55 protein-coding genes and 2 tRNA genes (2 of these 57 cut by a window edge) are annotated in these 56,535 nt (G+C 49.9%); 51 read left to right on the forward strand and 6 right to left on the reverse strand.

From position 1 onward, the window contains the following. Nucleotides 1-110 carry the start of an IclR family transcriptional regulator gene (locus C508_RS0102305; RefSeq protein ID WP_018701922.1) on the reverse strand. It extends 664 nt beyond the left edge of the window, so 110 of the gene's 774 nt are visible here — the first part of the coding sequence; the start codon lies at nt 108-110; the stop codon falls past the left edge of the window. A 286-nt stretch (nt 111-396) separates the two neighbouring features. On the opposite strand from C508_RS0102305, the gene kduI reads away from it, so the two are divergent. From kduI to C508_RS0102460, 30 genes are all read left to right on the forward strand, one after another. After that, nucleotides 397-1,224: a 5-dehydro-4-deoxy-D-glucuronate isomerase gene (gene kduI / locus C508_RS0102310; protein WP_018701923.1), complete on the forward strand. Its 828-nt coding sequence runs from the start codon at nt 397-399 to the stop codon at nt 1,222-1,224. Nucleotides 1,225-1,247: 23 nt separating this feature from the next. Next, nucleotides 1,248-2,003 carry a 2-dehydro-3-deoxy-D-gluconate 5-dehydrogenase KduD gene (gene kduD / locus C508_RS0102315; protein WP_018701924.1) on the forward strand — a complete coding sequence of 252 codons (756 nt, stop codon included), beginning with the start codon at nt 1,248-1,250 and terminating at the stop codon, nt 2,001-2,003. Between the two features lie 178 nt (nt 2,004-2,181). Beyond that, nucleotides 2,182-2,937 carry a sugar phosphate isomerase/epimerase family protein gene (locus C508_RS0102320; RefSeq protein ID WP_018701925.1) on the forward strand — a complete coding sequence of 252 codons (756 nt, stop codon included), beginning with the start codon at nt 2,182-2,184 and terminating at the stop codon, nt 2,935-2,937. A 213-nt stretch (nt 2,938-3,150) separates the two neighbouring features. Then, nucleotides 3,151-4,134, forward strand: a complete 984-nt coding sequence (gene kdgT, locus C508_RS0102325; protein ID WP_018701926.1) for a 2-keto-3-deoxygluconate transporter — start codon at nt 3,151-3,153, stop codon at nt 4,132-4,134. 34 nt (nt 4,135-4,168) lie between these two features. Then, nucleotides 4,169-5,140, forward strand: a complete 972-nt coding sequence (locus tag C508_RS0102330; protein ID WP_018701927.1) for a sugar kinase — start codon at nt 4,169-4,171, stop codon at nt 5,138-5,140. Between the two features lie 187 nt (nt 5,141-5,327). Beyond that, the gene (locus tag C508_RS0102335; RefSeq protein WP_018701928.1) at nt 5,328-6,371 is read left to right on the forward strand and encodes a LacI family DNA-binding transcriptional regulator; all 1,044 of its coding nucleotides are present in this window, start codon (nt 5,328-5,330) and stop codon (nt 6,369-6,371) included. Nucleotides 6,372-6,444: 73 nt separating this feature from the next. Then, nucleotides 6,445-7,086, forward strand: a complete 642-nt coding sequence (locus tag C508_RS0102340; RefSeq protein WP_018701929.1) for a bifunctional 2-keto-4-hydroxyglutarate aldolase/2-keto-3-deoxy-6-phosphogluconate aldolase — start codon at nt 6,445-6,447, stop codon at nt 7,084-7,086. Between the two features lie 301 nt (nt 7,087-7,387). Next, nucleotides 7,388-9,946, forward strand: coding sequence for a cation-translocating P-type ATPase (locus C508_RS0102345; protein ID WP_018701930.1), 2,559 nt, complete (start codon nt 7,388-7,390; stop codon nt 9,944-9,946). A gap of 88 nt (nt 9,947-10,034) precedes the next feature. Continuing rightward, nucleotides 10,035-11,519 (forward strand): polyphosphate:AMP phosphotransferase, encoded by a 1,485-nt coding sequence (gene pap / locus C508_RS0102350; RefSeq protein WP_018701931.1) that lies wholly within the window; start codon nt 10,035-10,037, stop codon nt 11,517-11,519. Between the two features lie 208 nt (nt 11,520-11,727). After that, nucleotides 11,728-11,994, forward strand: coding sequence for a hypothetical protein (locus C508_RS0102355; protein ID WP_018701932.1), 267 nt, complete (start codon nt 11,728-11,730; stop codon nt 11,992-11,994). Between the two features lie 268 nt (nt 11,995-12,262). Further along, on the forward strand, nt 12,263-13,318 hold the full coding sequence (locus C508_RS0102360) for a hypothetical protein (RefSeq protein ID WP_018701933.1): 1,056 nt from the start codon (nt 12,263-12,265) through the stop codon (nt 13,316-13,318). 19 nt (nt 13,319-13,337) lie between these two features. Further along, complete coding sequence (locus C508_RS0102365; RefSeq protein ID WP_018701934.1) at nt 13,338-13,790, forward strand: hypothetical protein; 453 nt, start codon at nt 13,338-13,340, stop codon at nt 13,788-13,790. Further along, nucleotides 13,787-14,095, forward strand: coding sequence for a hypothetical protein (locus C508_RS0102370; protein ID WP_018701935.1), 309 nt, complete (start codon nt 13,787-13,789; stop codon nt 14,093-14,095). Before C508_RS0102365 ends, C508_RS0102370 begins: the two co-directional genes overlap by 4 nt. Continuing rightward, a complete protein-coding gene (locus C508_RS0102375) occupies nt 14,095-15,312 on the forward strand; it encodes a glutathionylspermidine synthase family protein (protein ID WP_018701936.1) in 1,218 nt (405 codons plus the stop codon). The genes C508_RS0102370 and C508_RS0102375 overlap by 1 nt, the downstream gene beginning before the upstream one ends. A gap of 2 nt (nt 15,313-15,314) precedes the next feature. Continuing rightward, nucleotides 15,315-15,761: a DUF350 domain-containing protein gene (locus C508_RS0102380; RefSeq protein WP_018701937.1), complete on the forward strand. Its 447-nt coding sequence runs from the start codon at nt 15,315-15,317 to the stop codon at nt 15,759-15,761. A 216-nt stretch (nt 15,762-15,977) separates the two neighbouring features. Continuing rightward, entirely contained in the window at nt 15,978-16,283 is a 306-nt protein-coding gene (locus C508_RS0102385) for a hypothetical protein (protein ID WP_018701938.1), read from the forward strand. Nucleotides 16,284-16,295: 12 nt separating this feature from the next. Continuing rightward, nucleotides 16,296-18,347: a sigma 54-interacting transcriptional regulator gene (locus tag C508_RS0102390; protein ID WP_018701939.1), complete on the forward strand. Its 2,052-nt coding sequence runs from the start codon at nt 16,296-16,298 to the stop codon at nt 18,345-18,347. A gap of 161 nt (nt 18,348-18,508) precedes the next feature. Then, on the forward strand, nt 18,509-19,507 hold the full coding sequence (gene dhaK, locus C508_RS0102400; protein ID WP_018701941.1) for a dihydroxyacetone kinase subunit DhaK: 999 nt from the start codon (nt 18,509-18,511) through the stop codon (nt 19,505-19,507). 119 nt (nt 19,508-19,626) lie between these two features. Then, complete coding sequence (gene dhaL / locus C508_RS0102405; protein ID WP_018701942.1) at nt 19,627-20,262, forward strand: dihydroxyacetone kinase subunit DhaL; 636 nt, start codon at nt 19,627-19,629, stop codon at nt 20,260-20,262. 1 nt (nt 20,263) lies between these two features. Then, nucleotides 20,264-20,656 (forward strand): dihydroxyacetone kinase phosphoryl donor subunit DhaM, encoded by a 393-nt coding sequence (gene dhaM, locus C508_RS0102410; RefSeq protein WP_018701943.1) that lies wholly within the window; start codon nt 20,264-20,266, stop codon nt 20,654-20,656. Nucleotides 20,657-20,677: 21 nt separating this feature from the next. Continuing rightward, a complete protein-coding gene (locus C508_RS0102415; protein WP_018701944.1) occupies nt 20,678-20,941 on the forward strand; it encodes an HPr family phosphocarrier protein in 264 nt (87 codons plus the stop codon). A 4-nt stretch (nt 20,942-20,945) separates the two neighbouring features. Beyond that, complete coding sequence (gene ptsP, locus C508_RS0102420; RefSeq protein ID WP_018701945.1) at nt 20,946-22,661, forward strand: phosphoenolpyruvate--protein phosphotransferase; 1,716 nt, start codon at nt 20,946-20,948, stop codon at nt 22,659-22,661. 118 nt (nt 22,662-22,779) lie between these two features. Beyond that, a complete protein-coding gene (locus tag C508_RS0102425; protein WP_018701946.1) occupies nt 22,780-24,183 on the forward strand; it encodes a sigma-54 interaction domain-containing protein in 1,404 nt (467 codons plus the stop codon). A gap of 165 nt (nt 24,184-24,348) precedes the next feature. Then, on the forward strand, nt 24,349-24,654 hold the full coding sequence (locus tag C508_RS0102430; protein ID WP_018701947.1) for a (2Fe-2S)-binding protein: 306 nt from the start codon (nt 24,349-24,351) through the stop codon (nt 24,652-24,654). After that, nucleotides 24,651-25,745 carry an NAD(P)/FAD-dependent oxidoreductase gene (locus tag C508_RS0102435; protein ID WP_018701948.1) on the forward strand — a complete coding sequence of 365 codons (1,095 nt, stop codon included), beginning with the start codon at nt 24,651-24,653 and terminating at the stop codon, nt 25,743-25,745. The genes C508_RS0102430 and C508_RS0102435 overlap by 4 nt, the downstream gene beginning before the upstream one ends. After that, nucleotides 25,746-26,234: an NADH-quinone oxidoreductase subunit I gene (locus tag C508_RS0102440; RefSeq protein WP_018701949.1), complete on the forward strand. Its 489-nt coding sequence runs from the start codon at nt 25,746-25,748 to the stop codon at nt 26,232-26,234. Beyond that, complete coding sequence (locus C508_RS0102445) at nt 26,231-26,509, forward strand: (2Fe-2S)-binding protein (RefSeq protein WP_018701950.1); 279 nt, start codon at nt 26,231-26,233, stop codon at nt 26,507-26,509. The genes C508_RS0102440 and C508_RS0102445 overlap by 4 nt, the downstream gene beginning before the upstream one ends. Continuing rightward, nucleotides 26,499-27,647, forward strand: a complete 1,149-nt coding sequence (locus C508_RS0102450; RefSeq protein ID WP_018701951.1) for an NAD(P)/FAD-dependent oxidoreductase — start codon at nt 26,499-26,501, stop codon at nt 27,645-27,647. The genes C508_RS0102445 and C508_RS0102450 overlap by 11 nt, the downstream gene beginning before the upstream one ends. A gap of 33 nt (nt 27,648-27,680) precedes the next feature. Next, nucleotides 27,681-29,225 carry an L-glutamate gamma-semialdehyde dehydrogenase gene (gene pruA, locus C508_RS0102455; RefSeq protein WP_018701952.1) on the forward strand — a complete coding sequence of 515 codons (1,545 nt, stop codon included), beginning with the start codon at nt 27,681-27,683 and terminating at the stop codon, nt 29,223-29,225. Nucleotides 29,226-29,523: 298 nt separating this feature from the next. Further along, a complete protein-coding gene (locus tag C508_RS0102460) occupies nt 29,524-30,687 on the forward strand; it encodes an ABC transporter substrate-binding protein (RefSeq protein WP_155836702.1) in 1,164 nt (387 codons plus the stop codon). Nucleotides 30,688-30,828: 141 nt separating this feature from the next. Here the strand turns inward: C508_RS0102460 and C508_RS0102465 are convergent, their stop codons facing one another. Further along, nucleotides 30,829-31,494, reverse strand: a complete 666-nt coding sequence (locus C508_RS0102465; RefSeq protein ID WP_018701954.1) for a uracil-DNA glycosylase — start codon at nt 31,492-31,494, stop codon at nt 30,829-30,831. Nucleotides 31,495-31,689: 195 nt separating this feature from the next. Between C508_RS0102465 and serS the strand changes: the two genes are divergently transcribed. After that, complete coding sequence (serS, locus tag C508_RS0102470; protein WP_018701955.1) at nt 31,690-32,961, forward strand: serine--tRNA ligase; 1,272 nt, start codon at nt 31,690-31,692, stop codon at nt 32,959-32,961. A gap of 47 nt (nt 32,962-33,008) precedes the next feature. On the opposite strand, the gene C508_RS0102475 is transcribed toward serS, so the two are convergent. Further along, complete coding sequence (locus C508_RS0102475; RefSeq protein ID WP_018701956.1) at nt 33,009-34,220, reverse strand: EAL and HDOD domain-containing protein; 1,212 nt, start codon at nt 34,218-34,220, stop codon at nt 33,009-33,011. 27 nt (nt 34,221-34,247) lie between these two features. Beyond that, complete coding sequence (locus tag C508_RS0102480) at nt 34,248-35,477, reverse strand: HD-GYP domain-containing protein (protein WP_018701957.1); 1,230 nt, start codon at nt 35,475-35,477, stop codon at nt 34,248-34,250. Between the two features lie 126 nt (nt 35,478-35,603). Here C508_RS0102480 and C508_RS0102485 point away from each other — a divergent pair, with 126 nt between their 5' ends. From C508_RS0102485 to C508_RS0102540, 12 genes are all read left to right on the forward strand, one after another. Continuing rightward, entirely contained in the window at nt 35,604-36,290 is a 687-nt protein-coding gene (locus C508_RS0102485; protein ID WP_018701958.1) for a hypothetical protein, read from the forward strand. A gap of 141 nt (nt 36,291-36,431) precedes the next feature. Next, entirely contained in the window at nt 36,432-36,650 is a 219-nt protein-coding gene (locus C508_RS0102490; protein ID WP_018701959.1) for a FeoA family protein, read from the forward strand. Nucleotides 36,651-36,671: 21 nt separating this feature from the next. Next, nucleotides 36,672-38,579 (forward strand): ferrous iron transport protein B, encoded by a 1,908-nt coding sequence (gene feoB, locus C508_RS0102495; protein WP_018701960.1) that lies wholly within the window; start codon nt 36,672-36,674, stop codon nt 38,577-38,579. A 404-nt stretch (nt 38,580-38,983) separates the two neighbouring features. Beyond that, nucleotides 38,984-40,498 (forward strand): [Fe-Fe] hydrogenase large subunit C-terminal domain-containing protein, encoded by a 1,515-nt coding sequence (locus tag C508_RS17635; RefSeq protein WP_018701961.1) that lies wholly within the window; start codon nt 38,984-38,986, stop codon nt 40,496-40,498. After that, complete coding sequence (locus C508_RS0102505; RefSeq protein ID WP_018701962.1) at nt 40,498-41,277, forward strand: 4Fe-4S dicluster domain-containing protein; 780 nt, start codon at nt 40,498-40,500, stop codon at nt 41,275-41,277. Before C508_RS17635 ends, C508_RS0102505 begins: the two co-directional genes overlap by 1 nt. Next, complete coding sequence (nrfD, locus tag C508_RS17640) at nt 41,267-42,451, forward strand: NrfD/PsrC family molybdoenzyme membrane anchor subunit (protein WP_018701963.1); 1,185 nt, start codon at nt 41,267-41,269, stop codon at nt 42,449-42,451. Before C508_RS0102505 ends, nrfD begins: the two co-directional genes overlap by 11 nt. Before the next feature lie 221 nt (nt 42,452-42,672). Further along, nucleotides 42,673-43,119 (forward strand): MarR family winged helix-turn-helix transcriptional regulator, encoded by a 447-nt coding sequence (locus C508_RS0102515; RefSeq protein WP_018701964.1) that lies wholly within the window; start codon nt 42,673-42,675, stop codon nt 43,117-43,119. Beyond that, nucleotides 43,112-44,311: an MFS transporter gene (locus tag C508_RS0102520; RefSeq protein ID WP_018701965.1), complete on the forward strand. Its 1,200-nt coding sequence runs from the start codon at nt 43,112-43,114 to the stop codon at nt 44,309-44,311. Before C508_RS0102515 ends, C508_RS0102520 begins: the two co-directional genes overlap by 8 nt. Before the next feature lie 51 nt (nt 44,312-44,362). Next, complete coding sequence (locus tag C508_RS17645) at nt 44,363-45,868, forward strand: class I adenylate-forming enzyme family protein (RefSeq protein WP_245553709.1); 1,506 nt, start codon at nt 44,363-44,365, stop codon at nt 45,866-45,868. A 20-nt stretch (nt 45,869-45,888) separates the two neighbouring features. Beyond that, nucleotides 45,889-46,047, forward strand: a complete 159-nt coding sequence (locus C508_RS20235; RefSeq protein ID WP_018701967.1) for a hypothetical protein — start codon at nt 45,889-45,891, stop codon at nt 46,045-46,047. Then, entirely contained in the window at nt 46,010-46,309 is a 300-nt protein-coding gene (locus C508_RS0102535; RefSeq protein ID WP_156817562.1) for an alpha/beta hydrolase family protein, read from the forward strand. The genes C508_RS20235 and C508_RS0102535 overlap by 38 nt, the downstream gene beginning before the upstream one ends. 365 nt (nt 46,310-46,674) lie before the next feature. Further along, entirely contained in the window at nt 46,675-47,154 is a 480-nt protein-coding gene (locus C508_RS0102540; protein ID WP_018701969.1) for a hypothetical protein, read from the forward strand. Nucleotides 47,155-47,677: 523 nt separating this feature from the next. On the opposite strand, the gene C508_RS0102545 is transcribed toward C508_RS0102540, so the two are convergent. Beyond that, nucleotides 47,678-47,752 (reverse strand) — tRNA-Gly (locus C508_RS0102545). A 230-nt stretch (nt 47,753-47,982) separates the two neighbouring features. Between C508_RS0102545 and nhaA the strand changes: the two genes are divergently transcribed. Further along, entirely contained in the window at nt 47,983-49,359 is a 1,377-nt protein-coding gene (gene nhaA / locus C508_RS17655; protein WP_018701970.1) for a Na+/H+ antiporter NhaA, read from the forward strand. Between the two features lie 150 nt (nt 49,360-49,509). On the opposite strand, the gene C508_RS0102555 is transcribed toward nhaA, so the two are convergent. Next, the gene (locus tag C508_RS0102555) at nt 49,510-49,731 is read right to left on the reverse strand and encodes a hypothetical protein (RefSeq protein WP_018701971.1); all 222 of its coding nucleotides are present in this window, start codon (nt 49,729-49,731) and stop codon (nt 49,510-49,512) included. 110 nt (nt 49,732-49,841) lie between these two features. On the opposite strand from C508_RS0102555, the gene C508_RS0102560 reads away from it, so the two are divergent. From C508_RS0102560 to C508_RS0102595, 7 genes are all read left to right on the forward strand, one after another. Continuing rightward, nucleotides 49,842-50,516 (forward strand): Crp/Fnr family transcriptional regulator, encoded by a 675-nt coding sequence (locus C508_RS0102560; RefSeq protein ID WP_018701972.1) that lies wholly within the window; start codon nt 49,842-49,844, stop codon nt 50,514-50,516. Between the two features lie 63 nt (nt 50,517-50,579). Beyond that, nucleotides 50,580-51,044, forward strand: coding sequence for a tRNA adenosine(34) deaminase TadA (gene tadA / locus C508_RS0102565; RefSeq protein ID WP_018701973.1), 465 nt, complete (start codon nt 50,580-50,582; stop codon nt 51,042-51,044). Nucleotides 51,045-51,049: 5 nt separating this feature from the next. Continuing rightward, a tRNA-Ser gene (locus C508_RS0102570) sits at nt 51,050-51,139 on the forward strand. A 265-nt stretch (nt 51,140-51,404) separates the two neighbouring features. Continuing rightward, a complete protein-coding gene (locus tag C508_RS19305; protein ID WP_018701974.1) occupies nt 51,405-53,387 on the forward strand; it encodes a methyl-accepting chemotaxis protein in 1,983 nt (660 codons plus the stop codon). Nucleotides 53,388-53,712: 325 nt separating this feature from the next. Then, nucleotides 53,713-54,657, forward strand: a complete 945-nt coding sequence (locus C508_RS0102580) for a DUF6612 family protein (protein ID WP_018701975.1) — start codon at nt 53,713-53,715, stop codon at nt 54,655-54,657. A gap of 144 nt (nt 54,658-54,801) precedes the next feature. Further along, on the forward strand, nt 54,802-55,770 hold the full coding sequence (locus tag C508_RS19310) for a nuclease-related domain-containing protein (protein ID WP_018701976.1): 969 nt from the start codon (nt 54,802-54,804) through the stop codon (nt 55,768-55,770). A 345-nt stretch (nt 55,771-56,115) separates the two neighbouring features. Then, a protein-coding gene (locus C508_RS0102595; protein ID WP_018701978.1) for an MFS transporter crosses the window boundary here: on the forward strand, nt 56,116-56,535 show its 5' end (the start). It continues 927 nt past the right edge of the window; the window shows 420 of its 1,347 coding nt (coding positions 1-420); it begins with the start codon at nt 56,116-56,118; the stop codon falls past the right edge of the window.

Here is a 56,535-nt window from a genome sequence, read left to right on the forward strand (position 1 = left end):
TCCGTCAGTTGGCGCAACGTAATCGGCGTGGGATGATTGCCGACGGTTTCTAATATTGTTAAGGCGCGGTGCAGGGATTGAACGGATAAGCTTCCGCCGCTTGTTGCCATAGTGTTTCACCTCGTGAAATGATCATTTTATATGATTCCTATGCTAAAGCAAATCAGACCAAAAGGCAAACTAAAAAAACGGCGTATAAGCGAGGAATAACAAGGTTGGTAAGTAATGTCGAGACACATAAGCCTAAACACATATTGTGAAACAATTGTCTCACAATGTGAAAATAATTAATAAGAACGATAAAACAGTATTGTCAGAGCATTTTGAGAGCAGTATAATGACCTTGAAAAATGATACTGCAAGTCGTATCGTGAGACGAAAAGGGGGAACTAGAGAATGGAAGTACGTTATAGCGGTCATCCAGAGGATGTGAAACGGTACACAACGGAAGAATTGCGGAAAGAGTTCTTGATTCAGGACTTGTTTCAAGTGAATGTCTGCAAAATGGTCTACAGTCATGTAGATCGTATGATTACCGGAGGGGTTGTGCCTGTGGCACCTCAGAAATTAGAGGCAGGGAAAGGCTTGGGCGTGGATTATTTCCTGGAGCGTCGCGAATTAGGGGTTATCAACATTGGCGGCGCAGGAAAGGTCACTGTAGACGGAACCGAGTATGCTTTGCAGTTTACGGACGGTCTATATGTAGGCATGGGTGCTAAGGATGTAGTTTTTTCAAGCGACGATGCAAAAAATCCCGCCAAATTTTATTTTACCAGCAGCCCAGCGCATAAAACGTATCCGACTGTAAAAATTGAGCGCAAAGACATTGTTCCCAATCATTTAGGTGCATTAACGAACTCCAATGATCGCAATATTTACAAGTACATTCATCCCCAAGGAGTGCAAAGCTGTCAATTGGTTATGGGCATGACGGCATTAGAACCGGGAAATATGTGGAACAGCATGCCTTGTCATACTCATGAACGTCGTATGGAAGTGTATTTATACTTCCAGGTTCCGGAAGATGCCGTGGTTTTCCACTTTATGGGGCAGCCTACGGAAACACGTCATGTAGTGATGCATAATGAAGAAGCAATTATTTCGCCGAGCTGGTCCATTCATTCCGGAGTGGCCACTCATAATTACACCTTCATCTGGGCGATGGCTGGAGAAAACCAGACCTTTGACGACATGGACGGCGTAGCTATGCAGGATATCCGCTAAGAATTTGAAAAGGAGCGAAAAGAATGAGTATGTTTGATTTGCAGGGAAAAGTAGCAATTGTTACCGGAGGGGTAACTGGTTTGGGACAAGGGATGGCTGTAGGTTTGGCGCAAGCCGGCGCAGATATCGTCAGCGTAGGCATTGGCGATCACAGTGAAACCGAAAGCAAGGTAAAAGCGTTGGGACGCCGTTTCTTAGGAATTGACGCTAACTTGATGAGCATTGAACCGATTCAGGGCGTTGTGGACAAAGTGGTAGAAACTTTCGGCAAAGTCGATATTTTGGTAAATAACGCCGGTATTATTCGTCGCGCTGACGCTGTGGATTTTACGGAAAAAGATTGGGACGACGTTATGAATATCAACATCAAAACCGTCTTCTTTTTCTCCCAGGCAGTGGCCAAGCAGATGATTAAACAAGGTCATGGCGGAAAAATCATCAGCGTTGCCTCGATGCTTTCCTTCCAAGGCGGCATCCGCGTTCCCTCTTATACGGCCAGCAAAAGCGGCGTCATGGGCGTAACTCGCTTGATGGCCAATGAATGGGCCAAGTACAATATCAATGTTAACGCCATCGCTCCCGGTTACATGGCTACGGCTAACACCGCAGCGCTGCGGGCGGACGAAGCGCGCAATGCGGAAATCGTCGGCCGTATCCCCGCAGGACGATGGGGCACGCCGGAAGATCTCGCCGGTCCGGTGGTATTCCTCGCTTCAGCAGCATCCGACTATGTAAGCGGCTATACCGTAGCGGTTGACGGTGGCTGGCTGGCACGGTAAAACCTAAAAAAAGCCGCGAAAGCGGCTTTTTTGCTGCCTGTAGATCTTGTTCTAACCCTCAGGCGAGCCCTCCCTTTACTCCCTTTACTCCTTATACTCTTGTTACTGTTCCGTTTTCCCGTGATTTTACTCTGTTACCATGTGTTCCGTATTTAAAATCACAAAGGAGAGATGCCGAGTGTCAAGAAAACTGGTTGTTAACTTACTGGTTTATGCCGACTTGGTCAAAGAAGGCGCTAAACAGGCTGAACTGCTGCCGCGCGTTGCGAAAGCGCAGGCGCAGGCCGCCGAAGTTCGTCGTGAGTGGATTCAAGATCTGTCCGCAGAGCTGCCTGAACTGGCTCAAGGGGCTAAAGAAAACGGACTGGAATTATTTTATTCGATTCCGTTACCGCTTTTTGCAGCAGGACGTTTGGATGAAACGTTGCTGCGCAACGTCTACGCTGAAGCGCGGCAGATGGGGGCAACGCGGGTCAAGTTCGCCGTAGGAGATTTTGCAGCAGCAAACAAAGAAGAAATGAAAACATTAACCGTCTTGGTTAAAGAAAATGAAGATATTTTATTGACTGTAGAAGGAGATCAGTCCGAGGCTAATGGCCGTATCGAAGTACTGCTGGGCTTGCTGGAAGCTTGCCGAGCTTGCGGCGCATCGGTCTATGCGACTTATGATGTAGGGAATTTTGTTTGGGTGGGACAGGAGCCTTTGTATAATGCGGTTAAGCTGGCGCCGTTCGTTCGTTACATTCATTTGAAAGATGTGGCGATGACTGCGGCAGGTCCGCAAGTACGGGAATTGGATGACGGCAGCATTGATTGGAGAAGCGCCCTGGAATTGTTGCCTCAAGACGTACCTGTGGCCTTGGAGTTTCCTTGTGCAGCGCCTGTTGATGAGCGGGTAACGGCTATGCTCAAAAAAGTGAAAAATTTAACATAAAACTATTAGACAAATTTGAATTTATCGATTAAAATAGAGACATAAATTTAAGAAACCGGTTTCGTAGGCGGCTTTATTATTTGTGAGAAAGGAGTATTTGAAAAAAAGAGGCAATCGTTTTTTATTTTTTTATCTTGCAAACCGGTACACTAAAACGGTACACTAGAAAGGTCCTTTTTGGCAGAGAGATGAGTTAAGAAAGGATGAAATCATATGAAAATCAAACAAGCGGTTGATCGAATTCCTGGTGGTTTAATGCTGGTTCCTTTGTTCCTGGGGGCGTTGTGCCATACCTTCTTTCCGGGAGCCGGAAAGTACTTTGGCTCTTTTACTAACGGTTTAATTACGGGTACGGTGCCGATTTTGGCCGTTTGGTTCTTTTGCATGGGCGCTGGCATTGATGTGCGTGCGACCGGTACGGTGCTGCGTAAATCGGGCACCTTGGTTTTGACAAAAATTGCTGTAGCCTGGGTTGTAGCGATGATAGCCGTGAACATGCTGCCGGTAGAAGGCATTACGAAAGGCTTCTTTGCAGGACTTTCCACTTTGGCGCTTGTAGCGGCCATGGATATGACCAATGGCGGATTGTATGCAGCATTGATGAAGCAGTATGGCAGCGATGATGAAGCAGGCGCTTTCGTGCTGATGTCCATCGAATCGGGGCCGTTGGTTTCGATGATTATTCTGGGCAGTTCGGGTGCGGCCAGCTTTGAACCACAGTTGTTTGTTGGTGCTGTGCTGCCCTTCTTGATTGGCTTTGTATTGGGCAATTTGGATACGGAACTGCGTGAATTCTTTGGTCAGGCGACCCAGACGATGATTCCTTTCTTCGCATTTGCCTTGGGGAACACGATTGATTTGTTTGTTATCGGCAAGACCGGCTTCTTGGGTATCGGCCTTGGCGTAGTGGTTATTATCATTACCGGTATTCCGCTCATTCTGGCGGACAAATTTATTGGCGGCGGCAACGGCACAGCTGGGATTGCCGCATCCAGTACTGCTGGAGCGGCTGTGTCCAATCCAGTGATTATTGCTACGATGAAACCGGAATTTGCAGCTATTGCTCCGGCGGCAACGGCGCTGGTGGCAACTTCGGTTATTGTCACTTCTGTGTTGGTGCCGATGTTAACGGCTTGGTGGAGCAAGCGTTCCGCTTCCGGCGGCGAGGGTAACGGCTCTTTGGCTAAAGGAGCTTAAGTAGGTACGGATTCCGGGGTATGGGGGTAAAACAATGAGCAATATTTTGACCGTTGGCGAGGCTATGGCCTTGTTTGTATCAGAAAAAACAGGCTCGCTGGATGTGGCGGAACGGTTTCTCCGTTTTGTTGCCGGCGCGGAAGTCAATTTTTCCATTGGCATGACGCGGCTGGGACATACGGTAACGTACTTGAGCCAGGCAGGGGAGGACCCTTTTGGCCGCGGTATTGTGCACTTTTTGAAAGAAAACGGTGTAGACACCAGTTTAATTCGGCTGCTTCCCGGTGAATTTACCGGTATGCAGTGGAAGGAAAAAGTGGCCGTTGGCGATCCGGAGGTGTATTCGTTGCGGCGCGGTTCGGCCGCCTCGAAGATGGATGCATCCTTAGTGCAGACAGTGCAGTGGGGAAAATACAACCACATGCATTTAACCGGTATTCCTCCGGCGTTGTCCGCAGGTTGTCGCGAACTGCTGGGCGCTCTTTTGCAAGAGGCTAAGAAGCAAGGCCTTTCCATTTCCTATGATCCGAATCTGCGGCCTGGGTTGTGGCCGGATAAGACGGAGATGGTGCGGGTTATTAACGAACTTTCTTTCCAGGCGGATATCGTTTTCCCCGGAATTTCGGAAGCGCGGCAATTGACCGGTCAAGAGACGCCCGAAGCCATGGCGGCGTTTTATCATCGCCAAGGAGTGCCTAAGGTAGTCATTAAATTGGGCACTAAAGGAGCGTATGCCAGCTTTAACGGGGAAACGGCGTTTTATACGCCCGCATTCCCGGTGGCGAAGGTAGTGGATACGGTTGGCGCCGGAGACGGTTTTGCCGTAGGCGTTGTTAGCGGCTTGTTGGAAGGCTTAGCTCCGCAGGATGCAGTGCGGCGCGGCGCAGCCATCGGCGCGTTGGCAGTCATGTCGCCTGGCGATAATGACGGTTTGCCGGATCGAGACGGCCTTGCATCCTATATGGAAAAAGCGTCAAGACAATTATCCGCCGCTGCCGGTGATTGAAGAGAAGGGGGATTCCCGTCAGGGCGTCTCCCTTTTCTTTCCTATTATATGCATGAAATGAATTGTGACTCTCTAGACAGCCCATAAACCGATGCGGTAAAATGAAACAATATAGTCTTATGTACTGGCTGAAGTTTACTAAAGGACTGCTGTGGCGGCGGTTTCCTAAAGATGGGTTGAGGGTTTCATGATCGAAAAAGAAAAGACAAATGAAAAAGTACGCGCAAATGTGACTATTGCCGATGTGGCGCTACGGGCTGGTTGTTCTAAAACAACCATTTCCAGATATTTGAACGGCAAGTTCGAATTTATGTCGGCGGAATTGAAGGATCGCATTGCGGCGGTGATTGAGGAACTGAATTATCGTCCCAACAATTTAGCGCGCAGCCTTAAATCCAGCCGCAGCCGTTTGATTGGCGTAATCATGGCGGATATCAGCAATCCTTTTTCTTCTATTTTGGTTAAGGGCATTGGCGATGCTTGTGCGGCGGCGGGCTACCATGTGATGATTGCAAACATGGATAATGATCCGGTGCGAGAAAAAGAATATATTTTGTCCATGCTGGATCAACAGGTGGATGGCTTAATTCTGAATACTACCTGTAATAACAATGAGTTTTTGCAGGAAATGGCGGATCGTCGGGTACCGATGGTTTTAGTGGACAGGGCGATTGAGCCGGTTATTTTTGATATTGTAAAAACGAATGACTTTCAGGCCACTTTGGATTTATTGACGTATGTAACAGAACAGGGCTTTAGTAAAGTGGGATTCTTCTCCCAGCCGGTAGGAAATGTCGGCCCGCGCTTAATTCGGCGTAAGGCGTACAGGCAAATGTGCGACGGGATTTGGAAACAAGCTCCGCAGGAATATGCCGTCGAAATTTCACAGCCCGAAGCGGTAAAGGAACAGGTTCTTGATTTTCTACAGCGTAATGGCGAAGAGACAAAGTTTATTTTTACTGCCAATGGCGTGGCTATGCTTAGTTTGCTGCACGTCATAAAAGAATTGGGACTACGAATTCCGGAAGATGTTGGCATTGGAGGCTTTGACGATTGGTCTTGGACCAGTTTGGTGGGGCCTGGCATTACGACAATTGCCCAGCCTTCGTACGATGTGGGCGCGAAAAGTGTGGAACGGCTGCTTTTGCGCATTCAGCGCGGCGGCAAGGCCAAACCGAAAATTTTTGAATTGCCGAATAAGCTTATCTTGCGGGGGTCTTCAAAGCTGTAACACCCCCCTTTCCTTTTAGAGTAGAAATCGGTACACGGAATCGGTAGATGAATGGAAATGAGGTAGAATCAATATGAAAAAAGAAGAGGTACTGCGTAGAGTAACCGAAGGCGGTTTGGTAGCAGTTGTGCGGGCGGCTAGCGGCGAAGAAGCCAAGCGCATTACCGACGCCTGCATTGCTGGCGGAGTGGTAGGGATTGAAATTACCTTCACCGTTCCTGGCGCACATCATGTGGTGGAAGAGTTGGCGAAAGTGTACGGTAACGGCGAAGTGGTGCTGGGCGTGGGCAGCGTGCTGGACCCGGAAACAGCTCGCATTGCCATTCTTAGCGGCGCTCAATATGTAGTAACGCCAAGTCTGAATGCGGAAACCATACGCTTGTGTAACCGTTATCGCGTGCCTGTCATGCCTGGCGTGTCTACCTTGAAGGATGTTGTTAGCGCTTTGGAACTGGGCGCTGATATTATCAAGGTTTTCCCGGGCGAACTCTTTGGGCCTAAGATCATTAAAGCCTTTCACGGACCGGTGCCACAGGCGCAACTAATGCCTACGGGCGGCGTGACCGTAGAAAATGTCGGTGAATGGATTCACGCCGGAGCGGTGGCGGTTGGGGCTGGCGGCAGTCTGACCGGCGGCGCTAAAACCGGCGATTATGAAGCCATTACGGCGACAGCTAAAAGATTCCTGGCAGCCATCCGCGAAGCGCGGGGCTAAAAGCGTATATCAAAGGCGGTGAGCGAAAGCTTGCCGCCTTTTTTGTTGAATAATACATTGAATGGACGTTGATAACGAACAGTGAGACTCACGAAAGACGCGAAAGGTTTTTTAAGCCTAGGAGCCTCTGTATAAACGGCGGCATACTGTTAAATTCCGTAATCCTCAGTCGAACCCTCCCTTGACTCCCGCGACTCTTGTTCAATCTTCGCATTCTTCTTTAATTTTAAAGGGATTATTTAGGAAAAAGCGAAATTACGCCTTAAGAGAAACAGAGCGGTTTTCTAAGGGGGCTAGGCTTATGCGAGACGCCTGGAATGAAGTAGAAGGATACGGTTTGACGACGGCGGAAGCGGCAAATCGTTTGGCTACAGAAGGGTCTAACGAATTGCCGGCGGAGCGCGAGAGGACCTTGGGAGCGATTGCTTTTGAAGTAGTTAAGCAGCCAATGTTCTTAATGCTTTTGGGCGGCGGCTTGATTTACCTGTGCCTGGGCGATTCGCGAGAGGCCATGCTATTGTTAGGATTTGTGGCGTTGGTTATGGGGATTACGCTGCATCAAGAGCGGCGGACGGAACAAGCGTTGGGACGTCTGCGGGACCTTTCAAGTCCTCGTGCGCTGGTGCTGCGCGACGGGCAGGCTGTGCGCATTGCCGGGCGAGAAGTGGTGCGCGGCGATGTAGTACTTTTGACCGAAGGAGATCGCGTGCCGGCTGACGGCAAACTGCTGGCGGCGACGCATTTGCTTATCGATGAAAGCCTGCTTACCGGGGAAGCCGTGCCGGTCGATAAGAAGCCTTGGACGGAGGCGGATGGAGCTCCTTGCGCGGGCGAAGAGCAGCGGTCTTGCGCTTATGCGGGAACCCTGGTTATTCAGGGGCGCGGCGCTCTGGAGATTTTGGCGACAGGCGGGCGCTCTGAGATGGGGCGCATTGGTCAATCCCTGCAAGAGGTAACGGTGTCTAAAACGCCATTGGAGCTGGAAGTATCGAGGCTTGTAGTAGTGCTTAGCTTTGTCGGGATTTCTCTATGTCTGGTCATGGTGCTGGCTTTTGGTTTTTTCTGGGATGAATGGCTGCGGGGCATTTTAGCTGGCATTACTTTGGCCATGGCCATGTTGCCGGAGGAATTTCCCGTAGTAATGACGGTGTTTTTGGCTTTTGGCGCATGGCGCATGTCGAAACGGCAAGTTTTGGCCAGAAGGATGGCTGCAATCGAAACGCTGGGTTCTGCCAGCGTTCTTTGCGTGGACAAAACAGGCACGCTAACGCAAAATCGCATGTCTGTACAAGCGGTGTATGCGGCAGGAGAGGTAGTTACGCTGCGAGATGAAACGCAGCCGCTGCCGGAAGCGGTACACGAAGCTGTAGAATACGGCGTTTTGGCAAGCCGGCTGGATCCGGTGGACCCTATGGAACTAGCGTTTCGCCGTTTGGGAGAGAAGTGGCTGCCAGCAACAGAACATTGGCACGAAAACTGGGAGCTTTGCCGGGAGTATCCTTTGGCGGCGGAGTTTTTGGCGGTGACGCAGGTTTGGCTGGATGATGCCGGACGGAAAGTAGTGGCCTGTAAGGGCGCTCCCGAAGCGGTGCTGGCGGCGTGCTCGCTGACGGAAGACGAGCGTCAAGAGATTCAGGCGGCGGCGGAGCGCATGGCTGATGACGGCATGCGCCTGCTGGCGATAGCGAACGCTCTTTGGGAGGAGAAAGAACTGCCGGAACTGGCAAAAAACTTTACTTTGACGTTTGTGGGACTGGTGGGCTTACATGATCCTCTTCGCTCAGGCGTGCCGGAGGCGGTGGCGCAGTGCCGCCAGGCGGGGGTGAGGGTCATTATGATGACAGGCGATTATGCGGGAACTGCCAAGAACATTGCTCTTCAGGCAGGGCTGGCGAAGAATCCGGAGGTGCTTAACGGCGCGCAAGTAGCTGCTATGAATGAAGCGGAACTAATGGCGGCGGTGCAGCGAACGCAGGTCTTTGCACGCTTAGTTCCGGCGCAAAAGCTACGACTGGTTCGGGCGCTGCAGTCTCAGGGCGAAGTGGTGGCGATGACCGGCGACGGCGTGAATGACGCGCCGGCCCTAAAAGCGGCTCATATCGGCGTAGCCATGGGAGGTAGGGGAACGGACGTGGCGAGAGAGGCCGCCTCGCTGGTTTTGCTGGATGATAATTTTACGTCCATTGTGGGCGCTGTGGCCATGGGGCGTCGCATTTTCGACAATTTATGCAAAGCCATGACTTATATTTTGGCTATTCATGTGCCTATTGCAGGCTTGTCTTTGGCCCCGCTGTTTTTGGAAGGGACTTCGGTGCTCTTTCCGGCGCATGTGGCTTTTTTGGAAATGATTATTGACCCGGCTTGCGCCATCGTTTTTGAGGCGGAAGCGTCAGAGGAAAATGTGATGCAGCGACCGCCTCGGGCGACGGAGGCATCTTTGCTCAATCGGGATATGTTGGGAAGCGGGCTGCTGCAGGGGGCGGGGGTGCTCCTTTCGTTGCTAGGGCTTTTTCAGGTGGTTTTGTGGTTGGGACGCGCTGTAGAAGAGGCTCGGACGTTGACGTTTGTGGCATTGGTATTTTGCAATTTAGCCTTGATTTTCAGCAATCGCTCTTTGCAAGGGCGGCTGTTGGAAACACATGGGAAGAACAACACGTTAGGATGGATGGTGGCCGGTACGCTGTTGTTGTTGGGGATAGTCCTGTTTACGCCCGCGTTGCAGGAACTGTTTCATTTTGTACCGATCCATGCCAGCGATTTGTTGCTTTGCCTATTTGCTGGCGTGATTAGTGTTGGCTTTTCCGGATTGTTACGCCGCTGGTGGAGTTGGAGGCAGAGGCCCTGCGAAACGAAGCTGTAGATGAAACTGGGGAATAAAGCAGGCATTTGCTGGATGAAAGCGAATAGAAGAAACTAACTAAAATAGCAGAAAGAGCAGGAGGGACGGCATGCTGGAGAAATTGGATTTGAGCAAAAAAATAGCCAAAGACGTCTATAGCGAAAAAATGGCCGAGCTACGATTGCGTCTGGGGGAACTGCAGCGGCAGGCCAAGGATCAAGAATTGCCGGTAGTCATTGTTTTTGAAGGCTGGAGCGCTTCCGGCAAGGGGCGCTTAATTAATGAAGTGCTGCAAGCCTTAGATCCGCGCGGTTTTAGCGTTTTTGCCATGGATGAGCCAACTTTGGAAGAAAAAGCACGACCATTTTTGCGTCGTTACTGGGTGCGGCTGCCGGCGGACGGGCGTATTGCTATTTTTGATCGTTCCTGGTATCGGGCCGTTTTGACGGATCGCGTACTGGATGAGGGCAATCGGCATCATTGGCAGCAAGGGTATCAGCAGATCAATTCCTTTGAAAAACAGATTGCCGACCATGGCACGTTGGTGCTTAAATTCTTTCTGCATATCAGCAAAGACGAGCAAAAAAAACGGTTTAAAAATATGGGAAAAAACAATGCCAATCTTTGGCGTCTTCATGAATCGGATCATTGGCAGCATGCCCATTATGACGAGCTGGGCGTGGCCATTGAAGAGATGCTGGAAAAAACCGATTTTTCGCATGCGCCCTGGACGTTGGTGGAGGCGGAGGATCAGCGCTTTGCGGCTCTGAAAATATACAATCAAGTAGTGGGCGCGTTAGATGCGGCGTTGCAAAAACCGCGACGAAAGGCGGTTGTCTCGGAGCCGCCTGAGCGCCAAGATGCTGCGGTGATGCATGATTTGGATACTTCCATTTTAGATAAGGCGGATTTGACGTTGCATGTGTCGGAAGGGGACTATAAAAAACGCACGAATGCCCTGCAAGAAGAGCTGCGGACGTTGCAGTATTCGCTGTTTGCCAAGCATGTGCCGACGGTGATTGTTTTTGAGGGCTGGGATGCTGCCGGCAAGGGCGGCTGCATTCGGAGGCTGACGCAAAAGCTGGATCCCCGCGGCTATGGAGTGGTTCCTATTGGCGCGCCCAATGATCTGGAACGGCGGCATCATTACTTGTGGCGTTTTTGGAGGGAATTTCCGAAGGCTGGAGAGATTGCTATTTTTGACCGCTCTTGGTATGGACGGGTTTTGGTAGAGCGTGTAGAAGGATTTTGTCAGCAGGAAGAATGGAAGCGCGCCTATCATGAAATTAATGAAATGGAAGAACAATTGGCGTTGGCAGGCGGCGTGCTGATCAAGTTTTGGCTGCATATTGACCAGGATGAGCAGTTGCGACGCTTTCAAGAGCGCCAAGAAAATGCCTATAAGCAGTGGAAGATTACGCCGGAGGATTGGCGCAACCGGGAGAAGTGGCAAACGTATCGCCAAGCCGTGGATGAAATGTTGTTTCGCACTAGCACAGTCAAGGCGCCGTGGACGCTGGTGGAGGCCAACTCTAAAAATTATGCGCGTTTAAAGGTGCTGGAAACGGTTGTGGCGGCTTTGCGGAAGCACTAATTAACTAGGTTGCGGAAAAATTTCTTTTTGCAACTTTCTGGGAGCTAGAAAAGACTTGCGCGAAAGCGTGACGCAGAGCGGTATCCTCTCCGACAAAGATAGTTTATTGCTGTGATGAAATTCGGCGTTTGTCGCCGTTAGATCATAGCTGGCGGCCCTTCCTTTTTGCAGGCCTTCCCTGTATGATGATGCATTGAGGAGGGTGAGTATGAACGACGAATTGAGACAATTACTGGCGCTGTGCCATCGCTATGTCGAGGGTGAAATGGAGCTGGAAGCTTTTTCGGAGGATTTTGATTTGTATTTAACAGAGCACGAAGGCGAACTTCTTTTGCATGAAAGCGCCTATGATCTGTTGGATGAGATCCGGGACTCTCTGATGTATATTCAACCGGAAGATGCTGGCTTTGCAGCAGAAGAAAGTGACTTGAAAGACCGGATTCGGGCAGGATTGGAACAACTGGACCGATTCTAACAACAGAGGAACTGCTGATTGTGTCGGCAGTTCCTCTGCTATCTATAAGAGAGATTAAAGATTGTAAAAGTCCGTATCCCTTAAGGGGTGCGGGCTTTTGTGATATTCCGGAATTTACAAATGAACCGCGAAAGACGCGAAAAACGCGAAAGGGTTTTAGGAATCAAAATTATATCTCTTTGTTTCGTTCTTGCCTTCTAGAAAATCCGTATTTCCGCAGGAATGTAGAGGCGTTGTGGCGAAATGAATTTATTTGGAGGTGTAGCGTGTGCGGATTGAAAAAAAAGATATAGATGCAGCTGTGCGCAGCGGTATTTTGAATAGAGTGCAGGCGGAAGAATTGTGGCAGCTATGGCAGGAGCAGAAAGAGGATGAGCCGCGTTTAAGTCTGTCTCACTTGGCGTATTATTTGGGTGTGCTTTTGGTTATGGGCGCTATGGGCTGGTTTTTGACTAAGGCGTGGCTGGAATTAAGCGGGCTGGTGCTGTTATGCACAGCCATTTTATATGGTTTTATTTTTCTTGTGGGCGGCTTATTGTTGCGAGGCCGCCGCGGCGGGCGGCTGCCGGGAGGGCTGGCTGTAACGACGGCTGTGTGCATGACTCCTTTAGCGGTATACGGCTTTTTGAAATATACCGGCTATTGGGAGGCGCAGCTGACCTTGATGGCTGCCGGCGGTTTTTACAGCCTAGTGCCGCAGCATCGCCTCTGGATGGAAGGGGCGACCGCGATACTCTCTTTATTGGTGGCTCGGGTGGTTCCCTTTCCTTTTTTACTAGCGCCTTTCGTTATTTCTTTGTGGATGATGGTGCAGGATTTAGTGCCTCTTTGGCATTGGTTTGTGCCGTGGATTTCTGATGCGTGGGCGAATACGTGGCTGGGGTGCTTGCTCTTTATCTTGGCTGTAGAGGCGGATCGCGGGCGTTGGCGTCGCAATGGCCCGGATATGGCGTGCTGGCTGTATTTGGCGAGCGGAGCTTCTTTAGCTGCTGGTTTGTATGTTCTAAGCTGGTGGGGATTGGCTGGCTGGCCGCGCTGGACGACGCTGGTAGCGGCAAGTGTATTTCTGCTGTTAGCGCCGCTTTTCCAACGTTCTATCTTTGTGGTGACAGGCGCTGTGGGTTATGTAGGATACTTAGGGTACTTGGCGTATGAAGTGTTTGCGGATTCATTGTATTTTCCGCTGGTGCTGAGTGCGTTAGGCGTGCTGTGCGTAGGGGCCGGCTGGCTGTATCAACGCAAGGCGGCTCGCTGGCGGGCGCAGCTATTAGGGAGTTTGCCAGGCTGGCTTTGTAAACGCTTGCCGCCGTCGGTAGAAGAGTGAGTTTGGAAAGGGAGACAGTATGGCGCGTTTAGAGTATCGTTTACTGGATGAAGCGAAAAACTATCCAGTACTATATGCGTATGAAAGCATTTCGCAGGGTGAAGTGGCGGCCCGCTTTATTTGTGATCGCTTTGTCAAGGAAAGCACGGCGTATGAGCGCACATCCTGCGCCATAGAACCCGATTGCTTTGTGATTTATGTGCAGCCAGACGCTAAGGGGCGGGTTGTTTGGCCAACGGTGGAAACCAAGACGGCTGGTTTACCTTTAGAGCTTGCCGTTTGCGGTAACGGTTTGCTTTCGGCGCAGCGGCAATTGGTATTGTCTTTTTTGACCTATGAAGAGCTGCACCTGCAGCTGTTGGCTGACTACCGAATGTACCAAGGCGAGGAGTGGTTGAAGGTATCGGCGGAGTTGGATGAAGATCGTCGGGCCTATGTGTATTATATGGAGAAGGTGAAGGAGGGCGCATGAAGAAACGTCATTGGGTAGTCGGGCTTTTTATCGCGGCTTCTTTGGCGGCAGGAGGCTGTTCGTCGTCGACGCAGCAGGCAAAAGAGGCGCCGGGAGATGACGATGAATTAGTGGAGTCCGGAACGACTTCAGGGGGGCAGCGACAAGGCGGCGTAGCGCCGGCGCCGTATATTTACGGAGGTTCTCGTTATTTTGGCTCCGGCGGCGGAAGTGGCGGCGTTTCCGGTGATGGCGCGGCGACTTCCGGTATTTCTCAAGGCAAGGGTGGAATAGGCAGTCAGAGCGCTTCCTCGGGAGGTGGCTGATGGAGAGCTATGCGGTCCGTCGCGAACGCTGGTATGGGCCGTTGCGGGATCTGTTTTCCTGGGAAAAGATTGACGGAGAAGAGTATGCGTTAGCCTCCGGGACGCCTGTTTTTTCGCAGCAATGTCAGGAACTGCAGGCGGCGGCGGAAGGCTTAGCCGCCTTGTGGCATAAAGTGGCTTTGATCGTTTCGCAGGGAGATGTGCGGCTGTTGCGCTGGCTGGGCTTGCCAGCCGGTATGCAAGAAGCGGTGCGTGAGGGGTTGCAGCTGCCTTGGCTTACGGCCTTGGGTCGTTTTGATTTTGTTCAAACTGTTGCGGGCTGGAAAGTGTTGGAATATAACTGCGATACACCCAGCGGCGTAGTGGAAGCCTTGGCGGTGAATGGAAAGATTTGCGCTTGCGAAGGGCGAAAAAATCCAAATGCCGCCGGCGAAGAACTGCTGCGTCAAGCCATTGCCGAATCGCTATATATAGCGCACCGCGCTGGTTTGGCCGGTGCGGCTGCGTTCAGCGCTTTAGGAAGCCATAGCGAAGATGCCGGTACGATGAAATACTGGCAATCTCTGGCGGCAGAAGGCTTGTTTGTACCGCTGGAAGAGCTGCGCTATGAAAGGGAGTCTTTGACTTCCTTGGTTTCGGGGGAGATTGGCTGTTGGTTTCGTCTTCATCCATGGGAGATTATGGTGAAAGAATGCGCTGTCGACGGGTTTCCGACAGGGAAGCGCGTGCTGGAGTTAGTGGCCGCCAAGAAACTCTTGGCGGTAAATCCGCCCTTGGCAGCCCTTGGTCAATCCAAAGCGTTGCAGGCTCTTATATGGCAGTTATATGAGGCGGAAGAGTTTTTGACGAAGCAGGAGCGGCAATTGGTGCAGACCTATATGCTGCCTACTTACCGTCAGAATGTGTTTTTAGGAAAAGTTTCGTATGTACGAAAACCTCTGTGGGGAAGAGAAGGCGGCGGCGTGACGCTGCATGCGGCGGACGGGAGTCTGCTTGCGGGAAGTCGCGGCGGCTGGCATGGAGCTGCTATCTATCAGCAAGCGGTGGAACTGGAACGTATGCAAGTGATGACGGAGAAGGGCTTGCAGGAAGGCCGGCGCCTTTGGGGCGTCTTTGTGGCGGGCGGCTCTTTCGCAGGCTTGTTGGTGCGTCTGGGCGCAGCCATTACTGACGACCAAGCTTGGATGACGCCGGTGTATTTGAGCGAGGAGGGATGAGGATGATGATGTTAAACATGCAGGGGCAAATACCTCATGTCGTAAATTTTCTGCTATACCTTGCGGTGGCGCTGCCGCTTTTGGGAATCGGCGTTTGGCTTTTTGCCAGGCTGACTCCTTATAAGGAAGGCGAACTATTGCACAATGGCGCGCAAGACGGGATGGCCGGACGGGCGGCGGAAGCGGCGGCGCACGACTTGGGCGGCAAACTGTTGGGACTTACGTTGGTCTTGGCTTCCGCTATTTTTCATTCCGTGCATATTTGGGATTTACTCTTTTGGGGCGCTGTGGGTATTGTCAGCCAGGTGCTCGTGGCCAATCTTTTTGAAAGAATCACTCCATACCGGGTGGCGCAGGAAATTCCCAAAGGCAACGTGGCGGTGGGGATTTTTTCAGCCCGTCTCAGTGTGGCGGCGGGATTGCTTTTGGCGGCATTGATCAGCTATTAAGCGAGGAAATGATGCTTGGCTCACATACTTAGTCAGAATGGTCTTTTTTGCGTCAGTCTTTGTCAGAAAGCCTCGGCAGAGCGCCGCTCTGCCTGCGTTTTCTTTCGCGTCTGACGGAAAAATCCTCGCCCTGACGAAGCGTTCGCTCAAGTGTCATCTCCTCGAAATTTGATTGGCAGATGAGTTGTTTTAATTAGAAGTTGGAGGATGGATAATATGGGACGTAAAATTCAAAAAAACCGTAGTGATTCGGATATGTTTCAAGGGTATGTAGAGGAGCGTTCTTTTGAGCACCAATGGTTGGGCGAATCTACGCCGCAGCCGAGACCGGCGGTAGGGCGCAAAGGAAGTAAAAACGCGGAAAGTGAATCGTTTTTGCCTGTAAAGACGAGGGAAGAGCTGGAAAAAGCGTTAGTGGCCATTAAGCTGGAGTTATATAAAGAGGGCGTGCAAGAGTATCATCTGCAGGTGAAACGAGCGGGTAACAGCATTACGTTGACGGTGCTTCCAGGCAAAGGCTAAGCGGAGGATTTCATGGCATACGAGCAGCGGATAGTTTTTCGGCATCCCAAGGGGCTTCATACCCGGGTAGCGGCTATGGTGGTGCAGCGTTTCCAAGAACTCAGGCAGCGCTACGGCAGCGAGATTACCTTGCGTAAGGAAACTGGCAAAGTAGTGCCGGCCAATAATTTAATGCTTCTAGTGGGCCTAAAGGTGCGCGCTGGAGATGTGTTATGGGTTGGCGCTGATGGCGCTGAAGCGGGAGAAGCTGCGCAAGAGATGGCTGCGTTTTTGGAAGGGGATTTTTCTTTGGCGGCGGCCCCTGCCTGGCAGGGCATGGATGCCGTGTTGCAGGAGAATGCCTTTACGGCGGAACAGATTTTTCGCAGTATCGCCAGCGGCTTGATGGTTACGGATCAAGAGGACCGCATTACCGTGTTCAATCCGGCGGCGGAGCGCATTATGGGTGTGACTGCGGCGGAAGTCATCGGTCGCAAGGTGTTCGAAGCCATTCCTGGTTCTCGGTTGCATATTGTCAACCAGACGGGAGAAGCAGAGTTGGGGCAACGGCAGTTAACAGGGCGTTCGGTGACGGTTACCAATCGGACGCCGATTGTGATTGACGGCAAAGTTTGCGGCGCTGTAGCTGTTTTTGAGGATATTTCGATCTTAGAGCGCGTTTCCGGGGAATTGCAAGAGGTAAAGGAACTAAAAGAGCGCCTGCAGCTGATTTTGGAATCGGTGCAGGACGGCATCTGCGTTTTTGATAAACAAGGTGTGATTACCTATGTGAATGATGCGTATGTGGCGATGTGCGGTGAGAAACGGGAAGACCTTTTGGGGCAGCGTGTAGGCGATATTTCTCCCGGTGGGGGGCGTAGTTTGATGCTGACAAGCGGCCAAGCGGTGCTGGGCAGCATCAGTCGCAAACGCAGCGGCGTGACGTTGATTTCGAATATTAATCCGATTTTTGTGGATGGCGCCTTGACTGGCGGTTTGTCGGTCAGTAAAAATACAACGGAACTGCAATTACTGGCGGATAAGCTGAACGAGGCGAATGCGCGGGCGGACTATTTGGAAGAAGAGTTGCTTCGTACTCGACGGCCTCATGCGGCGTTTCACAATTTCATTGGTCGCAGCGGCAAGGTGAAAGATTGCCTGGCGATGGCTTCGAAAGCGGCGGCGGCGCAGGCTACGGTGCTCATACGAGGCGAAAGCGGCACCGGCAAGGAATTGGTTGCCGAAGGTATCCATTATGCCAGCCCTCGTTCCCAGGGACCTTTTATCCGGGTTAATTGCGGCGCCATTCCTTCGGCGCTCTTGGAAAGCGAGCTTTTTGGCCATGAAAAAGGCGCTTTTACTGGAGCTGTGCGGCGGAAGCTGGGGCGATTTGAATTGGCTGACGGCGGCAGTCTGTTTTTGGATGAAATCGGCGAAATGGATAAGACTATGCAAGTGAAGCTGCTGCGAGCGCTGCAGCAACGGGAGATAGAACGTGTCGGCGGCGAAGAGACGGTGCGTGTGGATGTGCGAATTATTGCCGCTACCCATCGGGATCTGGAGGCCATGGTAGCTGCTGGAGACTTTCGGGAGGATTTGTATTATCGCTTGAATGTAGTACCGGTACTGTTGCCGCCTTTGCGGGAACGTAAAGAAGATATTCCTCTTTTGGCGGAATATTTTTTAGAAAAAGTTTCCCGGCGCGAAGGGTTTTCCTGCCAAGGGTTTCAACGGGAAGCGCTGGAAGCGTTTCAAGGATACAACTGGCCAGGAAATGTGAGGGAATTAGAGAATGTAGTAGAGCGTATGGTGACGCTGACCGAAGGGGTTCAGTTGGGCTTGGAGGATTTACCTCTCTATTTGCGCAAGGAAATGGGCGTGGAACCGGTTTTGCCAGCTTTGCGACAGGAAGAGCCGCTGTTGCCCTGGACAGAGTATGAAAAAAATATCATTGCTTTAGCGTTAGAACGCTGCGGCAGTTATAATGCAGCAGGTAAGGCGCTAGGTTTGACGCATAAGACGATTGCGGCGAAGGCGCGCAAGTATGGCTTGGAAAAACAGACATCTTGGGTAAAAACGGACTAATTGTTCTTTTTTACCAACAAAAAACGAGATGTCTGTTCTTTTTTACCAAGAATTAAAAGGAAAGGGGGCTTAGTTGCAGCAAAAACGCGTTGGCATGGGTTTTGCTAATATACTCTACGGAAACGGCAAGCCGGTCAGACCGGCAGAAGGGAGAATTAAGGATGAAAAAAGTCATTAATGTACCCGAGCAAGTTGTAGAGGAAATGCTTCAGGGGGTTGTCGCGGCACATCCTCAATATGTACGTCGTGTAGAGGGTTTTGACGTTATTGTGCGCGCCCAAGCTCCTGTACAGGGTAAAGTGGCCTTGGTCAGCGGCGGCGGCAGCGGCCATGAACCTTCTCATGGCGGTTTTGTCGGTAAAGGGATGTTGGACGGAGCGGTAGCCGGAGCGGTATTTACGTCTCCGACTCCGGATCAAGTGTATGAAGCGGTGAAAGCGGTAGATGGCGGCAAAGGCGTACTACTGGTCATCAAAAACTACACTGGCGATATTATGAACTTTGAAATGGCTGCGGAAATGGCGGATGCCGAAGGCATTAAAGTAGAAAAAGTAGTTGTCAATGATGACGTTGCGGTAGAGAATAGCACGTGGACTACTGGTCGTCGCGGCATCGCCGGTACGGTGTTTGTGCATAAAATTGCTGGCGCTAAAGCGGAAACAGGCGCTTCGCTGGAGGAAGTGAAAGCGGTCGCGGATAAGGTTGTCGCCAATGTTCGTTCCATGGGCATGGCTCTGGCGCCTTGCACCGTACCGGCTGCAGGCAAGCCTAGCTTTGTCTTGGGCGAAGACGAAATGGAAATTGGCATGGGCATTCACGGCGAACCGGGAACGCATCGGGAAACTGTGAAAAAAGCGGATGAAATTGCAGCGCATTTGCTGGATAAAATTTTAGCTGATATCACTTTGTCCGCAGGAGATGAAGTGGCTGTGCTGGTCAACGGCCTAGGTGCTACGCCGTTGATGGAGCTGTACATTGTGAACCGTAAAGTGGCGGAAACTTTGGCTGCTAAAGGCATCAAAACCGCCAAGACTTTTGTAGGAAATTACATGACCTCTCTAGAAATGGCCGGATTCTCCATTACATTGTTGAAATTGGATGCGGAATTAAAAGAGTTGCTGTTGGCCCCGGCGGATACGCCGGCTTTGGTGCAGTTTTAAAGATTCCCAAGAATCACTTGGTGCAAAAACGCTAGCGTTCTTGGCGGTAGCGAAAAGGAAGCTGGCAGCGGGTGAAAGCCCGCTGCCTTTCTTGAAACGGACGATGGGAGGAAACAGGCATGAATACGAAAGCAACAGAGCTCATCAATGCGGTGGGAGCTATGGTAATAGAGGAAAAACAATTTCTGACGGATTTGGACGCCGCTATTGGCGATGGTGATCATGGAATTAATATGGCTCGCGGTTTCGAGGCGGTTAAAACCAAACTGGCCGGAGCTCCCGAGGGAGATGTCGGTGCGGCGTTGAAACTAGTGGGCATGACCTTGATTTCGACTGTGGGCGGCGCCGCAGGACCTTTATATGGTACGGCGTTCTTGCGGGCTGCCGGAGCGGCGCAAGGGAAAGAAATGGTCGACGAGGATACGGCGCAAAAAATGCTGGAGGCTGCAGTCGGCGGCATCAAGGAACGCGGCAAGGCGACTCGAGGGGAAAAGACCATTCTAGATGCCCTGGAGCCCGCAACCGAAGCCTTTGCACAGGCTAGAGAAGACGGCAAGACTATGCTGGAATGTTTAGAAGCGGCCCAAAACGCCGCGGCGGCAGGGGTCGAATATACCAAAACCATTATTGCTACAAAAGGACGCGCTAGCTATCTGGGAGAACGCAGCATCGGGCATCAAGATCCCGGCGCTACTTCGACAACCTTGATGCTGCAGACCTTGTATCGGCAGCTGGCTGAGAAACAGGAGGGATAGCATGGTAGGAATTGTAATTGTATCCCATAGCGTCAAAGTTGCGGAAGGGATTTGTGAAATGGCGGCGCAGATGGCGCGGGCGGAACAGAAAATTTTGGCCGCTGGCGGCACAGCGGACGGCGGCATTGGTACGGATGCCACATTGGTAGCTGAGCGTATTGCTCAAGCGGATGTAGGCGAAGGCGTGTTGGTGCTGGCGGATCTGGGCAGCGCGGTGCTCAGCGCAGAAACCGCACTGGAATTTTTAGATGAAAAGCTACGCAAACGCGTACAGATTGCAGATGCTCCGATTTTGGAAGGCGCTATTAGTGCGGCTGTCGAGGCGTCGCTAGGAAGTTCGTTGGCTTCGGTGGTGGCAACTGCAGAAGGAGCTCGGGATTTGCACAAGTTATAGGCGGAGAAGAGGAGAATTTATATGGAAGCAATTGTTCAGATTACCAATCCCACAGGCCTGCACGCTCGGCCGGCGGCGCAGTTCGTGCAGCAGGCGGCTAAATTTAAAAGCAAAGTGGTGATTGAAGGCAACGGCAAAAGCGCTGATGCTAAAAGCATTTTAGGGGTTATGTCGTTAGGGGTAACCAAGAATACAGATTTAAAGATTTCCGCGACCGGCGAAGATGAAGTTGCTTGTGTACAGGCTTTGGTAGAACTAGTAGAAAGTCGTTTCGGAGAGGAGTAAGATCATGGAAAAGCTGCAAGGACTGGCTGTGGTGCCGGGCAGCGCCATGGGACCGCTTCTGGTGTTGCGGGATGAATTGACGGCGGCATTAAAGACGTATGCGCCTTCGGCGACGGCAGAAGAACTGGAAAAGCTGGAGTCGGCTGCGGCGACAGCGGCGTTGCAGCTGGGAGAGGCGGCTAGCCGTTGTCGGGAAGCCGGCCAAGATGAGCAGGCGGGAATTTTAGAGGCGCATCAACTGATGGCTCAAGATACGGCCTTGCTGATGGCAATGCAAGAGGCGGTCGACGCGGGCGCTCCGGCGGCGGCGCTGCAGGCTAGCGAGCAGTATGCGGCTATGTTTGAAGCCATGGATGACGCCTATTTGCGAGAGCGCGCCGCGGATGTGCGCGATGTAGGCAAGCGCATCGCCAAGGTGCTGCTGGGGTTGACGGAGCCGAAGCCTGTAGAGGGAGGCGCCATATTAGCGGCGGAGGATGTAGAGCCGTCTTATCTAGCGGCGTTGCCGGCAGGCGCGGTAAAAGCGGTTCTGTTAGGACAGGGCAGCACTACGTCACATGCGGTAATTATTGCTAAGGCGAGGGGCATTCCGGCCATTGTAGGGTTAAATCAGGTTTTAACGGGCTTGACTAGCGGCCAGGAAGTTTTTGTGGATGCGGGGCGCGGGGAAGTTTGGGTGGAGCCGGATATGAAAACTCGCGAACAGGCGCTGCAGCAGATTCAAAGAGAAGCCGAGCAGCTCAAACGCGATTTGTCGCTGGCCGGGGAAACGGCAGTGACTACCGATGGGCTGAAAATGACTTTGGCGGCTAACATCGGTTCGCCTCAAGACATGGAAACCGCGGTGCGCTATGGCGCGGAAGGGGTCGGCCTTTTTCGTACGGAATTTCTTTTTATGGGACATGACAGCGCCCCCGACGAAGAGGAACAGTATCAAGCGTATAAAGCGGCCATTGAAGGCTGTCAAGGAGCGCTGTGCGTCATCCGGACGATGGATATTGGCGGTGATAAGCCGTTGCATTATCTACAGGTTCCTAAAGAAGATAATCCGTTTTTGGGCTGGCGGGCCATTCGAATCAGTCTGGAGCGGGAGGATCTGTTCTTGCCGCAGTTAAAAGCCATTCTGCGGGCGGCGGTGCATGGAAAAGCAGCCATTATGCTGCCCATGGTGAGCCAGGTAGAAGAGATTCGCCAAGCAAGGCTGGCTTTGCAGCGCGCTCGAGAAGCGCTGCAAAAAGAAGGCAAGTCTTTTGGAAACGAGGTTCCCTTAGGTATCATGGTGGAGACGCCTGCAGCGGCGGCCATGGCGCCGCTATTAGCGCAGGAATGTGATTTCTTTAGTATCGGTACGAATGATTTAGTGCAATATACCTTGGCGGTAGACCGGGGCAACTCGAAAATTAGCGGTCTTTACAGTCATTTTCATCCGGCGGTGCTGCGTTTGATTCAGCAGACGGCGCAGGCGGCCCATGAAGCAGGAATTTGGGTTGGCATGTGCGGAGAAATGGCGGGAGATCCCCTGGCTACCCCGTTACTGGTGGCGTTGGGTTTTGATGAACTCAGCATGAGCGCTCCGGCGCTGCCGCGCGTAAAGGAACGGGTCCGCTCTTTATCTCGCCATGAAGCGGACGAATTATTGGCGCAGGTGTTGAGTTTGAAAGAAAGCACTGCGATTCGCGAACTCTTGCGTCGAAATATGGAACAAGAATCAGAAGGCTAAGTATTGAAAACACTCTGCAAAGACGTTATAATTAGAGCAGTATTTTGGATAAGATAACGGCAGTGTGGCCGCCTTGAGTAATCAAGGCGGCTTTTTGTCTTTGCAGGGAGGGTGCGAGATGGAAGGGGTTCGTGAGGAATCATTGGAAGTAGCCGAATTGAAAGAGCGTCTTGCCTGTATGGAGGCGCGCCTAGCTGCGGTGCTGGCCGCTGTGGATGAAGCCGTCTGTATAGTGGATGAACGTGACTGTGTTGTGGCTTGGAATCGCTATGCCACTGATTTATACGGCATTTCTTCGGATGAGATTGTCGGCAAGCATATTGGCATGTTTTTTTCCAATCTGCTGTTAACTCAGGTTGTGCAGGAGCGCAAAGAAGTCCGCGGACGCTATCATACTCCCTGCCCGGACAAGCATGTGCTTATTAACGCTATGCCGGTGCATTTGGCGGAGCGCAATGTCGGCGGCGTTTGCGCCGAACGTGATATTACGGAAGTAGTTCAATTAAATGAAAAGCTCTTTCGCACCAGTGAAGAAATGGTGGCCCTGCAGCAACGCATAGAAGGGCGAGCGGTGGATTCCTTTGCTTCTATTTACGGGCATAGTCAAGGTATCCAGGAAGCTATAGCCATGGGACGGCGCGTAGCCGCCTCGCCGGCGCCAGTGTTGATTCGAGGGGAAAGCGGTTGCGGCAAAGAGCTCTTTGCGCGGGCATTGCATCAGGCAAGCGGCCGTACTGGCGCTTTTGTGGCCATCAATTGCGGCGCGATTCCGGAAGGCCTTTTTGAGAGCGAACTTTTTGGCTATCAAGGAGGCGCCTTTACCGGAGCGGATCGCAAAGGCAAGGCGGGTTTGCTCGAAGAAGCTCATGAGGGAACTTTGTTTTTGGATGAAATCGGCGATATGCCAAGAGAAGCGCAGGTTAAGCTGCTGCGGGCCCTGCAAGAGAAGAGCTTTTATCGTGTAGGCGGTTCTAAAGCGGTGCGAGTGGACGTGCGTATTGTGGCGGCGACCCATCGGAATTTGGAGGAAATGGTGGAACGCAAGGAATTCCGCGAGGATTTATACTACCGTCTAAATGTCGTCACTTTGTGGCTGCCGCCGCTGCGGGATCGCCGCGATGACATTCCGGAATTGGTGCATAAAGGGCTGCAGCACTTTGGGGCGGTATATGGCAAGCTGATTACTAAGGTAGACCCGGATGCGATGGCCATGCTTTTAGAGTATCCTTGGCCTGGAAATGTAAGGGAATTGTTTAATGTTTTAGAGCGCATTGTAGTTCTGGCGGAAGGAGATGTGCTGGAAAGCCGGCATTTGCCGCAAGAATGGATGCAGCACCGCCCCTTGCCGCCCATGCTTGTGAAGGGGAATTTCAACTTGGCTGACGCTTCGAATCAGTGGGAAAAAGAAGTCATCCGCCGTGTGCTGAAAGAAAACCATTACAATAAGGCGGCTGCTGCCAAGAAGCTTGGCATTCCCAGGACGACTCTTTATTATAAGCTGCGTCAGTTAGAACTGGATTGACGGCGACCCGACAAAAACGTCGAAAAGTAGACGGAATGTACGCAAAGACGCGTCTGGCAACAGAGCGTCTTTTTGTGTTTAACCCTTGAAAAACCTGGCGGGATGAAACATCCTGCTATGTTGGCACGGACCTTGCTATATAGAGGGCAGGAGGTGTTGGGAAGCATGAGAATTACAGAACATCCGATTTTAGAGTTCTCCCAAGAGGGACTGGTTGAATTTTCTTTTGACGGTCAAACCTTGAGCGGGCGGGCCGGAGAACCCATTGCCGCCGCCTTGCATGCGGCAGGCGTACGGGCTTTGCGTCACAGCCACCGCCATAATCGGCCGCGCGGCTTGTTTTGTGCGATAGGAAATTGTTCGTCCTGTTTGATGACGGTTGACGGCGTACCCAATGTTCGGGTTTGCGTGGAGCCTTTACAGGCTGGCATGCAGGTAGAAACCCAGAAAGGGAACGGGTACTTGAAATGATAAAGACATGTGATATTTTGATTATTGGCGCCGGCCCGGCTGGATTGGTCGCCGCCAAGGAAGCGGCCCAAGCAGGCGCACAAGTGCTGCTTTTGGAGCGTTCCAATCATTTAGGCGGACAGCTGATTAAGCAGACGCACAAATTTTTCGGTTCTAAAGAAGAGTTTGCCGGGGAACGAGGCGTAGCTATTGCAGAGCGTCTCTTGGCGGAAGTAGGGGAGAATCCTGGTATTGAAGTGTGGTGCGGCGGTACGGCGCTAGGGATTTATCAGGAAGACGGCATTGTAACGGCTGAATATAAGGGCGTTTTTCACAAAATTAAAGCGAAACGCTTGATCGTAGCAACCGGAGCAGCGGAAAAGACACTGCCTTTCCCCAATTCGGATTTGCCTGGTATCTACGGAGCTGGAGCCGTACAGACGTTGATGAATGTGCATGGCGTGCTGCCTGGAAAACGAATCGTTATGCTTGGGGCTGGCAATATTGGCGTCATCGTAGCCTATCAGCTTCTGCAAGCGGGCGTAGAGGTAGCGGCTATTGTCGAAGGCGCTCCGGTTATCGGCAGTTATTGGGTGCATGCGTCGAAAGTCCGACGCTGCGGCGTTCCCATTTACACTTCTCATACGATCGTAGCGGCGCATGGTAAAGAAAGCCTCGAAGCGGTGACTATCGGCAAGGTAGATGAAAAATGGCAAGTAGTGCCGGGAAGCGAGCAGACGATAGAGGCGGACGGTTTATGCTTGTCCGTGGGGTTGTCGCCGTTGACGGAGCTTCTGTGGCAGGCGGGCTGCGATATGACTTTTGTGAAAGAATTAGGCGGCTATGTGCCGTGGCGCGATGCGAATCTGATGACGTCAAAAAAAGAAATTTTTGTAGCCGGTGATGTGGCGGGGGTGGAAGAAGCTTCCGCCGCCATGGTCGAAGGTAAAATTGCCGGGTTGTATGCGGCGTTCTCGCTGGGCATGCATTTGCCGGACTTTCAACAGCAATATCAGCAGGCGAAAGGGCAATTGGCCGCCTTGCGTTCCGGGCCGACAAGCGCCAAGGTTTGCAAGGGCTTATGCAAAGTAACCTTTGAGGAGGCGATGTAAATGCTGTCGAAAACCGGCATTCCGGACAAGGAGCAGATTGCAGCAGTGCTTCCTTGTGAAGCAAGAAAAAAAGAAGGCGCTGTAGCAATTATTGAATGCTACCAGGAAATTCCCTGCAACCCCTGCGCCGATGCGTGCCTGCGAGGCGCTATCACCGTGGATCCCATTCATGAGCGGCCTAAACTGGACGCAGAAAAATGCAATGGCTGCGGTATCTGTTTAACCCATTGCCCTGGGCTGGCTATTGTTGTAACCGATTATCAATATACTGAGACAGAAGCGTTATTAAAACTGCCTTACGAATTTTCACCATTGCCTCAGGAGGGTGAGATTCTGGCCGGCTGCAATCGAGAGGGAGAGGCGATTGTGGATGTAAAAGTGCTTCGCGCGCAGCGCAGCGCCAATAAGACGCACGTACTTTGGCTGGCTGTACCGAAAGAACAGGTAGATGAGGTGCGGTTTGTTCGCCGGAAGGAGGCAAAAGCATGAAAGACGAGACAATCATTTGTCGGTGTGAAGATATTTCTTTAGGAGAGATTCGCGAACGCATTGCCAAGGGAGATCATTCGCTAGAGGAAGTGAAGCGTGCTTGTCGCTGCGGCATGGGACCCTGCCAGGGGCGGACGTGCATGCCTTTGATTGCGCAGGAAATCGCTACAGCAACAGGTCGGAAAGTAGAAGAAGTTGCACTGCCCACCTTCCGGCCGCCGACAGCGCCGATTTCTCTGGGCGTGCTGGCAGGAGGGACTGAGGATGAAAAATAAAGCAGATGTGGTGGTCATCGGCGGCGGTGTTGTAGGCTGCTCGATTGCCTATAATTTGGCCCGTCTAGGCGCCGGTAAAGTGGTTCTTCTTGAAAAAGGATATCTCGCCAGCGGCGCTACGGGCCGTTGCGGCGCCGGCGTGCGTATGCAGTGGGGGACGGAAACCAACTGTCTTTTGTCCCGGGAAAGCGTGAGGATGTTTTCACACCTTCCGGAGTATCTCGGGGTGGATGTTGATATTGAATTTGAACAAGGCGGCTATTTGCTGCTGGCGTATACGAAGAAAATGGAAGATCAGTTCCGTAAAAACCTGCAGCTGCAAAAACAGCTGGGCATTGAAGCGTCTTGGGTGACGCCGGAAGAAGCGAAAGAAATCGTACCGATGTTGAATACGGAAGGTATGCTGGGGGCCACGTTCTGCGCAGAAGACGGTCACTGCAATCCGTTCCGCGTTACTGAGGCCTATGCGCAGGCGGCTCGCAAGCAGGGCGTAGAGATTCGCACCTTTTGCGAAGTGACGGATATTGTTACTGAAGGCTCTAAAATTGTGGCAGTGCGTACGGCGCAGGGCGATATTTTGACCGATACTGTCGTTAACGCCGCTGGCGGACATGCGAAGTGGGTGGGAAGAATGGCTGGCGTGGAACTGCCTATTTTCCCGGAACGGCACGAAATTTTGGTGACCGAGCCGGTGGAAGCCGTCATGGAACCCATGGTCATGAGTTTCTATCACAACCTGTATTGCCAGCAAAGTCCTCATGGCAGCTTTATTATGGGCATCGGTCATCCAGATGAGCCGGAAAGCTTGAATATGACTTCCAGCTGGCACTTCCTTGAAGCTATGGCGCAGCGCGTCACCAAGCTGCTGCCGCCGTTAGCCGGTTTGAAGGTGGTGCGCCAATGGGCGGGCGTGTACGATATGTGTCCGGATCGGACGCCTATTTTGGGCAGCGCGCCTTGCCAGCCGCGTTTCTTTACGGCTGCCGGTTTCAGCGGTCATGGCTTTATGATTTCTCCAATCACCGGCGAACTAATGGCACAGCTGGTACTGGGGCAACAGACGACCCTGCCGGTAGACGTATTTCGTGCAGAACGCTTTGAAGAAGGCGAATTGTTTGTCGAGCCCTCTGTGGTATAAGTCACAACTATAAATCGAAGAGGGGATTAGAACATGATTGAATACAAAAATGAAGCATTTACCGATTTTAGCCAAGAAGGAAATCGGCAGCAAATGGAGGCGGCTTTGTCCAAAGTTGCTTCCGAAAAAGGCGCCTACTATCCTTTGATTATCGACGGTGTGGAAGTCAATACGGAAGCGCGTATTACCTCTTTGAACCCCTCTTTGACCAGCGAGGTAGTGGGAACCGTAGCTCGGGCGAACACGGACTTGGCGGAAAAAGCCGTGCAAGTGGCGGCGCGGACCTTTGAAAGCTGGAAACACGTAGCGCCGCAGGTGAGGGCGTCCCTCTTGTTCAAAGCGGCGGCTATCTTGCGGCGTCGTAAATTCGAATTTTCCGCTTGGCTGACGGAAGAAGCCGGAAAAACCTGGCCGGAAGCCGATGCCGATACGGCGGAAGCTATTGACTTTATGGAGTATTATGCACGCCAGATGCTGCAGTATGCCAAAGGCATGTCCGTGTATCCGTATCCGGGAGAAACTAATGAATGTGTATATATCCCCTTGGGCGTCGGCGTGGTTATTCCGCCCTGGAATTTCCCCTTGGCTATTTTGGCGGGCATGACCGCTGCGGCTGCCGTGTCCGGCAATACGGTTATCGTTAAACCGGCCAGCGCTACGCCGGTAGTGGCTGCTAAACTGATGGAAGTTTGGGCGGAAGCGGGCTTTCCGGCGGGGGTTATCAACTATCTTCCCGGCAGCGGCGGCACCATTGGAGACTATCTGACGACGCATCCTTTAGTGCGTTTCATTAATTTTACCGGCTCTAAGGAAGTGGGCTTGCGCATTAATAAGCTGGCTGCCGATGTAGCGCCTGGACAGAAATGGATCAAACGGGTCATTGCGGAAATGGGCGGCAAGGACGCCATTGTTGTCGATAATGAAGCTAATCTGGAAGAAGCAGCGGCAGGTATTGTCGCCTCTGCCTTTGGGTTCCAGGGACAAAAATGCTCTGCTTGCTCCCGGGCCATTATTGTGGCTGACGTTTACGAGGAAGTGCTGGCTAAAGTAGTGGCTAAAACGAAGGCTTTAAAAGTGGGTTGTGCTGCGGATCCGGCGATGAATATGGGACCGGTGGTCGATGAAAACGCCTACAAGAAAATCCTGGAGTACATTGAGATCGGTAAAAGCGAAGGCAAGATTGTCATTGGCGGTAAAGCCGGCGATGCGGCAGGCTATTTTATTGAGCCGACGGTCATTGCCGATGTGGACGCCCATGCTCGCGTTGCGCAAGAAGAAATTTTTGGGCCGGTGCTGGCGGTGATTAAGGCCGAAGATTACGATCATGCCTTGGCGATTGCCAATGACACGGAGTACGGTTTAACAGGCGCTGTGTTTTCCCAGAATCGGGCTAAATTAGAGCAGGCTCGGCGAGATTTCCATGTAGGCAATCTCTATCTGAATCGTAAGTGCACCGGCGCATTGGTTGGCGTACAGCCTTTTGGCGGCTTCAATATGTCCGGTACTGATTCCAAAGCCGGCGGCGCTGATTATCTGCTGTTGTTCATGCAGGCAAAATCCATTTGCGAAAGATTATAATGGCAAGCAAGAAATAACCATATTTAGAAAAAAATGCTTGTAAAATGAACCGCAGACAAGTATAATGAAGATCAAATTAAAGAAATATTCCGGATGAATGTATGAGGCAACGAGGCTTCTGGAAAGAACAGCATGCTGTTCTTTCCAGAAGCCTTTCTTTTTTTGCAGATGCCCTAAGAGGCATGGAATGAGAAGCGCAATATAATGCAAGAAGACGCGGTGAGAGGAGGAATGGCGGGAAGTAACGGGGGTCATGAAATAAGAATGTAAGTGAAGGAGAGAGACGCGTATGATGAAAATGGGGAAAATGAAAAAGATGGCAGCCCTCTTGAGTGCGTTGGCGCTGACTACCGGTTTGATCGCCGGCTGTGGAGGATCTTCCAGCAAAGACATTAAAATCGGCGTGGTGTACGAACTGACAGGCAATACAGCTTCCTTCGGGACGGCGGCAGCAAATGGCGCAAAGCTGGCCTTTAAAGAAATTAATGCGAATGGCGGCGTGCTGGGCAAGCAAATTCAGCTGGTTGTTGCCGATAATAAAGGCGAGCCTTCGGAATCTTCCAATGCGATGACCAAAGTTATCAGCCAAGATAAGGTTGTGGCGGTAACAGGCTTTACTACCAGCTCTAACGGCATTGCCGCTTCCAGCGTGGCGGAAGCGAATAAAATTCCTTTTGTAGCCGCAGCTACGACCAACCCCAAAGTAACTATTAATGAAGCGTCCGGTAAAGCTAAGGACTATACCTTCCGCGTTTGCTTCATCGATCCTTTCCAAGGCACGGTAGGCGCCAACTTTGTGTTGAACACGCTGAAAGCTAAAAAAGCAGCAATTATGGTTGATAACTCCAGTGACTACAGTAAAGGTCTTGTATCCGTCTTTAAACCGGCGTATACTGCTGGCGGCGGCGCGATAGTGGCTGAAGAAGCGTACTTGCAGAAAGACCAGGATTTCAAAACCATCCTGACCAACATCAAAGCGGCCAATCCCGATGTCATCTACTTGCCAGGCTATTATGAAGAAGTGGGTAAAATTGTCAAGCAGGCTCGTGAATTGGGGATCACGGCTCCCTTTGTCGGCGGAGACGGCTGGGATTCTCCGAAACTGGCTGAAATCGGCGGCGCGGCAGCCCTGAACAACACCTATTTCACTAACCACTATTCGGTAGAAGACAAGAGCCCGAAATCCCGCGCTTTCGTAGAAGCGTACCAGAAAGAGTACGGTCAGCAACCGGACGCTATGGCGGTTCTTGGCTATGACGCCGCGTACGCTCTTGTTGACGCGATCAAACGCGCTGGCAGCGCAGAACCTCAGAAAATTCGCGATGCTTTGGCCGCTACGAAAAACTTCCCTGCGGTTACCGGCGATCTGACTTTGAACGAAAAGCATGACGCTGTGAAGAGCGCTGTTATCATCGAAATGAAAGATGGCAAACAGGTTTATCGCGAAACCATCAAACCGTAATTCTCTTCTCGTTTCCAATCGGTAGAGCCTCCGAATCCGCTAGCATGGATTTTGGAAATAAGAAACCGGCGTCACAAAATGGTGATGCCGGTTTCTTATTCGGTATTTCTAATTTTTAAGGATCTCCGAGCGTTCTGATGGTTACGTTCGCATGCGTCGGCTGTTGCGCCGTTCCTCGTATAAAGAGAGAAGATCGGTCGGCTCGTCGCTTTTAGAAATCCAATCAGGAGATTCTTCTTTGCATTTGGCTACTGCCGATTGCAGATCGTAGAAGACCTCCCACTTGGCCTTGACGAGTGCCGGACCGGTCAGGCGCAGCAAGTAGGCTGGATGGTAGGTGGCAATGGCCGGAATGCCGTATTTAGTCTCGAACCATTGTCCGCGGTCCTTGGTAATGCGGCTGTGAGGGTCCTTTAAGTATTTTAAAGCTACGCTGCCTAGGGCGATAATCACTTTTGGCTGTATCAGGCCCAGCTCTTCGTCTAGCCAGCGGTTGGCGCAAAAAGAGCCTTCTTCAATAGTCGGGGTGCGATTGCCTTTGGGGCGGCATTTTAAGACATTCGTGGTGTAAATGCAATTACGTGTAACTCCCACGCTCCAAAGCGCCTTGTCCAAGAGCTTTCCAGAAGGACCTACCAGCGGTACTCCATATTCATCCTCGACGCCGCCAGGGCCTTCGCCGACGATGGCCAGCGGACTGGTAACGCTGCCGTTGGAGGAAGTAGGGCCAATGGCATCCTTGTAAAGAGAGCAGGCGTTACATTGCAGCAAAGCCTCCTCTAAGTTCTCGTGATTGGGAAACGACATGGAATCACCTCGTAGTAAAAGTGTTATTCTTTCTTAACTTCGACCATATACCTGGTTTTCCTTTACAAAGGAAAGAACATTATTGTAAAATGGGAAAGTACATAGCAAGCAAAAATAGCCACTTCCGCTGAGGAAGGATGCGTTTCGGCACTCTCAGGCGGGGGTGTCATTTTGCTGTCAGGAGGTTCAGCTGTCATGTTGGATATGAAATTTGTGCGGGAGAATCCCGAAGCGGTGCTGGCAGGATTGCAGAAAAGAGGCAGCGCCTTAACGCTTGATGATTTCCTGGCCCTGGAGAAAAAACGCCGGGAAGTGTTGACGGAAGTGGAAGCGCTGAAAAGCCGGCGCAATACGGTTTCTCAAGAAATTAGCCGACTGAAAAAAGCCAAAGAAGATGCTGAAGCTTTGATCCTGGAAATGCGCAGCGTCGGGGAGAAAATCTCCGAACTTGATGAAACGGTGCGCCAGGTGGAGGCGGAGCTGAAGGAAATTTTGCTCAGTATTCCTAATTTACCCCATGCTTCCGTGCCGGTAGGCCGGGATGAAGCGGATAATCCGGAATTGCGCCGTGTAGGCGAAGTCCCCTCCTTTTCCTTTGAGCCGAAAGCGCACTGGGATTTAGGCGAAGACTTGGGAATTCTTGACTTTGAGCGGGGCGCTAAAGTAACTGGGGCGCGTTTTACGTTTTATCGGGGCTTGGGAGCGCGTTTAGAACGGGCTTTGATTAATTTCATGTTGGACGTGCACACCCGTGAACACGGCTATACTGAATTTTTCCCGCCGTTTATTGCAAACAAGGATAGCATGACCGGTACCGGTCAGTTGCCGAAATTTGCCGAAGACATGTTTAAGCTGGAAGGCTTGGATTATTATCTTATCCCAACAGCGGAAGTGCCGATTACGAACTTGCATCGCGGTGAAATTTTGGATGCTAAGGATCTGCCTAAATATTACACCGCTTATAGCGCTTGTTTCCGTGCGGAAGCCGGTTCAGCCGGGCGAGATACCCGGGGCATTATCCGGCAGCATCAGTTTAATAAGGTGGAAATGGTTAAATTCTGCTTGCCGGAAGACTCCTATGACGAGCTGGAAAAATTGGTGGGTAATGCGGAACGCATTCTGCAACTGTTGGAATTGCCGTATCGGGTAATTACCCTTTGCAGCGGTGATATTGGCTTTTCTTCCGCGAAGACCTATGATTTGGAAGTCTGGCTGCCTAGCTTTAACACCTATCGAGAGATTTCCTCCTGTTCGAATTTTGAGGATTTCCAGGCTCGACGGGCGGACATTAAATTCCGTCGGGATGCGAAATCCAAACCGGAGTATTTGCATACATTGAATGGCTCCGGACTGGCCATTGGCCGGACTGTGGCTGCTATTTTGGAAAACTATCAGCAGGCTGACGGCTCGGTTGTGGTGCCAAAGGTACTGCGCGCTTTTATGGGCGTAGATGTGATTCAACCTTAAAAGCAAAAAAACGCTTCGCACAGTGTGCGGAGCGTTTTTTATTGCTCTTATTCGCGGAAAAATTCTTTTTCCCAAGAGATGGCAGACAAGTATTTGGGGGCCAACTGGCTCGAAGGAAGCTGTAGCTGACGGCTGTATTGCAATACTTGAGGCCAGTCGCCTCGTTCGTAAGCAATAACCAGATCCAACAGTTGACGCAGCCTGTTTGGCTGACCTAGCAAAGCTTGGCAGACTTCGTCGGGAATAGGGAGATAGGAGAGAATATCTTTAATCGGCCGTCCTAGAAAAGCGTCTAAAAGTGAAAATAAACCGGTAAAAAAGAAATAATCAGGTGCTAGAGTAGTCTGGAGATGTTCGGACAACAGCTCGCAATGTCGCCCGCGGATAACAGCGAGATGTAATAGTTCCGGAGGCTGTTCGCTGCTGAGATTGCGCAAGGTCACTAAGGCAATCCACTTGGATAGTTCGCGTTGCCCTAATAAAGCTGCGGCGTGGCGGATGGACTGAACCGGCGAGTGAAAGCCGAAAAAAGCGGAATTAGCGTACTTTAGCAGTTGGTAGGATAAGGCCATATCACGTTTGACAATGGCTTCAAAGCGATGAATATTGACAATACGGGCGTGAAGCTCGCGGGAAAGATATAAGTGGTGAGCGCTGACAATCGGTATTTCTTTTTGAGAGAGTACGGTAGGTTTGCTAAAAAAATAGCCTTGAAAAAAAGTATATCCTTGAGCCCGCGCTTGTAAAAATTCGTCTTTGGTTTCTATTTTTTCCGCTAAGAAACGTGGGTGGTAGATGCCGTGACGATACAGAAAGCTTTTGGTTTGCAGACTTTTGGCATCACGGAAATCTACTTTGATGATATCGGCCAAAGTGGCTAAAGGCAGCCATTCCGGCGACGGGATAAAATCATCAAGCACCAGCCAATAACCGTCTCTTTTTAATTGTACACAAGCGTCGATAACCTCTTGGCTGGGGGAGACGGTTTCTAATATTTCGACGGCCAATACATCCGGCGGCAAAAGTTGCGGAATTTTTTGCTGAAGCAAGGACGCACTAAAATTGACGAAGGCTTTTTTACCTTCGGTAATGGTATCAATACCCATTTGCAGGAAGACATTCACCAAAACTTCTTTTGTTGCCTGATTATCATCAACATATTCGGCCTGGTTAATTTCGCTGTTGCGAAAAAGAAGTTCATAAGCAACTACCTGGGAATTGGTATTGAAAATCGGTTGTCTGGCTACAAATATATCCATGATTCATCCTCGTGCAACGTAAGCTGCCTAATGGGTGCCGCCGTTAGCAAAGTGAAGCGGGGGAATAAAGCGCAAGGGGCGGACTAAGTGGTTCCCTTGGAGATCCAGTACTTCTTTTTCCGGGGTTTGTACAACAAGCGAATGCGTACCAGTTAATTCCCAAAACAGAAGCTGGGCAAATCGGCCATCGGTCAGTTCCAGCCATTCTCCTGCAAGATGGTTCTGCATGAGTTTTAGAAACGCTTGTCCGCAGTGCGTATCTAACTGACCGGAGAGAATTGAGCTTTGAATTTCATCTAAGGCGACAAACGAACTGTGTTGGGTGCCATAACTTTTTTGCGAGGTCATGGCGTCGTATACGTCGGCTATTGCGATGATTTTAGCGAAGACATGCGTCTTGTCGCTCTTGGTATGAAGAGGGTAGCCGCTGCCGTCTAAGCGCTCATGATGCTGGAGAACGCCCATGAGGACAGGCAAATCATATTCTTTCTGTTTTTGAAGAAAACGAAACCCTAGCAGGGAATGTAAACGAACTTTTTCTTTTTCATCTTCCGACAAGGGCTGTTGCTTTCCCAACACTTCTAAAGAAACACGTAATTTTCCTACGTCATGCAGTAGGGCAGACAGCGTAAGCGCCTGCAGCCGTTCTTCGGAAAAATCGCATTGTTTGCCAATCAAGGCGGAAAGAAGCGCCACATGCAAGGTATGATGGAATATATAGGGGGAATTTCGCGGGTGCAAATGCAAACAGCGCAGAACCTGTACCGGAGAAGCGGTTAACGCAAGGAGATCGCCAGCTAAGGTTTCTAGCAGTTCCTTCTCTAAGCGGCCATGTAAACGCGCGGAAGAAAAAATATGTTTGATTTCTTCCAGCAAACGGCGATAATGCATACTTAATTCACTTTGGGGAGACTGATTCCAAAAAGCATCCCAAAGCATTTGAAAAGGAGCCGGTGAAGTAATCGGTTCTTTTGGTGCGGGCAAGTCTAACATCGGTGCTGTTTCTGCAAACTCTTCTTCTATGGAAGGAAATTCTGAAACGGCTTCCGGGGTTTCGTCAAGCAGGCTTGGTGGCCGGTCTACCCAAATGGTCACCTGCATGATAAGCAGGTTTTGCAAAAGGGAAATGTGTTTGGCCGATAAAACCACTCCCTGGCTGAGCAGCATTTTCCCGTTGAAGTCATAGACTGGTGAAGCCAGGCGCATACCAGCTTGGAGATTGGATATATCACAAATCTTGGCTTGAAAGGGATGCATGCACGGCGTCCTCCTTTAGAGTGGGACTTTTTTAGTATGATATAATCAAGTATATTGTTATTGTACCAAATTTGGTAATAAATGTCGTGCAGAACCTTGAAATTGTGTGAATTTTGGAGGAAGGTCATGGCTTGGAGCGTTGGATTGTCCTGGCAAGTTTTAGTAGGCGTATCTTGGGCTTTGTGGGGGCGGTGGCGGCAGCAGCCGCGGCTGGTTCGGCCGCTTATGTTTTTTTTAGTGGGTTGCGGCGTTGCCCTCGAAATGGTTGTTTTTTTCTTGTGGGAAGCTTGGCCGGCGTCTGAAGAAAATGTCTGGCTGGCATGCTATGTTTTAGCAATTATTGTTGGAAAACGGCTGCCGGGAATGGCGTGGTGGCTGGCTCTGTTAGGCGGGGCTTTAGGGGCGATTTTATTAGGAGGGCAAGCGGCGGCAATGGCGTCTTTACCGGGAGCTCCCACATCAGCGATAATCTGGCTGAGCTTTTTTGGCAGCGCTTTTGGCGGCGGAGCTCTCTTATATGCAGCATTGTCTGCACAGTGGCAAGCAGAAATGCATTTGGGCGTACTGAATGTACTGGCAGTGGGCGTTTTAGCGACAGCAGTCTTAACGGGCAGTCAACTTTGGCTATTTCTAAATGGGCCGTTTTCGCTAGCGTCTTGCTTGGCTATGGGGGGGCTTGTTTATAGCGGCATAGTGCAGCCTATGAAATGGCTGCGACAGCCGGGAATACTGCAAAGGAGCCTGCTTTGGTGTTCCGTTATCCTCTTTCTTTGTTGTACTTGGTGGCTGCGTAATGAGTATTATTTTCATTGACAGTGCTTGGTTTTATTTCGTATAATACAGGTAGAAATTAATGATAATTAATTTCAATGGTTTTGCAAACTTGGCTAAAGCCTGTTTGCCTTTTTTTACTCGTTAACGTGATAATGATAATCGAGATCATGGAGGGGTACTATGACACTGGATCAAGTACAGCGAGGACAGAAAATACGAATTTTAGCCATCCCTCAAGAAGAAATACGAGCGCAAGCCATTCGGTTTGGCATTTCTATTGGTGCAGAGGTGGAATGCGCGGAAAAAATTATGGCCGGGCCCATTGTGCTTTCTAAAGGAAAACAAGAAATTGCTATTGGCCGTCGGTTGGCGGAAAACATCAAAATTGCTTTAGCGTAACTAGAAAAGGAGACAGCCGACATGTCTTGTCATAACAAGAGCTGCTGCCATGAAAAGAAAAATAACGTCTCAGGACAAAAGCATTGTGGGCTGGGACACACTTCGTTAGAGGGCGTGGTGCCGTCGGGCGCCAGAAAGATTGTTTTAGTGGGCAACCCGAATGTGGGTAAATCGGTATTCTTTAATTATTTGACCGGCTTGTATGTGGATGTGTCCAACTTTCCCGGTACAACGGTAGATATTTCTTATGGAAAACTGGGAGAAGACGTTGTGATTGACACTCCCGGCGTATATGGGATTTCTTCGTTTAACGACGAAGAGCGCGTGGCCAGAGATGTCATTCTTGCGGCTGATCTGATCATTAATGTGGTGGATGCGGTGCACTTGGAACGAGATTTGTTTTTGACGTTGCAGGTGATTGACACCGGCATTCCCGTGCTGGTAGCCTTAAATATGGTGGATGACGCCGCGCAAAAGGGCATTCGGGTAGATGCGCACTTGTTGGAGCATTTGCTGGGAGTTCCCGTCGTTTCTACGGTGGCCGTCAAGGGGCAGGGTTTGGAACAGATTCGCGAACGCTTGGAGGAGGCTAGAACCGGCATTGTACCCGCACCGCTGCAAAGAGAGCTGAAAGAAACTTTGAACCGTATTAGCAGCCAAGCGGAGGCGCTGTTGGTTCTCGAAGGAGATCCGCACGTGGCGGAGCGGCATGGCATTGCGCCGGGTGATCGCCGTGAGGCTATTTATAGTGACCGCCGTGAGCGTGTGAATGATTTGGTTTGCCATGTTTTGAGCGAGACGCAGCAAGGCGTGGATTTTGCCACGCGTTTGGGGCGTTGGATGCTTCGGCCAGCGACAGGAGTGCCTTTTTTTCTGTTGGCCGTTTCGTTGATGTTTTATTTCATCGGGGTCTTTGTGGCCCAAGATGTAGTTGGTTTTACCGAAGAGACGTTGATGCAGGGCTATTATGAGCCGATGGTACGGGGCTTGATTGGACGGTATGTCGCAGAAGAATCGGTGTTGGGAGCCTTTTTGATTGGCGAATTCGGACTGATGACAATGACCGTCACCTATGTAATGGGACTTTTATTGCCGTTGGTTGTGGCGTTTTACTTCATGCTTTCCATTATGGAGGATTCGGGGTATTTGCCCCGTTTGGCCACTCTGGTAGACCGGATGATGAACTTGATCGGTCTTAACGGAAGAGCGATTATTCCAATGATCCTTGGCTTTGGCTGCATTACGATGGCTACCATTACGACGAGGTTGCTGGGCTCGGAGCGGGAACGGACCATTGCGACGGCTCTTTTGGGACTGGCTATTCCCTGTTCAGCGCAGCTGGGGGTTATTGTGGGCCTCTTATCCGGCATTGGCGCCTATTACACGATGCTGTACGTGGGGATCTTGGTGCTGGTGCTGGGCGTGACAGGAAGGGTGCTGAGCAAGGTATTGCCAGGAGAAACCAGCGACCTTCTTATCGACTTGCCGCCTCTTCGTCTGCCTCGTTTGGAAAATGTCTTGAAAAAGATGGCCACCAAGTCGTATGCATTTTTGAAAGAAGCGGCGCCCTTATTTGCGTTGGGAGCGCTGATTATTACGACCTTGCAGGTGACGGGCCTTTTGGAGAGTATCCAAGATGTGCTGGCCCCTGTAACGGTCGGCATGCTCAAGCTGCCGCGAGAATCGGCAACCATTTTTATCATGGGCATGATCCGGCGTGATTTTGGCGCTGCCGGGCTGACCGATATGGCGATTTCGCCGGAACAAATGTTAGTTTCCTTGGTGACCATCACCTTGTTTGTGCCCTGTATTGCTTCGGTACTGGTAATGTTTAAAGAACGAGGCCGTATGGAAGGCACGATTATTTGGCTGGGCTCCTGGGTTGCGGCCTTTGCAGTGGGCGGCTTGGTAGCTGCGGTACTGCTCTAAAAGGGAGGTTGACGCTATGACACAATGTCCCACTTGCTCTTTTCCTCTTACCGCCCAGGCGGGGCTGCGTTGCCCCCGGTGTCGGACGCTGTTGGTGACTCCTTGCTGCGGCTCTTGTTCTAAATGCCGGCAAAAAGAGGACTGTAAGCAAAACGGAAAGAATTCCTAAGCGGGCGCTATAAATAGCATGTAAAAATTAAATCATAAGGGAAGAATTGTCTTTTGATAAACAAGGCAATTCTTCTTTTTTTATTTCGTTTTTAATGCAAAATGCAGTATACTTTTCGTTTAAATGTATACAATGGGATAGTTTTCACTTTATAAAGTTGAATAATGGTTTTAAAAGTAGTATAATACGGACAATATAAAAGATTCTATAATTTGTGCAAGGGAGCGGCAGAAAAATGGGCGCAAAGAATAGCACTTCATTTTCAAGACGGAATTTTTTACGCCTCTGTGGTCTGGGGGTAACGGCAGGAGCACTAGGTAGTGCTGGCTGCGGTCGTGAAACGGTAGGCGGACATGGTTGGCTGCCGGCGCAGTATCGACAGCCGGCGACCGCTTTAGCTGCCTTGCGGGGACGAGTATCCTTGGAAGAAGACGATCCGGCTCTGAGCCGTGATGACCGCAAATGCATTCTTTGCGGGCAGTGTCTGCAAGTCTGTCGGGATGTGCAGACTGTATACGGACAGTATGAATTGCCTGTGCGTGATGCGGCCATTTGTGTGCACTGCGGTCAGTGCGCTCTTTCCTGCCCGACTGGAGCTATCCGCGAAAAGAATGATACCAAGCGTGTTCAAGAGGCGCTAGAGGATAAAAGTCGGCAAACGGTGATTCAATTAGCGCCGGCGACACGCGTGTCCCTTGGCGAAGCCTTTGGCCTTGCTCCGGGGAGTATTACGGCGCAGCAGCATGTGGCGGCATGGCGGCAAGGCGGAGCGGCGGCTGTGTTTGACACGGCTTTTGCCGCCGATGTGACGGTATGGGAAGAGGCGGCGGAGTTTCAGCAGCGTTGGGATAAAGGGGCGCTGCCGCATTTTACGTCTTGCTGTCCGGCGTGGGTGAAGTTTTGCGAGTATTTTTACCCTCAATGGCTGCCGCGCTTGTCCACGGTCAAATCGCCGCAGCAAATACTGGGAACGTTGCTGAAGTCCGAGTATGGAAAGAACTATGGCTTGCGGCTCAAGGATATTTTTTCTGTAGCGGTAATGCCTTGTACTGCGAAAAAATTTGAATGCTTGCGTCAAAAAGAAGCCTCCGGCTTGCAGGCGGTAGACGCCGTGCTGACCGTGCGGGAAGCTGCGGCTTTGTTTCAGCGACAAGGCATGGCAGTACCGTCGTTAGCGCCGCGCGAATTTGACGCGCCTTTTGGCGTCGCCAGCGGCGGCGGTCGCATTTTTGGCGCTCGCGGCGGCGTGAGCGAAGCAGTCGTCCGCAGTCTTTGGCGGCAGGGTTCAGACGCGGATTTGCCGCCTGCCGCGCTGCAATGGCGGCAACGAGAGGATTTAAGAGGCCTGCGAGAGGCAAAATTGACTCTGCCCCAAGGCGTGACGCTTCGTCTTGCGGCGGCGCAGGGCCTGGGGCAGGCGCGGGCCATGCTGGAAGCGTTGCAAAGCGGACAAGGAAGCTGGGATTTTATTGAGGTAATGGCTTGCCCTGGCGGCTGTGTTGGGGGCGGCGGTCAGCCGTTAAGTCAATTGCCGCCTACCGAAGAAGGGCGGCAGGCGCGCATCGCCGCCATGCGCGCGCAGGATCGGCAGGATCTTCGTTCCAGTCATGAAAGCCAGGAGGCACGTAATGTATATGAGACTTTTTTAGGCGAGCCTTGCGGGGAAAAAGCCGAAGCGTTGTTGCATACTTCGTTTCAAGATCGACGGCAAGCATTTGCGGCTAAGGCGCAGCCGGAAAGGAGACTATGATGCCGAAGAGCGTATTGGTGGATGTGACGCGCTGTATTGGCTGCGGGGCCTGTACGGTGGCGTGCAAGTTGTGGAACGGCCTAGCTTATGATGAGCAGGTTCCCCATAGCGGTTCCAAAGCGCAGCTAAATGAGCGCAACTGGACGATTTTAGAGAAACGCCAGGTAAACGGGAGTCAGCGGCGATATGTAAAAAAACAGTGCATGCATTGCCTGGAACCGGCGTGCGTGTCGGCTTGTTTTTCGAAAGCGCTGCAGCGGGATGAACACGGCGCGGTCATCTATCATCCGGAGTTGTGCGTAGGCTGCCGATACTGTATGGTGGCCTGCCCCTTTGAAGTGCCCAAGTATGAGTGGGGCAAGCAAATTCCTCTGGTGGCTAAGTGCCAGTTTTGTTTTACGAAGCTGGCGGCGGGAGAGGCCCCTGCTTGTGCCGGCACTTGTCCGACGCAGGCTCTCTTGTACGGAGAACGCTCCGAACTGTTGGCGGAGGCGCATCGTCGCTTGCAAAACGGTTCCTATGTGCCCCATGTTTACGGCGAAAAGGAAATCGGCGGCACTTCTTGGTTATATCTGTCAGATGCGCCTTTTGCACAACTTGGCTTTCCGGAAAAGCTGGGCGAGAAAAGCCTGCCTGCCTATACGCAGGGATTTTTGTCGCAGACGCCATGGCTGGCTGTGGGCTGGGGCGGCTTTTTGGCAGGCATGTCCTGGTATACCCGGCGTCGGCGGCGTTTGAAAAACGAAGACAAGGAAGGCGGCGAGGAAGATGAAGGTTAACTTGTTTGGCTGGAATTTTACAGTGACGCCTGCACGGTACTTCCTGACGGCGGTGGCGCTCTTAGGGATTATTGTCATCGTTTTTCGTTTGGTTACCGGCATGGGTGCGGTGACGAATCTAAGTGATGAGTGGCCCTGGGGGCTTTGGATCGCTTTTGACGTTCTCACCGGCGTTGCTTTGGCAGGCGGCGGCTATTCGACGGCGTTGATTGTGCATATTTTGCATCAAGACCGCTACTATCCGGTAGCACGGGGGGCTATGCTGACATCTCTTTTAGGATATCTGCTGGTTATGGCAGGTCTTTTTTTGGATATTGGCCAATGGTTTAATTTCTGGCGTCCTTTTGTTTCCTGGGGCCATGCGTCGGTGCTGTTTGAAGTTTTTTGGTGCGTTTCCATTTATACAACCATTCAATTTTTGGAATTCGGGGAAGTGGTTACCGAACGCATCGGTCGAAAATGGCATCTGTATTTTAAAAAAATGATTCCTGTGCTGATGATTATTGGCGTTGTACTACCCACGCTACACCAATCGTCATTAGGAGCGCTTTTCTTGATCGCCGTACACAAGGTATATCCTTTGTGGTGGTCCGAATGGCTGCCTGCGTACTTTTTGCTGTCTTCCTTTTTTGTGGGTCCGGCGATGGTATGCGTGGAGTCCATCTTGTCCGGCCGCGTGTTTCGGCATCCGGTACCGCTCCATGTTTTGCGCGGTTTAGCCTATATTGGCGGCGTGATGATGTTTTTGTATCTCTTGTTGAAGGTGCATGATTTTACGGTGCGTGGTTTGTGGCCGCTGGTATTTCAAGGGAATTTGCAGAGTTGGTTTTTCTTTTTCGAAATGGGCCTGTGCCTTTGCTTGCCCTTGGGAATTCTATTTACCCTTTGGGGGCGTACGAAGAACGGCCTTCTGACTTACGGCGTACTAACCAGCCTAGGAGTCATCATGAACCGCCTGAATACGGCGATTACCGCAATGGTCATGGAAGGAAAGAGCTTGTATTTTCCGTCGATATGGGAAATCATTGTCAGCGCCGCGCTGTTGGCGATGGGCTGTTTGTTGTATTGCTTTATTGTGGAAAATTTTTATATTTTGGACTATAAGCCGAAAGCGGAAAAAGAAAAAGTTTCCGTGCAGCACCGCCTAGCGGAGGCGGAACTGGAGCATCAGTAATTTTAGTGAGAAATGCATAGAACCATGTTTGCAGCAAAAAGAGGCGCTCGAGAGAGGCCTCTTTTTAGTTTCAGACGATGAAGCTGTTTTTCTGGTAGTTTCTTGCTGAATTAGGAGAAGAAAGAGCAATTTCCTTGACAGGCAGGGGAAAAAAGGAGTACACTACAAAAAATAGTTAACTGGTTAAGTATTTTTAAAAATCCTAAAATAGGAGGCTGTTGATGGACTTGCACGGGATTTTTCATGGTTTGCACCAGGCGGTACGCGGTATTGACAAAGGCGTCAACCAAGTGTTGGCGCCTTATGAAATTTCCGCTTCGGAATGGGCGGTGTTGACGTCGCTAGACAAGTGGGGCGAGTTGACGCAAAAAGCGTTAGCAGAGTATATGCATTTAGAGGCGGCGGCGATTTCCAAGAGCGTTGCCAAGTTGGAAGCGAAAGGCCTTGTGGTGCGCAAAACGGGCGCGGATCGCCGAGAGCGCAAGGTGGCCTTAGCGCCAAAGGCTAAAGAGGCCTATGCCTGCTGGATGGAGTGTACAGGCAGGCATCGTCAGGCTGTACTGGCTGATTTTACGGAAGAGGAGCTACAGACGCTTTTGCAGGCTCTACAGCGTTTGCAGCAGAATGCAGATAAGTGGAAGGAACATGAGGTGGCAACGCATGAGTAAGAGTAATTCGGAATCATTGTGGACTAAACGCTATATATTAACAATTCTGGGGATGCTGTTTGTTTTTGTGCCGTATTCGTTGTATTTGCCGATTATGCCTTTGTATGTACTGGAAGAATTGGGGCAGAGCGTGGAAATGGCCGGCTTGAGCAATGCGTTGTTTTTACTGGCTTCGGTTTTGTTTCGGACGCAGACGGCGGGACTGGAAAGCCGTTTTGGACATCGCAAGGTGCTGCTAGGCAGCTCGTTTCTTTTCTTTCTTTCGCATTTATTGTTTTTAGTGGCGGCGCAGCCGCTGTGGGTACTTTCAGTGCGCTTTTTTGGCGGAGCTTGCTTTGCCATTGCCAATACGGCTATTATGTCCATGGGCAGTCGCTTTGTGCCGGACAGCCGCAAGGGAGAAGGCATTGCCTATTTGACTACGGTAGTAACGGCAGGCTCTGCGATCGGACCGTTTGTGGGCTTGCAACTGGAAGCTCTTTTTGGCTTTCAGGCGATTTTCCTTTTTTGCGGGCTTTCAACATTGCTTGGTTGGGCGTTGCTGTTGCCGATTCGGGAGCAAACACAAGGCGCCTTTGTGCAAGAACTTACTTTCTCGCCGAAGAAACTTTTGGAGTGGCAGGCTATTCCGGTGTGCAGCGTAATTTTGCTTGTGTCCCTTGCGTATGCAGGCGTGCTGACCTTTGCGGCGGTATATGCTAAAGAACAAGGCTTGGCGGAGCTGACAGACTGGTTTTTTGTGGTCTTGGCGTTTTGCGCCGTCATGGTGCGGGTGTTTACCGGGCGCATCATGGATCTGCATGGTCCTAATGTAGTATTGTATCCGGCCTTTGCGCTTTTAGCGGCAGGCATGATTCTTTTAGGCGCTATGCCTTCCATGTTGGGCATGTTGGGAGCGGCGGCCTTGATTGGCGCTGGTTACGGGGTCCTTGTGCCGACGGTACAAACCATTGCGGTACAAAAATCGCGGCCCGAACGCGCCAGCGTGGTGACGGCAACGTATTTTACTTTCTTAGATCTGGGCCTGGCTGCGGGAGCGTATCTTTTAGGAACGCTGGTTTCTTCTTTTGGATTAGGGCATATGTATTGGCTGCTGAGCTTTTTCGTTATTGGCGTCTGGGGTGTGTATGTACTAGTCCATGGCCGGCATGTATTAGCTTCCAAGGTGGAGCTGAATAAAGAATTGTCATGAGACGATAACTGCAAAGTATGGTATACTCATATTTTGATACGAACGTAAAGTTTGAAGAAGAGAAGAGTGATTACCATGCTGGTGCATCATTTAATATTTCAGGGGAAACAAGAGGATTTTGCTTTTTTAGGGGCTCGCGATGAAGCAGTTACGTATGGACAATTGCAAAGCCATGTTGCAGCCTATCGCAATTTTTTCTACGCCCAGGGCATTCGGACGGGGGAAAATGTAGGGCTTTTTTCTAGAAACTGTGTGGAATTTGTGTACAGCTACTTGGCTATTGTCAGTTTAGGGGCGGTCGTAGTGCCTCTTAACTTTCAATTAACGGAACAAGAGGCAGCATATATTTTAAAAGATGCTCAAGTAAATTATCTGGTGACGGAACGGGACATGGATTTGCCTGTAACACGCCTAGTGTTTGCGGAGTTTAAAGAGGCTGTAGCGTTGAAGAACGATCCGGCAGTGCCAGTGCTAGAGGACAGTCCGGAAAATGAGCAGCGTCCCTGCGCCATTATCTACACTTCCGGTACGACAGGAAAGCCTAAAGGAGCGGTGCTGAGCCATCGGAATTTAATTAGTAATGCACATTCCTATCGGCAAGTGCTGCCGATGGTTCCCAAAGACCGCGTACTTTGCGTGCTGCCTATGTATCACTGCTTTGCCTGGACCTGCTCTGTGCTGACGACCTTGCTGGGCGGGGCGGCGATTACTATTTTGGACGCCTTCGCGCCGAAAGAGACGCTGGCGGCCATTCGCGACTACCAGGTTACGGTTATCTATGCAGTGCCTACCATGTACAATGTGTTGCTGCGTACAGGGGAAGCGGCGGATTTGGCAAGCGTGCGCGCCTGCATATCCGGCGGAGCGCCGCTGCCGGAAAAAATAGCCAAGCGATTTCAGGGAAAATTTGGCCAGGAAATTTTAGAAGGCTATGGCTTGTCCGAGGCTTCGCCGGTGGTGAGCTTGAACCCGCCAGGCCGGGTGAAGCCCTGCTCTATCGGGCGTCCTCTTCCGGGGGTGAACGTAAAAATCGAAGGCGGTAAAGGCCTAGTACCACCCGGGACGGTAGGGGAGCTCTTGGTCCAAGGCCCCAATGTCATGCTGGGGTACTACAATCTGCCCCAGGAGACGGCGCGAGCGTTGCGGCAAGACTGGCTGCATACAGGCGATTTGGCGTATCTTGATGCGGAAGGCTATATTCATATTGTGGATCGCCTCAAAGATATGATTATTGTTAGCGGTGAAAACATTTACCCGCGGGAGATCGAAGAATTATTGTATAAATACCCTGGCATTGTAGAGGCCGCCGTTATTGGCGTGCCGGATGAGCTGCGCGGGCAGGCGGCCCGGGCGTATCTTGTTTTTGCAGAGGGACATGTTTTTAACAAAAAAGAGATGCGTGATTATTTGCAGGAAGCTCTGGCGGCGTATAAGGTTCCCAAAGACTTTGTCGTGTTGGACGTCCTGCCCAAGAATCAAACCGGCAAGATTTTGAAGCGCGTTTTGCGAGATCGGGCGCTTGGCGAAGAAGTGGATTCAGAAGAGAAAGAAGGGTAACTCGAAGAGGAGGGCTTGCTGTGAACTCCGTAAAAGAAGGGTTTCTTGCTGTGCCTGGAGGAAAGGTAGGGTATCGCATTGTAGGCAAAGAACGGCCTGGTATGCCGCTGGTAATTCTGCATGGCGGACCGGGAGCGCCGCATGATTATCGTTTACCTGAGCATGTGCGGTTCGAGTGAGTTTACCATGACAGGAAGTCTCGGAAAAACCGAATTAGTAAGCCGGTTAAACGAGATCAAGGTTCCTGTTCTCTTTACTTGCGGTCGTTATGATGAGGCGGCTCCAGAGACTACGGCGATTTATCAGCAGGCGTTACCTGGTTCCGAAATGGTGGTTATAGAAGACGCATCGCACGAGCATCACCTGGAAAAGCCCCAAGAGTATCTTGATGTGGTGAGGGAGTTTCTGCGACGTACAGAGCGTAGGAAAATTGCAGAATAAGAAGCATTTATGGATTAAATGATTTCTGTAGATACTAGTTGTTTTTGAGGGTTTTGTATTATTTTATGAGATCAAATTAATAGTTGTTCTTTATAGAGGAGCCTGTCATCGAGGAGGCTCCTATTCTTTTTTATCTAAAATCTAGGAGCCTTTTTATGGGGTATAATAGATCACCATGGCAAGACCGTTTAATTTCTTATTGTCTTATTAGGAGAAGCATATTACTTGCGACCTAGTATGGATTTTGGTGGAAATGTTTTGTTTTTATGGAAAATAACTACATATAGTGATAAAATTGTTCCATGAGCCTTTAAGCAATCTTTGCGTAAAATAGCGGCTCAACTAAATGAAGGGGAGGATATAAAATGTTTCGAAAAGTTTTATCTTTACTATGCATGCTTTTTGCACTGACGGTATTACCAGCAGCAGCCGCACCACCTCCGTTGCCAAACGACGTTAATATCATTGCTCCAGGTCCGGATGTTCCGGAAAAACTAGCATCACTCTCTGGGAAATGGGTCGGAAAGTTCAACTGGACCGGACGGAACGGCGGCAATAATGGGAGTCGTGAAATTGTATTAATTGTAGAAAAAATTGAAGGCAATCAAGTTAGCGTAATTGTTTCTTATGGTTCTGATCCTAGATCCGGCGAAACAAAATGGACACGCGCAGTGGGGAATGTGTCTATGTTTGGCAAGATAAAGCTTCCTCTAAAACCGCCGTTTGCTCGTTCTGATATGACGCAGGAGTATACATTGAAGCCAGATGGAACTTTAGAGTATTGGCTCGCTGCAACATCTCCCTATGCCTCTGATTATAGCGGCATCCTGAAAAAACAGCCATAAAACATTGTTTGAAATGAAATGTTTCTAGCCTGATGGATGAAGGCAAAGCTATAGTAATGAAGAATAGAGAATACCCTTCCGGGGCTGAAGTGGCTGAGGGAGGGTATTTTATTTGCACTTACGCGTGTTGACGATGGAACATCAAAAAAAGAACCATCCTTCAAAGATACCATCAAGATTGTTGCAAAACCTCGATCTTTCAGCTATAGAATTTTGTTGCGAAATATGTAGCAGCTTACTATGTAATTATTTTGCAAAACTTTGATATATCGATTATTAATTTATCAAGCGCTTTGCCAAGTGCCGCGCTATAAATAGTATCAAGTGATGCACTTCCATTACCAAGGCAGTGCGGGAGCGTTGGATAATCCTTTGTGTTTGACAGTATCAAATAAGAACTGTATAATAATAACAAATGAATAATGCTTATTATTTGGAGGAGCCTGTCACCAAGGGCTCCTTCTATTTTTTGCGGTGAAACAAAAAAAGTCTGACGCCCAAAGGCATCAGACCTCAAATTTGCTGGAGCGGGTAAAGGGATTCGAACCCTCGACCCACGGCTTGGGAAGCCGGTACTCTACCACTGAGCTACACCCGCTCGGAATTATGTCAAAACAAGGCAAACGTGCTTGTTCCGACGGACTTTATTATAGCTCATGAGGCTTGAAAAAACAAGCAGCAAAGCAGCTATTGAAGAAGGAACGCAAAGACTAAAAGAGAAATTCTTGAAAAGAGAGTGGAAGAGAAGTAAATGGTAAGGAAAAATAGCAAGGCAAGTCTTTGGAAAAGGCTGATCTCTGGGAGTGAAAATAGTTTGGAGGTGGCGATATGCGTAGAAGCCGCTTGAAATTGAGGATTGCAAGGCAACTGCAATATATTGTAACTGAACCATTTAAAAAGTTTATGCAAGCGAACTCGTTAGGGGGGAATCTTCTTTTAGTAGCGTTGGTTATTGGCATGGTGTGGGCCAACTCCAGTTTTTCAGAGCAGTATCATGCATTGTGGGAAGAGTCGTATTTAGGCGTATTCCTGGATGGCTTTATTTTGCAGAAAAGCTTACATCATTGGCTCAATGACGGTTTGATGGCGATTTTCTTTTTTCTGATTGGGTTAGAAATCAAAAGAGAGCTTCTCGTAGGAGAACTGTCGGTTTGGCGCAAAGCCTTGTTTCCGGTGGCTGCCGCGGCGGGCGGTATGATTATGCCGGCCGTGTTCTTTACGGCGCTCCAAGGAGGCAGCCCCGAGACTCTAAGAGGGTGGGCGATTCCTACGGCGACAGATATAGCCTTTGCTTTAGGCGTGTTGTCTTTGTTGGGCAAGCGTGTGCCGGTTACGATGAAAATATTTTTGACGGCGCTGGCGATCGTGGATGATATTGGGGCCATTTTATTAATTGGACTGTTTTATTCCCCGGCGCCGGTGTGGGAGTGGCTGGGGACTGGTGCGGGTATTTTTGTCTTTATGCTCTATTTAAATCGTTCTGGAGTACGGAATGTAAGTTCTTATTTAGGGTTGGCCGTGTTGCTGTGGGGGGCGATCCTTTTTTCCGGTGTACATGCCACTTTGGCAGGCGTCCTGGCAGCCTTTGCCATTCCAGTGCAAACCCGAATCTCCAGGGCTAAAGCGGCGGAAAAAGGCGATGCGTTGACACGTAAATTGCAGACCTTAAGTTCTTCCGAGAAAAACGTTTTAGCAGATCCGGTCTATCATGATGTGCTGGCGCAAATTGCCAAATTGTATCAAGATGCAGGCACTCCCTTGCAGCGTTTGGAGCATGCGTTGCATCCGACGGTTGCGTATGGCATTTTGCCGTTGTTTGCGTTAGCTAACGGCGGGGTAACTATTCAAGCGGAGCTGTTAGGCAGCGTCGCCGAGCCATTGTCGGTAGGAATTATTGTCGGGCTTTCGCTGGGTAAGCCGTTGGGAATTGTGAGCGTGTGCTGGCTTTTGGAGAAGCTGGGAGTTGCCGAGCGTCCTAGTGGCATGTCGTGGCGGCAGATGTGGTCGGCGGGATGTTTTGCAGGCATTGGGTTTACGATGGCTATCTTTATTGCGAACCTGGCTTTTGTGGAAGTGCGTTTTTTGGAGTCGGCCAAATTAGCAATCCTTCTTGCCTCGCTAGCATCCACTTTTTTGGGCGTGGCTTTGCTGCTGGGAGGCAGCCATGCCTCTAAAAACGAAACTTTGTTAGATAAAAAGATGTAATAAACGTAAAAACTGCCGTTAGAATGCGAAAATGCTTGCTAACGGCAGTTTTGATTTAGCTTGTGCAAATTTTTAAGCTGAAAAACAGGTTTTAGATAAGCGGTCTCGAAATTTGTATAAACGACAAAGCAACAAAGTTGCAAATCTTTCTTACGAATTAAATTTGGCGCAGATGGAGTCATAACGTTTTCGTAGCTGTCGCTCAAAGAAGGCGAAGATGGCAACGACGAAAAGATAAGCAAAGGAAACCAGAAAAAGAGTGGTTATGTCGTAATCTTGGTAAATCAAAACAAAAGCGGCGTATACATAGCCGATAACTAAACCATATTTGCAGATCGATAACATGCGGATTAAGGTATCGAGGTATTTCATAGAGTCCTCCTTGAGAGTTTCATGCAAGAACAGATGTGGTAAACATTAAAGTTATTCTAACATGTTTGGATAGGGTCGGCAACTAAATGAAGAAACGGTAGGGATGCGAAGTGGAATATTTGAAGCAAGTGCCGCTGTTTGGCGATTTGCCGACAGATGTGTTACAGCGAATTGATGCGGTTGTTTTGGAGAGGACGTATAAAAAAGGGGAAAGCATTTTTTTAGAAGGAGAACCAGGAGAAGGACTCCATTTTGTGCGCACAGGGCGAGTGAAAATTGTCAAAACGGCGGAAGACGGGAGGGAGCACATTATCAAATTTCTAAAAACGGGAGAGATTTTTGCGGAAGTGCTCTTATTTAACCATTTACCATATCCTGCTGCTTCGATAGCGGTTGAAGACAGTCGGATTGGCTTGATTCGCAATGAGGACCTGGAAAAATTAATTTTGGAAAATAACGCCTTGGCTTTGCTCTTGATTCGCTCGTTGAGTCAGCGCTTACTGTACGCCCAGCAAAAAATCAAGGAATTGGCGTTGCAGGATGTACCTGCTCGGACGGCGGAATTATTGCTGCGCTTGAGCCGGGAGCAGGGAAAACGAGACGCAGCAGGGAAGCCGCTTTTGGAATTACCGGAATCCCGGCAGGAGCTGGCTGGCTTGATGGGAACCTCGCGGGAAACTCTAAGCCGTACGTTGAGTGATTTTAAAAGGCGCAAGTGGATTTCGATGGAGGGGAATCGCATTGTCTTATTACAGGAAGAACAGCTTCTTGAATTGTCTTCTTAAGTTTTCTTGACTAGCTAAAGGGGCTATTCTATAATACCTCTAGCATGAAAACGGAGGCTAGATATGCTGCAGCAGGAACTAGACGACTATTATATGGGATTGGCTTTGGAAGAAGCGCATAAAGCCGCCGAAAAAGGAGAGATCCCCATTGGGGCGGTATTGGTCTATGAAGGTAAAGTATTGGCAACGGCGCATAACCTGCGCGAAACCGGCCATGACGGTACAGCACATGCGGAGATGCTGGTGATTCGCCAAGGTTGTGAGAAATTGTCGCGCTGGCGTTTGACTGGGACAACGCTTTATGTTACAATTGAGCCGTGTTCGATGTGTGCGGGAGCCCTTGTAAATAGCCGTGTTACACGCCTTGTCTATGGCAGTGCGGACGCTAAAGCTGGCGCAGTGGAGTCCTTGTTCAATATCGTACAGCATCCTGCATTGAACCACTCCTTAGAGGTTACCTCTGGAGTACGGCAGGAAGAATGCGCTGGTATTATGAAAGAGTTCTTTCGGCAGCGGCGCAAAAAATAGCATTTGGAGAGGTGTCCGAGTGGTCGAAGGTGCTTGACTCGAAATCAAGTGTCCCTTAACCGGGACCGTGGGTTCGAATCCCACCCTCTCCGCCATTTTAAAGGGATTGAAGCTATCGATTAAATCGGTAGCTTTTTTGTTTTGCGTGCTTATATTTTGCTTCATTTTAAGATAGAATGTGCCAACTTCACCGTTCGTAAAAATTCGTATTATATAGAGGTTTTTTGATGTAGGAATTGAATAATAAAATTGTACTTCCTTTCTATCCTATTTTTAGGGGCATAAAGGAATGTTGTATAATTACATCTATTTGTTATCGTCCGTTGAATTAGCGCTGTGCTATGCTTGAAAGGAGAAAAAATGTTTCGTTCTATTAAGACTAAGTTGATTGTCTTTATCTCCGTAATGCTTGCGGTGATCGGAATTGCTGTTATGAGTGCAGTTTTGTACTTCTTTACGGATTATTCCGATACCACGGCTAGAAATCTAGCGCAATCCGGAGTGAACGGCCTACATAATGTCTTGGAAGATGCCAAACAGGAGATGAAGTTGCGGGCGATTCTAATTGCCGCTAATCCTGATGTTGCTAGTGCAGTGGAGGCTAAGGACACAGCTCGAGTGTTGGCAGTAGTCGGACAGCTTATCAAAGATGTCCCCGTCGATTCGATTACGATTTCGGATGAAAAAGGAATCGTAATCGCTCGGACGCACGAACCGGCAAAAAAAGGGGACAGCGTTGTTGGGCAGGCGAATGTACGGGAGGCGTTGAAAGGTAAGGTGACGGCTGGAATAGAACCGGGAACGGTAGTGAAGCTGTCGGCTAGAGCTGGAGCGCCGGTCCGAAACGGGCAGGGGCAGATTGTGGGGGTTATTACTCCAGGAGTGACTCTGACAAAAAATGAAGTAGTCGATAAAACCAAAAAACTGTTCAATGTTGACGCAACCCTTTTCAAGGATGATGTTCGCGAGTCAACTACTATCACCCAAAATGGACAGCGCCAGATTGGAACCAAACTAGATCCAGCCATCGCCGATATTGTCCTGAAGCAGGGAAAGTCATTCAATGGTACAGCAAATATTTTGGGTATGGATTACTTTACGGCATACGAACCGATCATTGATCCTGCGGGTAAGCCGGTGGGAGTCTTGTTCGCTGGCGAATCCATGGCTCAAGTCCACGATTCTCGAAATAAAATGGTTGTTACCGTAGCGGTTACGCTTTTGATCGCCATTGTTCTGGCCTTTCTCGCTGCATTGTGGATGGCGCGAAAAATCATTGGGCCGTTGTTGCAACTTGGGGCAGCAGCCAGCACGGTTGCAAACGGCGATCTGACTCAGTCTGTGGCAGTAAATTCCTCGGATGAGGTTGGCATTCTGGCGCAGAATTTCAATGCAATGCTGTTGCATTTGCGAGAATTGGTTAAGCATGTGCATGACCTGTCGCAAACGCTGGCCGCTTCTTCGGAAGAATTGACGGCCAGCGCCGAACAGTCGGCGAGAGTAAGTCATCAAGTTGCCCAGGCGATTACGGAAGTGGCGGCTGGCACATCAAAGCAGTTAGGTGCTGTCAATGACGCTTCGACGATAGTTCGGCAAGTTTCCTCTCATACGGAATCAGTGGCGGTTACGGCAGAAACTATTACTGGATTAAGCGATAAATCCTCGGCGGCCACTGCGCAAGGAAGTCAAGCGATCGAGCGTGCAGTCCAGCAGATGGGGAGCATTGGAGAAGGGAGCAAAGCAGTTAACAGCGCGGTCAAAAAGCTGGCAGAATCATCCCGCCATATTGGCGAAATTGTCAACGTGATTTCCGAGATTGCTGGGCAGACCAATTTGTTAGCTCTCAACGCCGCGATTGAAGCTGCTCGGGCGGGTGAACAGGGCCGAGGATTTGCAGTGGTAGCGGAGGAAGTCCGCAAGCTGGCGGAACAATCGGAGACGGCTGCTAAAGAAATTACGGATTTGATTCAACAAAATCAAGCAGATCTTCAGGTCGCTGTCCAGGCTATGGAAGAATCCGCCGGATCGGTACAAGTCGGCATTACTGTAGTGAATGATGCGGGGCTGACTTTCCGCGATATTTCCCAAATGACGCAAGAAGTATCCGGCCAGATGTTGAACATCTCTTCTGCTATTGGTGAAATTGCTAAAGGGAGCGAGAAGATCGTTTCTTCAGTCTTGGACATTGAAAAGGTAAGCCAAGGCTCTGCCAGCCAGGCCGAACATGTGTCGGCAGCGGCGGAAGAAATGACAGCGTCGATGATGGAAATTTCTACTTCGAGCCAAAGTCTGGCCGAGCTTGCGCAGGAGTTGCAGGAAGCGGTAGACAAGTTCCGGCTGTAAAGCGTAAAATCATAGCTCTGAATCGTATGCTCGATGTAAAAAGGCTTTGCAGGTTTTGCTGCAAAGCCTTTTGGCTTATAGTCTACATGCATGCATACATACATGCATGAGCGATTGCTTTTGGCTGGATATGAAGCGAAATAGCAATGGAAAGCGCTTACACGCTGAAATGCGAAGGAGTGAAAATTCTTTAATACTACCCAATAGTAGTGTAAAATAACAACAGAATACATAGAGGTACGTGGCAGCGGTTTCAAAGCCTAAAATTGGGAAGGAGTTTTAAATAAATAGATTCAGTTAAAAATTATTCATGGAGGTCTGGGAGATGAGAAAGCGTTTACAAAAAAGAAACTGGGGAATTGCGGTTCTGTGGAGTCTGCTAATGGTATTGTTGTATAACCCGATCGCGCTGGCAGAAGAAAATACAGTGGATAGGACTTATTTGCGCGATGTATACAAAACTATGGCTTCTGTTCGGAGTGTGCACTATGATATAACGGCTAAAGGGGATAGTCCTAAGGGGGATCTTCAACTTGCCGCCAGTGGAGATTTACAGGGAAATCCGCTGAAGTTTAAACAGGACCTCAGCTTTTTATATCATGATCTATTGAATAAAGAAACGCGGTTTGAGGTAAAACAGTGCGGGGAAGCGGATCAGGAAAACTTGGTAGTCTATATGCTCCAAGGTGATAAATGGCTCAAAAAAACAGTGCCCGTAGGGACTGCTTTGAGTAAAGCGCCCACGGAAGCGGAGCGAACAGCCGCTCAAGAAGAAATGATGCAGTATTTAAAATTGGTAAAAACGACTAGAGAAACACCTAGCTACAAGACATTGGAAATTACCCTGGATGCTATGAAACTCAGCGATGCGATGGAAGTCGCTATGCAGCAGCAAGCGCAGAAGTTGGTCGATCCCAAGCAAGGGGAAGAACTGAAAAAAGCGGCGGCGCTGATGCGGATCGGTTTGTTGGCGGCTGGGGATATTAAATATACCGTGAAAGTCGATAAAGCAACTAAGATGATAAAAGAAATCGAAATGGATCTTACTGGTCCGATTCGCAAAGGAGCTAGCTTGTTTTTGAATCTGGCCCCAGCGAAAGATCGGGAAGAAATGAACGATTTTATCCAAAAATCGACCTTGAACTTACAGGTAACTTATTCGAAATTTAATCAAACCGGTCCGGTGGATGTTCCGCAAGAAGCGAAGGATACAGCGCGGGAAATAGAAGTTAAAGGTAAAGAGGCGCTTGCGAAACCGGCGGTTAAGTAAGCATAAGCAGGCGTTAGTGTTCGGAAGAAAAAGACACAATACCAGCGAGTCATTGAAAAATGGCTCGCTTTCGTCTATGCGTGTGATAGCATAACTGTCTTTTCGGCGTATGATTTTATAGATAATCGACAAAAGGAGATTCTAATGGCCAAAGTACATGCTTCGCCAAGCTATTTGCAATCAAAAGCCATTGCTAATCTGTTTTTAGCAAGTCTGTTCGTTTTACCATTGCTCTTGTACTTCTATTTCTTTTTTAAATATAGCTTTCATTTTGACGTTTATTTTCATTTGATTCCGGTGTTGCTTACCGTTCCTGCTAACTTTTATCTGCAAAAAGCCTTTAAACTCTTTTCGGGGGCTAGGGGTGAAAGCGATGCCAAGAAGTATCTTGGAAAACTACCCAGCGACTATTGCGTTTTTAGCAATTTTCATTTGCAGTATGAAGGAAAAGAATGTGAGATCGATCTGCTGGTAATAGGAAGTAACGGGATTTTTGCCGTTGAAGTTAAAAATCACAAGGGGAAGATATCGGGTGAAGCGGATGCAGACTATTGGGAGCAAAAAAAGACAGGGAGACAAGGCGGCGTTTACACTGCGAAGATGAAAAACCCGATTAAGCAAGTAAAACGCAGTGTATACATTCTTTCCCGGATTCTAGAGGAAAACCAAGTGCGATTTTGGATTACTCCGATGGTTTTTCTAACAAACCAACCTTCTGGAGTGGATGTTGAAAGTAATAAGGTATATACTTGCGGGAAGTCGCTTGTTTATGAGATAGAGAATACTAAGGCGCGGGAAACCTTAGGTCACAAAAAAATGAGTCGGTTGAAAAATGTGCTGCTGCAAGAAGATTCCAAATCTAGCAGAACCTCGTTCGTATCTGAAGTGATTTTTACGAAAAACAATGCAATCGCGGCTGTTCTTTTTGCGGCAGTGTTGGGAGTTTATTCGCAGCTTCCTTATGGAAATGGTAGACACGTACAGTCTTTTAAGATGGAAGCAGGACAAGGTCGTATGGAGAGCAATCTATTCTTGGGAGAATATCAAAAACTAAAGGAAGAAGTCGAGCGGAGACAGGCTGAGCAGGAACAAAGAGTGAAAAAGGCATATTAATGTGCTTCTCTGTCCTGTGAATAGACATGAGGAATTGTTCAGTGTTATTTCAAAAATAGCTATCGATTACAGCGATGCTTATAAAAAATAGTAAGAAAATCAAGGCTTTGCGGATTTTGCTGCAAAGCCTTTTTGTCGTTTGCTAAAGAGTCGTACAACATATAGGATTTTTTCCTACGTGTTTTTCATTTCTTTTCTGATAGTCAAAGAAGCCATATTGTGTGACAATTCAGAAGGAGATAAGCAGGAATAAAAAAAGGAAGGAGGACTAGCGCGGTTATCATTTTTGATATTTGCGGCTTTTCTGAGACAATCAAAATTTAGAGAAATGAGGTAGATTTGATTATGGGAGCTCTTTGGAACTTCTTTAAATCTGGGCCGAATGCAACTCCGCTGACAGATGAAAAAGAAATCAAATCCAAGTTTAATTTATTCCGTTGGCAAGTATTTGGTTCTATTACCATTGGTTATGCTTTGTTTTATGTATTGCGTCTTAATTTTTCGGTTATCAAAAAACCTCTTATGTCTATGGGCATTTTGAATGCACAGCAATTGGGCCTTATGGGTTCAGTATTCTTCATTACGTATGGTATTGGCAAATTCACCAACAGCTTTTTGGCAGATAGGGTTAATAATAAACGCTTTTTCGCTTTCGGACTTTTTATATCTTCAGTTGCCAGTACGCTGATGGGTTTTTGTAACGAATTTATGCCTTTGGTGGTTTTATGGGGCATTAATGGCTGGTTCCAGTCCTTTGGCGCTGGT

Origin of the sequence: Anaeromusa acidaminophila DSM 3853, from assembly GCF_000374545.1 — a bacterium.
Lineage (GTDB): Bacteria > Bacillota > Negativicutes > Anaeromusales > Anaeromusaceae > Anaeromusa > Anaeromusa acidaminophila.

What these genes read in the sequence shown, in the direction of transcription:
- kduI (WP_018701923.1), top strand. Translation starts at nt 397, where the DNA reads ATGGAAGTACGTTATAGCGGTCATCCAGAGGATGTGAAACGGTACACA.
- kduD (WP_018701924.1), top strand. Translation starts at nt 1,248, where the DNA reads ATGAGTATGTTTGATTTGCAGGGAAAAGTAGCAATTGTTACCGGAGGG.
- kdgT (WP_018701926.1), top strand. Translation starts at nt 3,151, where the DNA reads ATGAAAATCAAACAAGCGGTTGATCGAATTCCTGGTGGTTTAATGCTG.
- C508_RS0102330 (WP_018701927.1), top strand. Translation starts at nt 4,169, where the DNA reads ATGAGCAATATTTTGACCGTTGGCGAGGCTATGGCCTTGTTTGTATCA.
- C508_RS0102335 (WP_018701928.1), top strand. Translation starts at nt 5,328, where the DNA reads ATGATCGAAAAAGAAAAGACAAATGAAAAAGTACGCGCAAATGTGACT.
- C508_RS0102340 (WP_018701929.1), top strand. Translation starts at nt 6,445, where the DNA reads ATGAAAAAAGAAGAGGTACTGCGTAGAGTAACCGAAGGCGGTTTGGTA.
- C508_RS0102345 (WP_018701930.1), top strand. Translation starts at nt 7,388, where the DNA reads ATGCGAGACGCCTGGAATGAAGTAGAAGGATACGGTTTGACGACGGCG.
- pap (WP_018701931.1), top strand. Translation starts at nt 10,035, where the DNA reads ATGCTGGAGAAATTGGATTTGAGCAAAAAAATAGCCAAAGACGTCTAT.
- C508_RS0102355 (WP_018701932.1), top strand. Translation starts at nt 11,728, where the DNA reads ATGAACGACGAATTGAGACAATTACTGGCGCTGTGCCATCGCTATGTC.
- C508_RS0102365 (WP_018701934.1), top strand. Translation starts at nt 13,338, where the DNA reads ATGGCGCGTTTAGAGTATCGTTTACTGGATGAAGCGAAAAACTATCCA.
- C508_RS0102370 (WP_018701935.1), top strand. Translation starts at nt 13,787, where the DNA reads ATGAAGAAACGTCATTGGGTAGTCGGGCTTTTTATCGCGGCTTCTTTG.
- C508_RS0102375 (WP_018701936.1), top strand. Translation starts at nt 14,095, where the DNA reads ATGGAGAGCTATGCGGTCCGTCGCGAACGCTGGTATGGGCCGTTGCGG.
- C508_RS0102380 (WP_018701937.1), top strand. Translation starts at nt 15,315, where the DNA reads ATGATGATGTTAAACATGCAGGGGCAAATACCTCATGTCGTAAATTTT.
- C508_RS0102385 (WP_018701938.1), top strand. Translation starts at nt 15,978, where the DNA reads ATGGGACGTAAAATTCAAAAAAACCGTAGTGATTCGGATATGTTTCAA.
- C508_RS0102390 (WP_018701939.1), top strand. Translation starts at nt 16,296, where the DNA reads ATGGCATACGAGCAGCGGATAGTTTTTCGGCATCCCAAGGGGCTTCAT.
- dhaK (WP_018701941.1), top strand. Translation starts at nt 18,509, where the DNA reads ATGAAAAAAGTCATTAATGTACCCGAGCAAGTTGTAGAGGAAATGCTT.
- dhaL (WP_018701942.1), top strand. Translation starts at nt 19,627, where the DNA reads ATGAATACGAAAGCAACAGAGCTCATCAATGCGGTGGGAGCTATGGTA.
- dhaM (WP_018701943.1), top strand. Translation starts at nt 20,264, where the DNA reads ATGGTAGGAATTGTAATTGTATCCCATAGCGTCAAAGTTGCGGAAGGG.
- C508_RS0102415 (WP_018701944.1), top strand. Translation starts at nt 20,678, where the DNA reads ATGGAAGCAATTGTTCAGATTACCAATCCCACAGGCCTGCACGCTCGG.
- ptsP (WP_018701945.1), top strand. Translation starts at nt 20,946, where the DNA reads ATGGAAAAGCTGCAAGGACTGGCTGTGGTGCCGGGCAGCGCCATGGGA.
- C508_RS0102425 (WP_018701946.1), top strand. Translation starts at nt 22,780, where the DNA reads ATGGAAGGGGTTCGTGAGGAATCATTGGAAGTAGCCGAATTGAAAGAG.
- C508_RS0102430 (WP_018701947.1), top strand. Translation starts at nt 24,349, where the DNA reads ATGAGAATTACAGAACATCCGATTTTAGAGTTCTCCCAAGAGGGACTG.
- C508_RS0102435 (WP_018701948.1), top strand. Translation starts at nt 24,651, where the DNA reads ATGATAAAGACATGTGATATTTTGATTATTGGCGCCGGCCCGGCTGGA.
- C508_RS0102440 (WP_018701949.1), top strand. Translation starts at nt 25,746, where the DNA reads ATGCTGTCGAAAACCGGCATTCCGGACAAGGAGCAGATTGCAGCAGTG.
- C508_RS0102445 (WP_018701950.1), top strand. Translation starts at nt 26,231, where the DNA reads ATGAAAGACGAGACAATCATTTGTCGGTGTGAAGATATTTCTTTAGGA.
- C508_RS0102450 (WP_018701951.1), top strand. Translation starts at nt 26,499, where the DNA reads ATGAAAAATAAAGCAGATGTGGTGGTCATCGGCGGCGGTGTTGTAGGC.
- pruA (WP_018701952.1), top strand. Translation starts at nt 27,681, where the DNA reads ATGATTGAATACAAAAATGAAGCATTTACCGATTTTAGCCAAGAAGGA.
- C508_RS0102460 (WP_155836702.1), top strand. Translation starts at nt 29,524, where the DNA reads ATGGGGAAAATGAAAAAGATGGCAGCCCTCTTGAGTGCGTTGGCGCTG.
- C508_RS0102465 (WP_018701954.1), bottom strand. Translation starts at nt 31,494, where the DNA reads ATGTCGTTTCCCAATCACGAGAACTTAGAGGAGGCTTTGCTGCAATGT.
- serS (WP_018701955.1), top strand. Translation starts at nt 31,690, where the DNA reads ATGTTGGATATGAAATTTGTGCGGGAGAATCCCGAAGCGGTGCTGGCA.
- C508_RS0102475 (WP_018701956.1), bottom strand. Translation starts at nt 34,220, where the DNA reads ATGGATATATTTGTAGCCAGACAACCGATTTTCAATACCAATTCCCAG.
- C508_RS0102480 (WP_018701957.1), bottom strand. Translation starts at nt 35,477, where the DNA reads ATGCATCCCTTTCAAGCCAAGATTTGTGATATATCCAATCTCCAAGCT.
- C508_RS0102485 (WP_018701958.1), top strand. Translation starts at nt 35,604, where the DNA reads ATGGCTTGGAGCGTTGGATTGTCCTGGCAAGTTTTAGTAGGCGTATCT.
- C508_RS0102490 (WP_018701959.1), top strand. Translation starts at nt 36,432, where the DNA reads ATGACACTGGATCAAGTACAGCGAGGACAGAAAATACGAATTTTAGCC.
- feoB (WP_018701960.1), top strand. Translation starts at nt 36,672, where the DNA reads ATGTCTTGTCATAACAAGAGCTGCTGCCATGAAAAGAAAAATAACGTC.
- C508_RS17635 (WP_018701961.1), top strand. Translation starts at nt 38,984, where the DNA reads ATGGGCGCAAAGAATAGCACTTCATTTTCAAGACGGAATTTTTTACGC.
- C508_RS0102505 (WP_018701962.1), top strand. Translation starts at nt 40,498, where the DNA reads ATGCCGAAGAGCGTATTGGTGGATGTGACGCGCTGTATTGGCTGCGGG.
- nrfD (WP_018701963.1), top strand. Translation starts at nt 41,267, where the DNA reads ATGAAGGTTAACTTGTTTGGCTGGAATTTTACAGTGACGCCTGCACGG.
- C508_RS0102515 (WP_018701964.1), top strand. Translation starts at nt 42,673, where the DNA reads ATGGACTTGCACGGGATTTTTCATGGTTTGCACCAGGCGGTACGCGGT.
- C508_RS0102520 (WP_018701965.1), top strand. Translation starts at nt 43,112, where the DNA reads ATGAGTAAGAGTAATTCGGAATCATTGTGGACTAAACGCTATATATTA.
- C508_RS0102535 (WP_156817562.1), top strand. Translation starts at nt 46,010, where the DNA reads ATGATTATCGTTTACCTGAGCATGTGCGGTTCGAGTGAGTTTACCATG.
- C508_RS0102540 (WP_018701969.1), top strand. Translation starts at nt 46,675, where the DNA reads ATGTTTCGAAAAGTTTTATCTTTACTATGCATGCTTTTTGCACTGACG.
- nhaA (WP_018701970.1), top strand. Translation starts at nt 47,983, where the DNA reads ATGCGTAGAAGCCGCTTGAAATTGAGGATTGCAAGGCAACTGCAATAT.
- C508_RS0102555 (WP_018701971.1), bottom strand. Translation starts at nt 49,731, where the DNA reads ATGAAATACCTCGATACCTTAATCCGCATGTTATCGATCTGCAAATAT.
- tadA (WP_018701973.1), top strand. Translation starts at nt 50,580, where the DNA reads ATGCTGCAGCAGGAACTAGACGACTATTATATGGGATTGGCTTTGGAA.
- C508_RS19305 (WP_018701974.1), top strand. Translation starts at nt 51,405, where the DNA reads ATGTTTCGTTCTATTAAGACTAAGTTGATTGTCTTTATCTCCGTAATG.
- C508_RS0102580 (WP_018701975.1), top strand. Translation starts at nt 53,713, where the DNA reads ATGAGAAAGCGTTTACAAAAAAGAAACTGGGGAATTGCGGTTCTGTGG.
- C508_RS19310 (WP_018701976.1), top strand. Translation starts at nt 54,802, where the DNA reads ATGGCCAAAGTACATGCTTCGCCAAGCTATTTGCAATCAAAAGCCATT.